The sequence below is a fragment of the Caballeronia jiangsuensis genome (assembly GCF_046030135.1).
Taxonomy (GTDB): domain Bacteria; phylum Pseudomonadota; class Gammaproteobacteria; order Burkholderiales; family Burkholderiaceae; genus Caballeronia; species Caballeronia jiangsuensis.
Window position 1 is genome coordinate 1 of the sequence record NZ_JAQQDB010000045.1, and the last position, 57,671, is coordinate 57,671.

Here is a 57,671-nt window from a genome sequence, read left to right on the forward strand (position 1 = left end):
ACGACCACCGACGGATCGCCGATCTCGGTCGTGTCGCGGCTCGAGATGCCGCGAATCGTGAGCACCGGCACGACGGTTTGCACCTGCGCATAGTTGAGGTCGGGCGCGATCGTGGCGAGGGACTTGATATCGGTGAGGCCGGTGCTTTCGATGAAGGCATCGCCATAGACGCTCATGGCGATCGGCGTGCGCTGCTCGGGGGCGGGCTGCCTTTCGGCCTTGACGATGATCGGGGTGAGCTGTTGCGCGGCCGGATCGCTTTCGGCGGCCCACGCGCTCAACGATGGAAGGACGCAAGCCCCGAACGCGCCAACGAAAACGAGACGGACACGACGCGCGGCCGTCGAAGCACGACGGCGGGAGACGACCTCAAAACGCGGGACGGACATGACAATCGCAGACTGGGTGCAGCACAACGCCTGCGATTGCTGCGGAGGCTGTCGGACACTGCCGGCCGTCCCCGCTCTCCGATGGGAATACGACCTGGTGGAAAAATTTACTGCGCCATGGCGCGGGAAAGCGACGAATTATAACGTTCGTTGCCGATGTTCGTGATATGGCGTCCCGCGACGTTCAACGCTTCTTGGCCTCTTCGAGGCACGCCGCCAGCTTTTCAAAGTAGTCGAGCGCCTTGCGCGTGGGCACCACGGTCTTGATGCGCAGATCGTCGCTGCTCTCGTCGACGGATACGAGACCCTGGTTCCTCAGGTTCGTCAGCTTGCGATGCACGGTGGCGGGCGCGCCCGCCACCGAAAGGGCCATCGTCTCCGTGACCGTCAGCGTATGACCCGCATGCCAGGACGCTGTGAGTGCTTCCAGCAAGCGTTCCTCGGCGGCATCGAGCTTCGGTACGGAGGGCAAAGCCTGGACAGCCTGAGCCAGATTCAGGAAGCGAAAATAAGCATCGAAGACGCGCTTTTTGGCCATGAAGAATCGATTGAATGAGAACGGCGTTCATCATAGCATCGGCGAAAATCGAATTATGAGAGCGGCCCAAGTATTTATCAGGGTGATAAGTAAGTGCTAAGATAGTTCACACAGCGAAGGCCTGGCGAAGACATCGATCTTTCTCTTGCCCGAGCCGCTATCGGGGGCACGAGCGTGGTTCAACGACGCGATCTCACTTACATCACACCGACGTTCATCGAGCAGGAAATCGATCATCTGGCGAGGATGATCCGTTCACGCCACTGGCATCGAAGCGCCGCGTGGCCGGTGTCGTACTGGCGCGAGCGCATCGACGAGCTGCGGCACGCCCCGGCCGTCGCGCCGCTCCAGCAGGAGGGGCTGCGCTCGCTGCTCGCCGAGCTGGAGCGAATCGCCGCGCAGCTCGATCCCGCTGCGAGCTACGGCGAGCTTCCGCCAGCCGACGCGCACGCGGACAGCGGGGCTATTGGCAAGGCGCGGCCATAACGTTTGTTGCCCGCCCGTGAGGCCGGATGAGCGCTGCGGTAAGATACTCCGCCGCTTACTGGCTCGCCACGCCAATGTCTTCGTTTCTGCTTCGTTTATGTTCCGTCGTCGGGACGGCGCTGTTTTTCGTCGGTTCGCTCTGGCTCAACCAGGAAATCTTCGTTCATTCCGAGTTCGTGCGCGGGGTGAACTGGGTCTATCTTCCCGCTGGCATCCGTCTGCTCAGCACGCTTCTGCTCGGCGCGGACGGCGCGCTCGGACTGCTGCTCGCGAGCTGGGTCGTCGACTTCTTCTATTTCTTTCCCAATGACCCGGTGCGGTCGTTCGTCGGCGGCATCATCGCGACGGCCGCGCCTTATGCGGTCTATCGCCTGGCGCGCGAGACCTACGGGCTGAACGCATCGCTCTCGAATCTGACGGCGGGCAGGCTGATGATCCTCACCGTGGCGTACGCGATCGCCGGTTCATTGCTGCACAACATCTGGTTCTATCTTCAAGGCGACGCGCAGAACATCACGTCGAGATTCCTTGCGATGTTCGTCGGCGACCTGGCGGGAACTGTCATCGTCATCTACTCGCTCAAGGCGCTGCTGCATTTTCTGCCGGTGCCGCGCGGCCCGAAAGCACGTAGCTGGCCAGATAATTGACGGACCCCGTCGCCCCGAGGTCGCCGCTCGTCTCTCAGGTCCAGGGTCGTCGTGCACGTGATGTCTCACCCTGCCATTTGCTTATCAATTTGATAAGATGGAGCAAAGAGATCGATACTTTGGCAGGCCACCCAGCAGAATAACGAAATCACGATGATTGCCGAACCTACCCTGAGCGGTGCAAGCGCCTCGACAATGAACGCGTGGGAGACCGACGACAGCTATGCGCAGCGGCATACGCTGCAGATCGCGCTATGTCTGCGGACCTTACTTGCGCGCGGCGATTTCCTGACAGTCGAGTTTGGCGACACGCAGCTCGTCACGCAACTGCTCAAGGTCGATTCGGGCCGCGCGCATTTTCTCTTCGATTTCGGCAGCACGGCGGGAGACAATCGCGCGCTCGTCGACGCGGACGAGCTCACGTTCCGCAGCCAGCCTTTGGGCACGCGTTTCGTGACAGGCGGCGGTGTTCGAAATCGTCTGCGAAGCCTGGCATCTTGAAAGCTGCTATCCGTCACCTCGCGATTGATCCAGTCCTCGCCATCTACTTGTCCGGTACCAATCATTTTCGATCCATAGGTATCCTAACTTGGCGCAGTTAGCAAAACTTTCCATTATGATGTGGGTAATTGCAAGCTCTGCATTTAGGTTTACAGGATTGAAATCGATTTGTTGAATGGAATTACAGGCTCTTTGTCGGCATGAGACCGTCGAACTTGAGCGGCAATCGCCGATATCATCGTTCGCTGCTGCAATGGATTGGTCACCGCCAAAATTCCAAAAGGGTGAGTGGCGGGTAGGACTCGGAGATGGCGCGTTTCTGAATGTCGACGCCGCAGCGCGGGCGCGATGATCTCAACGACAGGAACGCAACGGGAAGCGGCCTCACAAACGGTGCCGCCTGAAGTCCACAATGGCACGAAGTCCGTGCGTGGGCCGCGGCTGACGCAATCTCGCGATTGCGTTGGAGCACGACAACGAGATGCATTCTCACAGAGCGTTAGAATATCGCTCGCTACGGGAGTTCTGACGCAGGACCGATTCATCAAGCGTAGTGTGAGGCTGTGTCTGGAGGTACGGGGGCAAATCCACCTCGAGCTTCGTCGAGTCGGCGGTTAACCAGGAAGTCAAGCAAGCGTCCAGTGAAGGGACGCCAAATGGCGTGGCCACCGGCTCATGCCCGGGGCCTACTGCAGGCGACGACGGCCGTCCTGATTGAGCAGTTGCGATCAGTTTCGGGCGATGGTATGCGGCGCCTGCGGGCCACGATCACGCTCATCATATGGCGGCATAGAGCCTCCGTTTTTGGCGCGGTCTCTCTTCTTACCGTTGGTAGCCCTTTTTCGTTCTAGAGGCTGAAGGGGGTTTGACGCTCGGGACGGGCCTTTTTTCCTTTGGAGCGAGCCTTAGTCTTGACGAAGCGCTTCAAACGCGAAACACGCCTAGCAAAGATGCGCCGCGAGCGCAATGTCTATACCGACCGCTGTCTCAAACAATAATCGCTTGCTCGATGCTTATCAATTTGATAAAAACGCCCTCGACACTCACAGCGTAAAGCGTTCAAAGGAACGCATTACGCTCTTGATTTATCAAGATATTTTCTTTCACATTGCTTTCATCGAAGTGTAATCTGCGCTGAGATGAGTTGTTGCAGACGCGCCATTTTTCGAAAGTTGCAGAAATAGTTAAGCAAACACTAAAGTTTGCGTCTTGCGTGTCGATAGCAAAAAGGCAGCACAAGAAAACGCGGGCACGGCCGAGCGGATAAAAACCGAGAGATCGCTTGGTCGATGCGTCATATGAGCAACAACAAAGCGAGAGATCTGAGAAATGACCAAGAGGGAAAAGCGGGTAGCGGTTTGCGCGGCCGTTGCCAGTGCAATGCTGTTCGCAAGTATCGGGGTGCATGCACAAGAATCCGCTAATGATGATCTCGATTCGTGCGTCAAGCATGAGCAGATCGTCGGTACGGCGAAGGGAGCCGGTCTGGGCGCGCTCGCGGGACTTGGAGCCATGCTGGTCGCTCACAAGAAGGAAGACGCAGGCAAGGCGGCACTGATCGGCGCGGTTGCAGGTGGCGTGGCAGGTTGGGCAACGTCCTTCTATACGGCAAACGAAACCTGCTACAAGAAGAATCCCGCATGGATTCCGGAGTCCAAGCTCAACCGCACCAAGGACTACGACAAGATCAAGAAAGAAATCCATTACAACGCGAAGCAGGGCCCGCTGGCCAAGATGCAGTCGATCCAAGTGCCCGGTCCGGTCACGCCGAATAGCCAGGCGGAGGTCACGAGCACGTTCATCGTCATGACGCCCAATGGCGCGGACGCTCCGGTGACCATCGACCGGAAGCTGTTCGTTATCGAGGACGGCAAGGAAAAGGAAGTCGCGTTTCCGGGCCATAGCTCTCAGCAACTCACGCTTGAGCCGGGTCAGCAACAAGATGTGAGTCACATTCCAATCCCTCCTGACGCCAAGCCGGGGAGCACATATCGTGTGCAGATGGCGGTGACGACCGACGGAAGCCCGACGGCAGTCGCGTCGCAACAGTTCACCGTCACTCAGTAGAGCGCCGCCCGGGGCTTCTTTCCGAAATCCACTTTGAGGTGGGGAGGCGCGCGTGCGTCTCCCGGATTGCTATGAAACGGCTTATTGCACGCCTTGCGTGCCTGATCGGCCCGGTTCTGCTGACCGCTTGCGCGGCCAGCAGCATGCCGGGTTATCAAAATGTCTATCACTCGTATAACGTCCCTGAGCCGTTGGTTCAGCAGATCAGAGTGAAGTTCGCCACTCACGGACTCACTCAGGCAACCGTGGCACGCGACAACACCGGGCGCATTCAACTCACCGGGACGTATCGGGACGAGGACGAAGTCGATACCGCGTTCCTGATCGTGCAGTCGATCGTCGGAATCAAGTCGACTTCGCCGTTCTATCCGGAACATATCCTCAAGAAGCGTTGGGAAGTCGATGCCGGCAAAGCGCTCGCCGCGTTCAATCGCGCGCAGGCGGCGAAAGCTGCGCTGCCCGTGAAGCGGGCGCTCGTGATCGGCATCAATCATTTTGCGGATCCGTATCATCTGCTCGACATTCAGGGCGCCGATGATGCCGAGGTCGTTCAACGCTATCTGCACCGTGCTGGCTATCAGGTGACGTCGTTGCTCAATGAGCAGGCGACGAAGGCGAATATCGAAGCAGGAATCGCGCGACTCAGCGCGCAGATCCGCCCGAACGATGAAGTCTTCATCTACGTATCGAGTCACGGCAACATGCCGGTGCCGAGCCCGGCCGGTGGCGACAATCGCAAGATGTCGATCATGGCTTTCGACTCGGGCGACGAGACGACCGTCCGCTCGAACAATCGGACAGAGATCCTCCTGCATTTCCAGCAACATGCAGTGCCCGATACGCTGGTTCAGGATCTCGCGCGCAAACCGAGTCGCGTCACCCGCGTGGTGATCGATACGTGCTATAGCGGCGACATGCTCAATGACATCGTCGACGAAAGTGCCGCGTATGTGCGTCGCACGAACGGCAATCGCAACGAGTATGCAGGCGTCTCCCTCGCATCATGGAGCGGCGACAGCTACACGTCGAAGGGCATTCACTTCTCCGACGACGGCGCCGGCCCGTCTGGCGCTTCGCGGGCGCGCACCGCGATCGATCGCAGTCGCGCGGGATACAACATCATCACCGCGACGAGCCCGAACGAGGAGTCGCTCGGACCGAAGAGCGGCACGTTCGAGAGCCCGCTCTCCGGCGGCCAGATTCTCAAGGGCTCGTTCTTCACGCAATCACTGTTCGCCTATCTGGACCAGTACCACGGTCAATTGGCGCCCGCGTTTCGCGACGCGCAGAGCTTCACGTCGCGCAAGGCAATCGAGGTATCGGAGGGCGAGCGTCATCAGGTGCCACGCGAGTGGTCGACGATACCGGCCGATCTGAACGAAATCCAATAGCCCAATATCCCGAAGCAGCTTCTTTCAGCATTCTGGAGACATACATCATGCGTCATGCATTCGCTGCACTTGCGCTCGCAACCGTCGCAACCCACGCCATGGCCGAAGACGGCTACACCGCAAAATCGCTCTTCTTCGGCGAGGATGACAACGTCCGCGCCGTGGCGACCTCCACAGCTCCGCCCAGCAGCAACGAAGTCGCGGTTGCAGAGAACAAGCCGAATCAGGGCGTTTCGGTTCCCGCCAAAAAGGCACGTGTCGTCAAAGTGTCGAACAAGGCGGTCGCGAATGTCGGCGCGAGCTATTTCATTCGGCTAAAACAGCCGGATGGCTCGACGCACGACGTCCTCGCGCGGCGCGTCTTCAGGAGCGGCGAACACTTCCAACTTGGTGTCAAGGTGAATCATCCGTCGTACGTGTATATCCTAAACGAGGGGCCGGACGGTTCGATCACGCAGATTTATCCGCAGCCTTCACAGGACAATTTCGTGGATGCAATGGGCGTGGTGTTCCTTCCCGCGCGCGGCTCGTTCGTGTTCGACGACAAGCCCGGCATGGAAAAGCTGATGGTCTATCTGTCGCCGGAACAGGTGCGTGGCGATCTGCGCAAGCGTGTAGGCGGCTCGACGCCCGACTTCGTATCGACTTCTTCGCCGGCCCTCGCGCAAGCCTGCGTGCCGCAGACGAACGGCGCGATCGCCAACGCGCCCGCGCCTGCATCGTCGGCTGAAGTGCCGTTGCAGATGGCCAGCGCGGAGACGGGATACGCGGCCAAGGGCATCGCATTCTCCGACGACGAGACCGCGTGCGCGGCGCCGGTTGCCGCCGCGGCCGCGCCGAACTACGCGGCCAAGGGCATCGCATTCAGCGACGATGCCGCGCCCGCCGCGGGTGGCCAGGTTGCCTCTTACGTGGTCAAGCCGGCGACGGCGTCCGACGCCAACCTGTATCTGAAGATCAACCTCGCGCACGAATGATTCCGCCGGCACCGGCGAGCCGATAAAACAACACGAGTCGACACATGGAACACAACCATCTCATCATTGGCCTAGGTGGATCGGGCGGCAAGATCATCCGCAATCTGCGCAAGACGGTCGAACGCAATCGCGACGTAGAAGGCAATTCGCCATCTGATGCGCGCTTCGAGTATCTGTACGTCGACACGTCGACCGACGAACTCGACAAGCACGAAGAATGGCGCGTGCTGGGCAAGGACATCGAGCTTGCACGCAGCCAGTATGTGATCAACACGGCCAGCAATGTACGGCCCGTGCTCGACGATCCCGCGTCCTTTCCAGGACTGCGCGACTGGATCGAGCCGCGCAGCATTTTCGACTTCGTGAAGCCGGGTATCGCGGGCGCGGCGCAACGCCGCAAGCTCGGCAGACTGGTGTTCGCGCAGAATGCCGCGCAGTTCGTCAAGGCCGTTGAAGACCGCATGCGCGTGCTCGAGCAAGGACCGGGACGCAAGGGCGTGACCATTCATATCGTCTGCGGTCTCGCGGGTGGGACCGGAAGCGGCTCCATCGTCGATGCCGTCGCGCTCATTCGCAACAAGTATCCGGAAGCCGACCTGCACCGCATCCTGATCTACGCGCTGCTGCCGGAGAAAGACTCGAAGCGCGTGCGCAACGTGGCCGGCTTCTCGAACTACTACGCGAACGGCTATGGCGCGCTCGCGGAGCTCAACGCGATGGCGGTCGGGCAATATCATCCGCCGAGCGTGCTGGACGGCTCTCCGATGAATCACGACACGTACTTCAACGGGTGTTATCTCGTCAACAACGTCAACGAACATCATCTTCAGTTTGACGTCGACACGGAACTGCCGCGCATCGTTTCCGAGTTCATCTATCAGAAGACGCTCAACAAGCAGTGGGAAGGCCTCGGGCGTGCGGAAAAAGGCGAGAACGATATCAAAAACTTCGAATCCGAAGATGGCATCGGCAAGGCGCGCGCCAAGTTGTTTTTGTCGTTCGGCGTGGAGCGGATCGTCGTGCCGGAGCAGGAGATCAAGGAATATCTCGCGTATGGGTTCGCCGAGCAGGCCACGCGCCAGCTCATGTTTAACAACTTCCGTCAAGGCGAAGGTTATGCCGACGAGCCCGTTCAGAAAGATTGGGGTTCGGAAGCGCGCAAGGCTGACGTGATCCAGAAGCTCTTGCTGAGCGACGCGCATCTGATGCTCGAGACCGGCATCCTCGACGACGACGCGCGCAACGCGATGTGGAAGCCCGCACGCGAATACTGGAAGCAAATTGTGAGCCGCCTGGCACCGGAGATCCGTGTTGATCCGACGCTCGAGCAGACGACCTGGGTTCATGCGCTGAGCTCGCGTCTTGCCAAAGTGTTCGATGAAACGTACCGGACCATGGGCGGGGTGCGCAAGTTCTACGAAATCAAGGCGAATGCCCGCCTCGAAATGGCGCGCCATGTCAGCCGCCAGATCGAGAAGCAACTCTTCTCGGACTGGAAGATCGGAACGCACTCGTTGATCCAGTTGCGCCAGTTCATCGATGCCCTCGTGAACATGCTCGACGAACGACTCGAGGTCTTCAACGAAGAGCTGACCAAAGGCACGGCGAACGAAGTCGCGATCCAGGCGCGTATCGATGAGCTGAGCGCACAGTTCAACAAGGTGGGCTTCCTCGGCAAGCATCTGACGGACAAGCGCGGCGGGCTCTTCACGGATATCGCCACGCAGTATCAGGATCTGTTTGCCCTTCGCACGCTGCTTCAAGGTCAGCGTTTCGGGTGCGGTCTGATTCCGTTCATCAAAGATGAACTCATGACGCTGCGCGGGCTCATCGACTCGCTGCATCAGAATCTCGCGGCGGCGACGGAGCAGGTGCACGAAGAACAGGCCGCGCGTCTCGCGGGTGCGGACGCTGTTTATCAGCAACGCATTTTCGATCGAAACGCGATAAACAGTGTCATGAAGGCCCTCGTCATTGACGAACAGGCGCAGATTGCGCGTACCCAGAGGGTGCGCCAGTCGATCATCGAACTGGCGGGCACCGAAGTCGATTCCTTCGACAAGCTCGTGCGCAGCGTGTCGCTCGGCGCGATCATCTCGACGATTACACAGGCGTCCGCGGTCATCGTCGAGCTCGCGCACACGGAGATTGCGAAGTCGATCCAGCCCGTGTTGCACGTCAATATCGTCGAGCGTCTGCAGAAGCAATACGATGCGAATCCGAGCGGACTGAAGGCCTTCGTGTCCGGTCTGTACGAAAAGTCCGGCACGATGCTCCAGTACAACAAGACGGAAGTGGATCGCTCGGTTGCGAACAATCAGGGCGGTTCTGTCGGTACGGCGAAAACGGTCGCGGTGTTCCTGCCGGAATGCGAGAGCCAGAAGAACTTTCATGCCTCGCTCACACGCATGTTCGAGGAACAGAAGGATTCGGCGTCGGATACGGTGATCGCTTCGGGCAAGCTCTCGAACGAGATCGTCATCATGAAGATCGCATCGCTGATGCCGGTGCGCTTCGTCGAGTCGCTGCCCGTGCTGAAGCGCCACTACGACGGCCTGCTCGCCGACTTCAACGAATTGCATCTGCTGCACAGCGCGGGTGACGGCAAGCGTCTGCCACCGCTTTATGCGCGCACGTCCGCAGAAGTTGCGTCGCAGGCGAAACGCAAGCCGTATCGCCTGATCGCGCATTTGCTGCAGATGATCCGCTCGCGCGAGAATCGCGTCACGGGCGAAACCGAATGGGTCTTCGTCTACGAGGACGACGGTCTGCCGACTGATCGCGTGCTGAACGGACGGACCTGGTCTGCCGTGTTCGACGGCGATCAGAAGGACGATCTGCAGAAGATGATCGAGGCGGAAGTGACGCGCCATATCGCGAGCACGTTGCAACATCGCGACGAGAAGACGAAGCTGATCGGCGACTTCGATGCGTTCGCGCGCAAGACGCTCGTCGATAACGGCGGGTTCACCGACGATCCTGGCTACAAGGCGATCGTCGCGCTCAAGCCGCAGATTCGCGACATCATCGGACTGCCGGCTGCCACGGCGCAGGCCGTCTGAGCGCGATTGCACATTGAACGAACAAGAGCGGAAACAACAACATGGCCATGTATAAATGCCCGACGCTGGGCGATTGCGAACGCGCCAACACCGGCGAACTCTTCGAGCGCAGTCCTGGCGATGATCTTCATTGCCCGGATTGCAAGACCTTGCTCGAACCGCAGATGCCGAACGCGCGCGGCGCAAAGAAAGTGAAGCCGCCAGTGATCGCTGCGATTGTCGGCGCTGCGGTGCTGGTGATCGGTGGCGGAACTGCGTTGTATGTCTCGCATGCGCACAAGTCGGCGGAAGCCGCGCCAGCCGTGCAAGCCGCGAGCGAACCTGCTGCACCGGTGGCGGTGGCGGCGGCGCCCGTCTCGGAGCCGGCGACGCCGAGCGTCGCGACCGCGAGTGACGCGAAGGTGACAAGCACCGGTATTGCACCGACGACGGAAGATATTGCTGCCGACCGCAAGGCGGGCGAAACGCAGCTCACGACTGGTGATGCCGCCGGCGCCGAGACCGCGAGCAATCGTGCGGCAGCCAAGGAAATGATCAAGGTTGCCATCGCCGACATGGCGCAGGGCAAGCTCGATTCGGCCGAAAAGGAATTGAACGATGCGAAGGCACGCGACCCGAAGCAGTCGCTCGTCTACTACAACCTCGCGGTGCTTCGTCTGAAGCAGGATCGCACCGACGACGCGCTCAAATCGTTCGAAGCCAGCTTTCTGAACGGCTTCCAGTATTTCGATGCAATGGCGAAAGATCCGGATCTCGATGTCATTCGCAAGGATCCCCGCTTCCAGGCTTTGCTCAAGAAATACCATCCGGACACGGTATGAACCTCCGACACACCGCGTTGACGGTTGTCTGCGGGCTCATGCTGGCCGCCTGTTCTCGGCAGGACAGGCCTTCGATCATCGGTCACTGGCAGGCGGAGCGTACAACCGTATTCAGCGCGCATCTGCCCGTCGGACCTGACATCGTGATCAGCGAACAGGCTGTGGCGGTGCCGGGCACGGAGGCGCAGATTCCATTGAACGGCATCAGCCAGAAGGATAACGAGGCCGTTCTGGAGTTGCCATACGGCGTCGGTGTGTCGTTCTTCTTCGACGGGCCCGATCGTATCCATTTCGACGCGCCGGTGCTCGGGAAGGTCTATTACCGGCGTGTGCACGATGCGATCGCGGCGCAAGCCGCGCCGCAGCAGGATGCCAAGGCTCAGGCTGCCGGGCCGGTCACGGCATCGGCGGTCGTGCCGGCCGTCGCCGTGCAAACGCAGCGCCCGCCGTCGCCGCCGGTGCAGGTTGCGCCGGTATCGCTGAGCGAGCACGCTCCCGAGGTGCCGCATCGACCGGTCCGTCCGTCGGCGTTCGATCAGGCCGTGCTTGCCGCGCGGCAGGGCGACCAGGATTCGGCTATCGATAACCTCAACGAAGCCTTGAAGCAAGGCTTCCGAGGCTTCGACAAGATCGATGCCGCACCCGAGTTCGCGTCCTTGCGGCAAGACGTTCGCTACCAGGCATTGCTTGCGCACTATCGTTGAGATCGTGTGTATGTCCGGTCACTTTGAGTCGATGTGTCGATAACCAGGAGAGTTTCATGAGCGATGTGTCCCGCCAGATGATGATGTACGACGCACAGAAAAAGAGCCTAGTCGTCGCGTTTCTATTGTGGTTTTTTCTCGGCTATCTCGGTGCGCATCGTTTCTATGCCGGGAAGACGCTGAGCGCCATCCTGCAACTCGTGCTGTCGCTTATCGGCGCGGCACTCACGTTCGCGGGCATTGGCTTCGCGCTGCTTGGCGTTGTGGGTATCTGGCTCTTTGTCGATATCTTCCTTCTGCCAGGCCTTATCCGTAAACACAACGTGGCGCTGGTAAGCCGATTGAGTTGAGCGCAGCGTTGTTGGTTCAATTGCGGTCCTCAGCTTGTCGTACTTTGTAGTTGGCAGAAGCACAAAATTAGAATTCCCGTTCGAAGAGAATCCGATCTTTTCGATTTGCAAACTGGATTTTGGGTAACGTTCGGCTGCGATTCTCGTGCGCTAGTCGAAAAATGGCGGTAACAGTTTTTCCAACAAGATCAATGGAGAGAAACAATGTGCAAACTTCTCGTTGCGACATTGCTTGGTAGTTTCGCGGTTTGCGCATCGGCCTCGCCGAACAAGGAGGCACGCGAATACAAGGACGCTTACGCGTGCAGCATGGAGTCGTTCAAGTCAGGTTACGGCGCTGGCCCGGCCGGTTACTGCGTGGGAAACTCGCGCGATCCGTCGAAGCTCGAGGAGCGTGCCTATGCCGATGCAGAGCGCGACTTCCGTACTGGCAAAACCAAGCAAACTGCTGCTGTCGGCTGCACGTTCGGCTACGCAGTTTGGCAGGCTTCAGGAAGCCATGCTGATGATTTCCTAGAAGGCCCGCAACGAGTTGCGACGATGCGCGAAACAGCGAAATTGGCGAGCGCGAACAAGCAACCTGCGATTTATGACCAAAACGGCGCGGGGGTTCCAGTGGAGCAGATCAATCACTGGTTCTCAGCAAAGAAGATCAACCAATGGGAGACGAAGGTTACCTTGACGCCTGAAGCTCTTAAAACCTGCTCCAAGAAACAAATCGGATAAGAAATGATACTCCTATGTGAGTGAGTTGGATCTTCAAAGCGCCCTCGGGCGCCTTTTTTTCAGGAGTCACCGAGGTGGTAGTCCGGTTCGTCGACCAGCACGGCGCCAGGACAGTGCTAGGACAATGCTTCGAGGCTCCCGCCACCTTCAACAATCGCTCGCGCGAGGGCAGCGGCGACGGCTTCTTGATGCGTACGGGTTTCTCGACCCGATGTTTTCGACTGGTGTGCCGATGGCCATGATCGGTGCCGAGCTGGGCGCCGAGACAGCGAACGCTTGGTTGGATGACGCAGCGCGCGGAAATAAAATGGCACACGCCGTTAATCGGCGACTGTCCGACGCCATGGATCCGATCAGTTGGTTGATCTACCGCGCGAACGACCCAGTCATGCGTACCTTTTCATGGGCCCTTCCAATCGGCTGAGGATGCGCGATGGCGTCGTGAATTTGCTGGCTGGGAATCTGCGTGGCAGTTGGCGTGCCGCGAGCTCTGTTTTATGCTTCAAAGGTGTGTACAGGTGCTTTCGGTACGGCATCGGCGCGGCGTCAGTATTTCGCTGCCAGAGATGCCAGCGCCACGCGCATGAGTTTTTTGAGTCTCTCCGGATCTACCCGGCGGCGCTTATCGCTTGCTCGAGCCCTGAGAACGCGTGTTTTTCGAAAGCGATTACCAGATCAGGCCAAGAACATCCTTGGGCAGAGCCGCGTCGCACGAATCGAAGATGAGCCGAATATTCGAACTCTGCGCTCCGATGCGTCTGCGTTTGTCGCGGCTGAGGGGCGCTCGTCTTGCGACACGAGACGGCTCTAGAGTCGCTGGGCCTCTTGATCGCCCTGGACGGTCGAGTCCGTCAGGCACGCGCGAGCGAGGCCGCATTAAGCAGGACGCAAAAAGGCGGAAGGTTGGACGGTCGCTGGACTCGATGTCAGAAAATTAGGATCACGCCGACCGGGCAGGCCACCGGAAGGTCATGGGCCCGCGCCGGGCCGAGCGATTGACATAACGCGGTCTTAACGTCGGAAATTAGGACTACCGTTAAAGGCTCAGCGGTCCGCAGGCCGCGTCCACGCAACGTGCCGATCGCGACTATGTCCATGGACGCGGGCGCGGTCATATGACTGGCGACACCGAACAGGTGCTGGCTGATCTGGCGTCAGGCAGCGTTCCTCGGACGCGGCTCCTAAGCCTGTCGAATACAGCAGGATCGTCCTATTAACGACGCAGGGCGGAATGAGAAGATTTAGATATATGTTCGGGCGGCCCGGTTGCTCATGCGTATGCCGACGGATTCAGGCGAACGCTAACTCAGCGATTGGGAACAATGTTACAGATTGACGAAGTCAGGGACAGCGAAGGGTTTCCCGAGCGATTGTGACGTCGCGGTGATCGGGGGCGGCATCATCGGCGTCTGCACCGCATATGAACTGGCGCGGTGGGGCATTTTGGTGGCTTTGCTCGAAAAAGGCGCCATCGGCGGCGAGCAGTCGGGTCGCAACTGGGGTTGGGTGCGTCAGCAGAATCGCGATCTGCACGAGTTGCCGCTGGCGATTCAGAGCCTTAGGCGCTGGAGCGAACTTAGCGGGGAACTCGGAGAGGACGTCGGCTTTCCCAAGGCGGGAATCTTGTACGGCACGGAGCGTCAGTCCGACGTAGCGCAATGGGAATCTTGGCTCGCCCGGGCGCGCGAGGTAGGCTTCAACTGTGAGATCCTTGGCGCCCGGGAGCTGGCAGCGCACATTCCATCGGGGCGCGGGAAGTGGGTGGGGGGGCTGTGGTCCGCCACGGATGGCCGCGCCGAGCCTTCCAGAGCCGGCCCCGCAATTGCACGCGGCGCCCAACGACTTGGCGCGAAGGTGTATCAAAACTGTGCGGTACGGAGTCTCGAGACCAGCGCCGGTCGCGTCTCTGGCATTTGGACCGAGCGCGGCCGCATCGCCGCCGACACAGTGGTTCTCGCAGGGGGCGCGTGGAGCGCCTTGTCCTGCCAGAACCACGGCATCAATCTGCCCACCATCAATGTCATTGGAACGGCCTTGCGGACGGCTAAAGCACCAAGCGTCATCGAAGGTTGCTTTTCCGGGCCTGACTTCGCATTACGGCGACGACTCGACGGTGGCTACACCATCGCCGTTCCGGGCTACGGACGTGTCGAGCTCGCGCCACAAAACTTACGGCATTCGGTGAGCTTTCACACGATGTTCCGCAGCAAGCTCAAGAAGAAATTGAAGATTCGCGTCGGATCAAGCTTCTTCCACGGACCAGAGGCCAGAGCGACCTGGCGCGAAGGCGACGTCTCTCCGTTCGAGAAAATGCGGGCGCTTAATCCACGCCCGGATAAGGAATGGCTCCGGGGCGCTCTGCAAAACGTCGCGACCGTGTTCCCCGAGTTGTCTGACTTGCGGATTGTGCACGGGTGGGCTGGCGCTATCGACACGACGCCGGACCTAGTTCCCGTCATTGCTAAGGTCGAAGCTAGACCCGGACTCGTGATCGCATCCGGCTTCAGCGGGCACGGCTTCGGGTTGGGGCCGGGCGCCGGGGTCCTCGTGAGTCGCTTGGTGCTGGACGAGGCGACGCAGTTTGACATGGGCCCCTATAGGCTGGCCCGCTTGAGCGACGGAACGAAACTGAGCAGCCCCGGAGATGATGTGAGTCCGACGGGGAATGGCGCAGTTGGGGCAAATGTAGTCATGGCTTGCTATGCTTTTTCTTTAGACCTCACATCGCGCCACCGCCCTTGAATATTCCACCGCACTGATTGCACGCGCATTGCCCCCTGGAAGCGGGAGCTGGGAAGGATGGTTACCGATGGAAAGCGCCTCGCTTGTCAGCGGAACCAAATCGGGCAGCCCCGATTTGCTCGTTTAAAGCGCTCTCCCGATCGTGTGCGAGGCTCGTCGATATCTGTGCGCGAATAGGAAAAGGTATGACTGTTCTGTCATCCGAGTCCAGGCTGATTTTTCAGCCGGGACTCGCGTCTCGTGTCCCGCAATATCCGTCAATGGGCAAGCAGTTGGGCATAGTCCCCGATGGGTCCTTTGCACGACGTCGTGCACAATGTCCGCATTGGAACGCGGAGAATGACGGTGGGAGTCAACTTTGATTTGAACGATTTGCAGGCATTTAGAGCTGTGGTTGAGCTCGGGAGCTTTCGGAAGGCCGCCGAGGCCGTGAGCATTTCGCAACCGGCCTTGAGCCGCCGGATTGAAAAGCTCGAGGAGGCGCTCGGTGTACGTCTCTTCGAACGCACCACGCGTAGCGTTACGCTCACCATTGTCGGTCGCGCATTTGCGCCGAGCGCCGAACAGTTGCTGGATGATCTCGACGTTGCCCTGCTGGGTATCCGCGATGTTTCTTCGAGCCGACTGGGCCATGTGACGATCGCCTGTGTGCCGTCCGTGGCCTACTATTTCCTGCCAAGCGCGGTCGCCAGCTACCATCGCCGCTTCCCGCGCATACGGGTCAAGCTGCTAGATGCGAGTGCGAATGAGGTGCTTTCCGCCGTCATCAGCGGCGAAGCTGATTTCGGCGTGAGCTTTATGGGGAGCCAGGAATCCGAGGTCGACTTTAAGGTGCTGCTACAAGAGCACTTTGTTGCGGCTTGCCGCCGCGATCACCCGCTCGCCAGCAAAAAGCGGGTGACCTGGAACGAGCTTTACGAGCATGAATATGTTTCGGTGGACAAAACCTCGGGGAACCGACTACTGCTCGATCAGGCCCTCGCGGCCGTGTCGCCCCGTGCGCCGAGCGTCTGTGAGACACGCCACGTCACGACGATGCTCGGTCTGGTCGAAGCGGGTCTTGGCGTCGCCGCGGTGCCGTCGATGGCCATGCCAGGACGCAACCACCACGTCCTCACGAGTGTGCCGCTCGTCGATCCAGTGGTGAAGCGACGGGTAGGAATCGTGAGGCGCCGCGGCCGTCCACTGACACCAGCCGCCCAAGAGTTTCACAAAACGATCGTCGAGATGCGGCGCGACGGCGTCGCAAGCCGCGGCGTCTCGGATAAGGAGTGGTCGCTGAAGGAGCGGCCAAGCAGGAACACCGCATCGTGAGCGTTGTCGCACCGCTCCGTCTGCTCTACGTGCAGGTTTTGCTTGGCATGGCGCTGGGCATGGCCCTCGGTCACCTCTGGCCACAAGCGGGCGCGCTCCTCAAGCCTGTCAGCGATGGGTTCGTCGGCCTCGTGAAGATGATGATCGCGCCCATCGTCTTTTGCACGATTGTCTCCGGAATAACGTCGCTCGCGAGCGGAAAGGCCATCGGGCGCACGATCTATCGGGCGCTGGGACTTTTCTATTTTCTGACTGCCGCAGCGCTTTTGCTGGGACTTGTCACGGCGTTTGTCATCCGGCCCGGCGCCGGCATGCACATCGACGTTCGGCACCTCGATGCGAGCATCCTCGCCCCTTATGCGAAGCAGGCCCATTCGGGCGGCCTTGTCGCGTTCGCGCTGAGTGTCATCCCCGACACGATGCTCGGCGCCTTCGAGAAGGGCGAGGTACTGCCGGTGCTGCTATTGTCACTGCTGTTCGGGTTCGCGCTAAATCTGCATCCGCGTGCAGGCAGGCCCGTGCTCGCGCTCATCGATGGCATCGCCCAGACACTCTTTCGCATCCTCGCGGTGATCATGCGACTTGCGCCGCTCGGGGCATTCGGCGCGATGGCTTTCACGGTAGGCCGCTTCGGCATCCGCTCGGTCGGCTCGCTCGGGATGGTGATGGTGTCGTTCTACGTGGCATGCCTGCTGTTCGTTGCGCTGGTCCTCACGCCGCTCACGCGGCTACACGGTTTCGCGCTCTGGCGGCTCTGCTACCTGCGAGAGGAGTTGCTCATCGTTCTGGCCACATCGTCTACGGAACCGGTACTGCCGCGCTTGATCGGGAAGCTGGAGGCGCTCGGCTGCGACAAGGGCGTCGTGGGGCTCGTACTGCCCGCGGGCTATTCGTTCAATCTCGACGGCACCGCGATCTATCTGACACTCGCCTCAATGTTCATTGCGCAAGCGTGCGACGTGACCCTCTCTACGCCGCAGATCGCGACGATGCTTGCGGTTATGCTGCTCACTTCGAAGGGTGCAGCCGGCGTGTCAGGTAGCGGATTAGTGGCGCTTGTCGCGACGCTGACCGTGATTCCCGATCTGCCCGTCGCCGGGGTGGCGCTACTGGTGGGAATCGACCGATTCATGTCCGAAGCCCGCGCCCTCACGAGCGTGATCAGCAACGCTTGCGCAGTGATCTTCGTTTCGATGTGGCAGGGAGCTTGCGATCATACGCGTCTCGCGCAGATGCTCGGGATGGCGGCGGCAAGTGGTGCGGACCGCCCAGAAGGCCCTCGAGAAATATCCCAAGGAGGTGACGGGAAGGCTGCCACGAGGAAGCCTTCCTAGGTTTGCGTCACTGTGCGGAGACGCTATCGAGCCCGGTCGACTTGACCTCAGCTTGTACGTCAGGCGAAGCGAGGTAATCGAGCAGGGCCTTCGCTTCCTTCGGATGCTGTGCGCTCACGGGAATGCCGGCGGCGAAGCGGGTGACGGACTGCAGAGATTCGGGAATCTTTCCGACGAACGTCGCGCCCTTGACCGGCAACAACTCGCTCACCTGCTGAAAGCCAATTTCGTAATCGCCGTTCGCCACCACCGAGCCCACCGGAATCCGCGGGATCATCCTTGCCTTTGGCTTGACTTGATCCTCGATGCCAAGCTTCTTGAACAGTTCCCGTTCGATATAGACACCGCTCGCGCTGTCCGAGTAAGCGATCGACTTCGCATGCAGCAGGGTCTGCCGCAGGCCTTCTGCCGAGCTGATGTCGGGCTTCGCTGCACCTTCGCGTACGACCATCCCGATGCGCGAGTCCGCCAACTCGACCCGTGATCCGGGCACGACCTTGCCCTGCTTGATCAGCTCGTCGAGCGCATAACCGACCATGATGACGGCGTCGGCCGGCTCGCCCCGTTCGAGGCGGTTGGGAATGGCTTCGGGCGATTTACCCATCGACGGGCCCAGCGCGGTGTCGAGCGAATTGCCCGTCTCGGATGCGAACTTCGGACCGAGCACCTTATACGCTGCGGTAAAGCCGCCCGAGCTCATGACATGCAGCTCGGCGGCCTGCACGTTCGCCGCAGCGGCCGAGGTGGCGATGAGCGCTGCTGCGCACAGTTTCGGAAGCAGATTTCTCATGATCATAGTCGTGTCAGGTTGCGGATGGTAGACGCTTGTGCAACGAGATGGGCGTTAGTGCGCCGGGGTCAGCGTTACTGCACGGCGGCGATAGAGTGCGAAAGTCGCCAAAAGCGCGCACGCCGCCGCGAAACTCATCCAGTAGCCGGGCGCGGCCTTGTCGCCGGTCATATGAATGAGCGCCGTCGAGATCGCTGGGGTGAAGCCGCCGAACACTGCCGTCGCAAGGCTATATGCAAGCGAGAAGCCCGCCACGCGTACCTCAACCGGCATCACCTCGGTGAGCGCGACGACCATTGCACCGTTATAGATGCCGTACATGAACGACAGCCAGAGCAGCACCAGCAGCATGTTGAGGAAGCTCGGCGCGTGGGCGAGGATCGACAGTGCGGGGTATGCGGTTGCGATAGCGAGCACCGTCATGCCGACGAGCAGCGGCCTGCGGCCGATCTTGTCCGAGAGCGCGCCGCCGATCGGGAGCCACACGAAGTTCGATACTGCAACGCACAGGGTCACGAGCAAACTATCCGCGGTGCTCAGATGGAGGACCGTCTTGCCGAAAGTCGGCGCGTAGACCGTGATGAGATAGAAGCTCGCGGTGGTCATCGCCACCAGCATCATGCCAGCGATGACGACGGCCCAGTTCTGAACTAGCGTGCGAAACACTTCTTTCATGCTCGGGCGATGCTGACGCGCCTTGAACTCCTGCGTTTCCTGCAGATTGCGACGCAGCATGAAGATGAACGGCACGATCATGCAGCCGACGAAGAAGGGCACCCGCCATCCCCAGGCCGCAATGGCCGTAGCGTCCAGCGATTGGTTCAGCACGAAGCCGAGAGCCGCGGCGACGACGATTGCCACCTGCTGGCTCGCGGATTGCCAACTGGTGAAGAAGCCCTTGCGACCGGGCGTGGCCATCTCGGCGAGATACACTGACACGCCCCCCAGTTCAGCTCCTGCGGAGAAACCCTGCAGCAGACGGCCAATGAGCACCAGCGCAGGCGCCAGAAGGCCAATCGTCGCGTAGCCGGGTACAAACGCAATCAAGATAGTGCCGCTCGCCATGATCGAGAGCGTGACAATCAGACCCTTGCGACGACCGACGTCGTCGATGTACGCGCCAAGCACAACCGCGCCGAGCGGACGCATCAGAAATCCTGCGCCGAAGACCGCGAATGTCATCATCAGCGAAGCAAATTCGCTCGACGCAGGAAAGAAGACGCTGCCGATTTGCGTCGCGTAGAAGCCAAACAGGAAGAAGTCGAACTGTTCGAGGAAATTCCCGGCCGTTACGCGGAAAACCGCTGCAGCCTTTGATTGTCCCGGCGAAAGGGTAGAGGGTGAGGGGTGCATCAATGTGTCTCCTGAAGTCCCGGAATATGCGGTTGGTCCGCTTTTCTCTTTCGGGAATATTGGCCTATGACCAACAAAACGATAAGTGCAATGTTCTAAACGATTGATGTTTGGTGGTTATCAATCGACCGTCACCATCGACTCGACCGGGCGCTACATAGGTACGAGCGCCCGGGGGAGCCTTCAGATTCCTGCGGTCAGGCCACAAAACGACACTGTGAAGCGGGTGTGCGCGTGTCCATGTTGCGGCCGCGGTTGAGGTGATCGTCGATTTCCGCGGCGCAGCCGAGCATGCGCGGATAGAGAAAGATCGTGAAAGCCGCGGTTTCGAGGTCGGCTTCGCTGAACTCCCCGCGTTTGAGCGGCTGCCACAGCATCTTCAACAGCAACGCGGCGATCACGGCATCGACATTGACGCAGTACACGTTGCGCGAGACGCCCGCGTCGAACAATGTTTGCACCAGCGCGCGGTAGTACGCGTGAAACGCGTTGTAGTCGCCTCGCGCCTCATAGAGCTCGGCGATGAACACCTCGCGGGGGTCGTGATTCACCGGCTTGTCCTTGAAGACCGGGTGATTCACGCCCGGCAGCTTGGCGATATCAAGGCTGCCAGCATGCTTCTGACGAGCCTTGTACTGCGCGTAGTGCTCGACGGAACGGCGCGCGAGCGCTTCGAGGTCGACGCCGTGATGCGCGTCGGCGGGATCGACGAGACCGCTGTCGCGAAACGCGTCGTTGAGAAACGCAATGCCTTCGTAGCCGTTGCCGCCGTGCGTATAGCCGGAGTGCGTGAGAAATCCCACGAGCGCCTTGTTCAGTTGCACGCGCTCCGGGCCTTCGGGGCCATCGGCGGATACCGCGCCCTTCGCGCCTTGCGCCGAGATCGCCCCCGGTCCGTTCGTGAGCAGCAATCCGGTCAGCGTCCTGAAGGCGAACAGGTCGTCGGCGGACGGTTTCAGGCCGAGCAGTGCCGCGAACGCGATTTCCGTCAGTGAGCGTTCGCCGAGCAATGCCTCGGTTGAAAAGTCGCAAAAGCTGTCGGGATGGTGGCGCGACGCATCCGCCGAGGCGCCGATCAGCGTGCCAAAGAGCTTCGTCCACCATGGCAGGCTCTCCGCCGTTAGACGCGAGATGCGCTTTCGCATGAGCGGGCCCCAGGCGAGTGTCGTCGTGATCGCCGCGAGCACGGCGTCCGCGCGCGGATGGCCCGGGCCGCTGGCAATCCATCGTACGAATACGGAACTCACGCCACGGGTGGCGAGGCCGGCGAGCATGGCGTCGGCCTTCGGATCGGGTTCCTCGTAGAACAGTGCCGCGCTACCTTCGGTGTCGATCGCGTCGATGTCAAAGTCGCGATCGAATGCGTCGACGAGTCTTCCTGCGGCGAACCGGTCGATCATCAGCTTCGCAGCCTCGCGCCCCGCTCGTTGGCGATTGGGCCCGACGATCGCTGCAGCGGCGGCGAGCACCGCATTGGGCGCATTGCCCGCCTCGCGCGCCGCTTGCGCCGCGGCCAGTTCTGGCGTGCCGTACAGGTTCACGGCCGCGCCGACCGCGACGTCGATCAGTTTCTCGTCATTAGCGCCGCCGAACTCGTGCAACAACGAGAGGCACACGTTCGCTTCGAAAGAATGCGTCGCGGCTTCGAGCATCGATACGCCGTGCAGGCTGCTGACCTGTGTCTTCGCATCCATCTGCGAGGCGCCCGAGGCATCTTTCAACGGCTGCCGAGGCGGGATCGCGCCGATCTGGTCGTTCACCCGCGCGACTTGCTCGTCATACGGCGCCACAGCTTTCACGACTGCCAGCGCGAGTTCCTCGGGAAGATCGAGCCCTTGGTCCGAGCCGAACCAAGGCTTGAGCGCGAGGCTGCCTTCGGGCTCGAAGTCGGGCATCGTTGCGTTGGCGCGCATTACCGCTGTGAGCGCGGCGGGAATATGCGCGATGTTCGTCACCAGCGCACCTTTCACCGAGCAGCACGGATCGCCGGGCGTGAAAAGCCTTTCGACGCCGAATTTCTCCTTGAACCAGCGTTCCTTCGCGAGCGCATCGTCGGCGCCGCCCGCCATCGCGCCAGCATGTCCCACCGCGCGCGTCAGACGGCTTTTCCAGCGGCCCACCACGCACGCGACCACGGGCTTCGTGAAGTCCGCGTCGGCTTCGTAATAGCCGCCGGGCTCGCAGTACAGCACCGCAGCCTTGCTGCGCGCATCGTTTGCAAGCGCGAAGGCGAATTCCGGCGCGGCATAGTGGATGTAGACATCCTTCCCGCTGGAAATGACCGTCGAGGTGCCCCAACCGCTCATGCGCAGGTATTGCGCAATCGTTGTGCTGAAGCCGCCGGAATTCGAGAAGATCGCGATCGATCCCTGGCGCAAGGTCGCGCCCGGATCGTCGCCGCCAAGCGCGCCGCCGATGCGTACGCGTTGCCACGAGTCCGCGACGCCCAGCCCGTTCGCGCCGAAGATGTCGATGCCCGCCTGCTGACCCATCGCGCGAATCTCACGCGCATCGTGCACGGCGATCTTCTCCGTGATGATGAAGATCTTGCGCAGATCCGGATTCACGCGGATCAGTTCGGCCACGCCGTCGCGCGCGGCCGAAGGCGGCAGATAGACGACGCCGCAGTTGAACCGATGTCCGGCCTCCAGCCCTTCTCGCACGTTGTTGAAGACCGGAATGTCGCCCGCGGGCGTCGCAAGCATCTGTCCGCCTTTGCCGGGCGCCGTGCCGAAGACGACATTCGCGCCCGAGAAAGCGTGGCTCACCGGCGTCACGTCCGATGATTCGCCGCCCAGGATGTTGAGCACGCAGACGCGGTCTTCGCGCGTCGCGATATCCGCCAGCGACTGAATGCCGACGAAGTATTTGAAACGACTATTGCCTTGCTTGTGCATGTCCGATCTCCTCAAGCCGATGCCGTATGCGATTGCGCGTCGCGCGCGCCGATGCGCGCCGCAACTTGCGCGCGTCCGCCCGATTGCATCCATGTATCGGCACGGCGCGCGTACTGGATCACTTCGCTGATGTCGGAGTCGAACCCAAAAAGGCGATACGGCAGGCCGAGCGAATCGCAGGTGTCGCGCAGTGCCGACATGCCGCGCACGAGGTTCGGGCCGCCGCGTCCGAGCACGACATAGAGCGGCGTCGGCCCGTGCTCGCTGAAGTGCTCGCGCAGCGCATCAGCCATCGCGCGCAGCGTTTCGTAGATGTCGGTGTTGTTGGACTTGCCGCCGATGATGAACAGCACGTTCGCCTGCTTCAGCCAGTGCCGGAAGCAGATGCGCGCCACTTCCTTCATCTTTTCGTATGGAGGATTGCCGCCAAAGTCCGACGAGATGATGGCCGCGTCCCCCAACATTTCGGTGACGAGCGAGTTCGCGCCGCCGCCGAAGGTGGGCGCGAGGATGGTGCCGCGCTCGTTGATCACATACACATCGCTTTGCCCCTGATGCGTGCGAAGCTGATTGATCTCCTGTTCGAAATCCGAGTAGTCGGCGGCGAACAAATGGGCCGGCAGTCCGAGGCGCGAGAAGCGCGGATCGTCGCGGTCGAAGCCGCACTTGAAGTCGCATGCCACGGGCGTGAGGCGTCCCTTCTTGTCCTCGCGCATGCGGATCGGGTTGAGCTCAAGCGTCGTCATGCCGAAGTCGTGGAAGAGCTCCCAGAGCTTCGGCAACTGCTGCACGAGCGGCGAGATGATTTCGCGCGGCGCGCCGATCTCGCTCAGCGCATTCGCGACGACGAACGCTTTCAATCCGGTCAACGCATCGAATGGCACCATCGCGACGTGTTTCGGATCGACCTCCTCGATATCCATACCGCCCATGTGCGACAGCGTCATCGTCGGCGCGCGAAAGCGGGTGGAATCGGTGATCGAAAAATAGACTTCGTGCTTGGCAGGCACGCCCGCTTCGAACGTCACGCCGTTCGCCTTGGCTCTCACATGACCTACGGAGTGCTCGGCGAAGTACAGTCGTTCCTTTTCGGCGAGCGCCGTCTTGAGATCCGTGGCGCGGCCGAGCAGGCCCGCTTTGCCCTTCTTGCCCACGCCGCCCTTGAACACCGGCTTAATGAATATCTGACCGTGTCGGTCGATGAGCGACTTGATTTCTTCTTCGCTGGCGTCCGGCCCCAGCACTTCGCTGGACGGGAAGCCGACGAATTGCAACAGGCGCGCGCCGTGCAACATTCCGGTGATCTGCATGTGAAGTGTCTCCTGAATTTCAAGGCAATGACGAATGGAGCGGATACTGGATATTCGGTCAGCTCGCTTTGACAGGCGCGAGACGCACCGCTGCCGTGGACACGCTCGAAGGCGGCGGCAGAATTCTCATAGCGAGATGGAGCAGGCGAGATGCGGGTCGGCGACTGTAGGCGGCGCCCGTGCTCGGGCTGGCACTGCGATGCGGCGAAACGCTGTTCGGCGTTTCGCGCCTGTCTCCAACGCGTTCTCTGTTATGAACGTCTTGAGGATCGATATTTGCGCAAAGCACGCGAAACGAGAAGTGCAAGTTTTGGAAGCATTGATGTCCAATGGTTATCAATGCCGAAAATGGAAAAGCGGCACTGACGCCGGCTAGCACATCAGCGCACCGGCTGGCGCGCCGATGACGCAGGAGCAATGTTCAGGCAAGCGATGCGGACCGCTTGGCTCCGCCGCGCCGGCGATACAGCGTCAAGGTTGCGACGAGCCCGCATGCCGCGGCGAAGCTCAGCCAGTAGCCGGGCGCGGCCTTATCGCCGGTGATCTGAATAAGATACGTCGAGACGGCGGGCGTGAAGCCTCCGAAGACCGCAGTGGCGAGACTGAACGCGAGCGAAAATCCGGCCACGCGCACCTCGGCGGGCATGACTTCATTGAGCGCTGCGACCATCGCCCCGTTGTACATGCCGAAGAAAAACGAGAGCCACAGGAGCACGGCGAGCATGCGGCCAAAGCTTGGGGCCGATGACAGCCATGAGAGTGCCGGATACGAGGTGCACATGGCGAGCACGGTGATGGCAATGAGAATTGGCTTGCGCCCGATGCGGTCAGAGAGCGCGCCTCCGATCGGTAACCAGATGAAGTTCGAGAGGCCCACGCAGAGCGTGACGATCAGGCTATCCGCAGTGGTGAGCTTCAGCACAGCTTTGCCGAAGGTCGGCGTGTAGACTGTGATGAGGTAGAACGTGGTAGTGGTCATGGCCACGAGCAGCATGCCCGCGAGCACCGTTCGCCAGTTTCGCAGCATCGTGCCGAAAATCTCGCGTGCACGCGGATGGTGGGTGCGCGCCTTGAATTCATCGGTTTCCTGCAGCGTGCGTCGCAGCAGAAAAATAACCGGCACGATCGCACAACCGACGAAGAATGGAATCCGCCATCCCCACGCGCCGATTTCGCTGGCAGTCAAAAGGTCATTGAGCAGATACCCGAGGGCGGCTGCGACCACGATCGCGACCTGCTGGCTCGCGGACTGCCAGCTTGTATAGAAGCCCTTGTGTCCCGGCGTCGCCATTTCTGCCAGATAGACAGAGACGCCGCCAAGCTCGGCGCCTGCGGAAAAGCCTTGCAGCAGGCGCCCGAGCAGCACGAGGGCGGGCCCAAGAAGCCCGATGGTCGCGTACCCGGGTACGCACGCGATCAGGATCGTGCCGCTCGCCATGATCGAAAGTGTGACGATCAATCCCTTGCGGCGACCCACCTCATCGATGTATGCGCCCAGCAAGATCGCCCCCAGCGGACGCATCAGGAAACCCGCGCCGAACACCGCGAAGGTGAGCATGAGCGAGGCAAACTCGCTCGTAGACGGAAAGAAGATGCGCGAGATGTAGGTCGCATAGAAGCCGAAAAGAAAGAAGTCGAACTGCTCCAGGAAGTTGCCACTGGTGACGCGCAGGACCGCGCCAACCTTCGAGGTTCGACCGTGCGCGCTATCCTCGGCCTTGAGCGATGAGGGATGCATGAGTTGTCTCCATGGATGTGTTAGTGTGAGTGCCCCGGCGATCCGAGGTATTGTCACTACTACCGACCTCAATCTGAGCCGAGTTGTAGGCGGCTCGCCTGCCGTTTTTCGATCGATGACTTGAGGAGCGCCGCACAGCGATAGATCCCGTGGGCGAACTTGCCGTAGGGCAGCGTGACGAAGAGCGCCATGACAACACCGAGGTGCAAAGCGAGGAGCCAGGCCATCGCACCAGTGTCGCGCCATGCGAGGAGCGCAAGGCCCGAAGCACTGGTCAAGAGCAGCAGCGCGATGAATCCGCGGTCCATCGGGCGCTGTTTCGCATCACCGCGGGCCGGATCGCGGCGCAGGTTGAGCCAAAGCAGGCCAGCCGGCCCAACAAGCAAACCGACTCCACCAAGTGTGCCGAGCAGCACAGGCAGGCTCAGAATTGGGTAAGGCGCGTGCAGGTTGAGCGCATAGTGATAGAAGGTGGCAACCACCGTTGCCGCGAAGCACAGCATGAAGCCGTAGAAGGTCAAATGATGGAAACGCCGCCGAGCGAGCGTGAAAGAGTCGTCCGACTCGTTGCAGCCGTCGCCATGGCCTCCGTCGAGATAAGTCAGGGTGAGCGCGTCCTTCGCGGCCTCAGCGATTGCCGGCGCGCTAGCTGTTCCCGCTGATACGTCACGCCAGAATCGCGATACGCCGACGCCGAGCGCGAGCATCGCGAAGCCGAAGACTGCACCGAACATCGCCGCGAGCAGGTTATGCGGGAAAATCGCGTAGAAGTTGCCGCCCAATGCGCCCGCGGACAGCGATCCCTTCAAGCCGATACCAAGCACGAGAAAGAGAGCAAGTCCGATCGCGAGCGCGAGCGCGACGGTTAATCCATTGCGCTTATAAAGCGCGCCCATCGGCGCCGGCCACGCATACTCCGCATAGGTTTCAACGCGGACTTTAGCCATCGCCTTCGGCACGTTGACGGCGAACTCATGGGGGGGCGCATATTGGCAGGCGTGATAGCACGCGCCGCAGTTGTGGCACAAATTGGCGAGGTAATTGACGTCCGCCTTGCCGAATTCGAGGCGCCGTGTCATCGCGGGAAAGACCGCACAGAAGCCTTCGCAGTAGCGGCATGCGTTGCAGATCTGCATCTGTCGCGAGACTTCCGCTTCGTTTTGCGTAAGAGGAAGTACCCGGATTATCGACGTCGTGGGCTCGCTGATGAACGCGTCGCGGCCGGTGACGGAAGGCGAGGCGAGTTCCCGCGCTTCGCGGGCAAGTGCTTCAAGCTTCTGCACGTTGAACTCCAGTGTGATGAGCAGCGGCCATCGCGGCCTGTGTGCCGGCAATGCGTCCGAACGCGGTGCCGATCGACATCCCGACGCCGGCCGTATAACCCTTCCCGAGCACATTGCCAGCCATCATTTCTCCCGCTACGAAAAGGTTTTCGCTCGGGCGTCCGCCGAAATGCACCTGGGCGCGATCGTTGACCTTGAGTCCGAGGTAGGTGAACGTGATGCCCGGCCGCAATGCATAGCCAAAGAACGGTGGGGTATCGATGGGTCGCGCCCAGTGGGTCTTCGCTGGCGTGAGGCCTTCGGTGCGGCAATCGTCGAGCGCCGTGTGATCGAAGGTGCCGGTCTGGCACGCGGCGTTGTAGGCGCGAATCGTCTCGACGAACGTCGCTTCCGGCAGCTTCAGTTGACGCGCGAGTTCGTGCAGCGAGTCGGCTTTGGTGCCCGGAAAAACCGGTGGCATGAAACGGCCGATCGCTTTCGCGTCGATAATCGAGTAACCGATCTGGTCGGACTGCTGCGCAACCAGTCGTCCCCATATTGCATAGCGTTTCGGCCAAAAGTCTTCGCCTTCGTCATAAAAGCGGTGCGCGTCGCGATTGACGACGACGCCGAGCGACACGCAGTCGATACGCGTGCAGATGCCGCCGTCATAGAGGGGCGCGCGGGCGTCGATGGCAACGCAATGCGACTGCGACGGATCGCCGATTGCATCGGCGCCCGAGTCGATCATGTGTTTAAGCAGCACGCCCTGATTGAAGCGCGTGCCGCGAATGAGAAAATTGTCGGCGGGCCATTCGCCGCGCTCGTTTTGTCCCCACGCTTCGCGAAGCCATTCGCGATTCGATTCGAATCCGCCGGCCGCGAGCAGGCAGGCGCGCGCCTCGATCCGTTGCACGCCGCTGCGCGCTGCGACGAAACGGGTGCCGTCGAGTTCGATCGCGTCGACGGGCGTGTCGTAGCGGATCTGCACCCCGAGCGCTTCTGCGCTGCGGTAATAGGCGTTCACGAGCGCCTTGCCGCCGCCCATGAAGAACGCATTGGTCCGTGCGACATGCAGTGCACCGGAAAGGGGCGGCTGAAAGCGCACACCGTGCTTGCGCATCCACGGACGGCATGTCGATGACGCCCGGATCACGAGCCGCGCGAGCGCCTCATTCGTGATGCCGCCGGTTACCTTGAGCAGGTCTTGCCAATATTCCTCTTCCGGATAAGCGTCGACCAGCACGTCTTGCGGCGCGTCGTGCATGCAGCGCAGATTGCGGGTGTGCTGGGAATTTCCGCCACGCCATTCGCGCGGCGCCGATTCGAGAAGCAGGACTGAGGCGCCGGCTTCTCGCGCCATCAACGCGGCGCACAGCGCGGCGTTGCCACCGCCGATCACAAGAACGTCGACCATCTGAGTTGTCTCCTTTGAGACAACTATAAGAAGCACCGGTCGGCGCCGCCATCAGGCAGGCGGCAAGGGGTCTTCAGGTTTCGTGAAGAGCGGGTCGGCGAAGCGTAGCGCCGGGCCAACCGCCCGCGTTGACGGTGTCGCGCGCGACATCGGCCAGCACGACGCGCGCGGCAAGCCCGGCGGGCGACAGTTCATCATCCGACACACTCGCAATCAAGTTCGGCCTCGTGGCGTATGCCTCGACGAGCGGCACGCTCGCCAGCGCCGCGTTCTCCGCTCGTGCGAGTGCCGCTCCCGGCTGGATTGTTGCGCCGAGTCCACCGCGCACGGCGTCCATGAGCATAGCGAGGCCGTCGACCTCGGCAGCGATGGATGGGACGTAACCGGCGCGCTTGAATGCGACGTCGAGCAGTGCACGAAGGCCATGTGTGCCGCTTGGCAGGATTAGCGGCAGGGAGCCGAGCTTCGCGATCGACGTCTGCGATCGCCCGGGCATGCCGGGTAGCGTCGATGCACCGATCACGAATAGGCGCTCATCGAGCAGGGGCATGACGCTCCAGCGCTGCGCGGGCTCTTCACGGAACAGGATGGCGAGGTCGATTTGGCGTGCGCCGAGCATCGTCCCCAGATGACCTGAAAGACTTTCGACCATGCGCAGCCGTACGTCCGGATAGCGCGCGCGCATCGCCTGCATGAATGCGAGACCGAGCACACCTGTCGTGCTTGGCGCGAGGCCCACGCTGACATGGCCCGAGAGGCGAGCCTGACGGGCGGCGAGGGCGGCATCGTCGATGTGGCGCAGCGCGAGTTGCGCCCCACGCCAGAAGGCGAGTCCCGCATCGGTGGGCATGACGCCGCTCGACGTTCGCTGCAGCAGGCGGGTCGAGAGCTCGCTTTCCAGCCTGCTGATCTGCTGGCTGAGCGCCGACGTGACGACGCCCAACTCGAGCGCGGCCTTGCCCATGCTGCCGTGCTCCACGACGCTGATGAAATATCGTAACTGTCGGAGTTCCATTGAAAGTTTCACCGTTGGCGGCCCATCCAGTGACACGTCACTGCGTCAGGCGCGGTTTGGTGGCTGAGAACCCGATTGTTCCTCTCGGCGTCTCCCTTGAACCGCATTCTAAGATATTAAGAAAACGGAAGCGGATCCGTTGCACAAAGTAAATAGCCGATTTGGTATGCGAACCCTGACCCGCACTTATCCACCCAACGCGCCCGATTTCAGCACGCGAGGCGATGCCTGAAAGTGTGGATATGGCGTGGACTGAAGTGCAGGCAAGTACTCGAATTGTGTCCACCGGATCGAGGAGGGTCTCAAACGCTCTTTTCCAAGCGAGCGACTGAGATGGAGCGTGCCGGTGTTTCTTCGTCGTCGACCAAATGATGATGCAACATAAAGGAATTTAGCGTCGTAACGTAGGAATACTATCTATCCTTCACCTCGCAATTGATTTGCGAGAAACGAGTCACTGATGATTCGCGGTGGCTCGTCGATAAATCAAAGCGCCATCGGGCGAACCCGACCTGACCAAGTTCGGCAAGTTGCCGTCGTTCGGTTTCATGCAACCCAGGACACCCGCACGGCTGCTCTACGTAGGGAACCGGACATTCGGGGCGGCGGGGGGCGATGAGCGCCATTGCGGCTCGTACAATCTTCGACGAGTTTTTTACGACGTCTGCACGTGACGCAATGATGGAGGATTCGAGGCCCATCGGTCGGATACCGAGCCAGCCTCGTAAGCGCGCCTTATGACGTGTCCTTTGTCGCGAAGTCTCCGTGCGCGATGCGAATCGTCATGGCTTGCATCAGTTCGAACACGTGAACCACCGAGGGCGCCTGCTTCTGCGCACCGAACATCAATGTCGCAGCGCCCTCCATCTGCGCGGCGATCAGCGTTGCCCGTGCGAGGCATTCGCGCGCGGTCGCAGATGCGTCTATCTCGCGTGCTAGCCCGACGTAGATCGTCCGATAAGTTGAGTAGAGTCGTTTGACCAGCTCACGCGTGATATCCGAATGCTGGGCGAGCGCGAACATTTCGAACGAGAACCGGCATACCTTCGGATCCTGAGCTTCCTCGAAAACATCCTCGATGATTTCACAGCAATAAATCATGCAACGAGTGCCGAGTTATGTTTTAGCTACCTCATTAGTTCGATAAAAACTTTGTTTATGTCAAGTGCGATCCGCGATTGCGTGTGTTTCCGGTCAATGGGGTCAAGCACGGCGCATGTTTGCAATCTGCTCCCGTCTGCGCGCGAGCCGAGTCCTCTCCTGACTTGCGCCGTACTCCGCTTCGGCAGCGGAGACAACGCCGGTGGTTGCGCCAGTAAGATCCACGCGCACATTGCCCTCGACGAGACAGGTCCAATAGCGTTGTCCGCGGCACCAGAGCTTCACGCCGTTACGAGCGTCTCGCTCGCTTAGTCCAAGCGACGCCGCATGGGCAAGCACATCCTTAAGAATCCCGACCTTGAGAGGAACCTTTGGTGCGGGACTACGCGGAAAGGCATGTGGAAAATGCCGTTGCAGCGTGGTGACTGCGCGCGCGGCTGCGTCGGCAGACGTTCGCGGAGCCTTCGGTGGCTGCTTGATTTCCCGTGTGACGTCCACTGGCGATGACGTCAAGCGTGAAGCAACCTCTTTGCGCTTCGCGCCTTGGTTCAGCTGCGCCTTGAGCGCAGCGAGCTGTTCGAATCCCATCGTGCTTGCCTGAAATCAGTCGTCTAATCTTATCAGTCGCCCTCAAACATCGCCGTCATCAGCCCGCATGACGTCCTCACCGGAACTTCCTCGCTATCAGAGCCTTTTGGTGTGCAGTTGTCACCATAGAGCACCTCACCATGCAGACGGAAAGCTGGGTAGGACAGATCGAACGTGAATGGCAACAGCTTCGCAGCGCAGACCCGATGCTGAATGTCGAGAAATTCTTCAAGCACGTGATTGCCGCCAACAAGACAGGCTTTCTCTCGCTTGAATCACTGGCTGCGATAGCCAATGCGCTTTTGACAAGCCCCCTTTCTGGCGCACCAATCCTGGGACGTCGCCTTCTCGACCGTGTAGGCGTGAATGGCCATCCGTCATTGCGCGTTGCACTTGCCATCTCCCTCGTCACGTCGACCGGCGGGGAGGCGGACTACATAAGTGGCAACGCGATCCTTGAAGATGTGATGAAGGACGACACCGCCGACGGTCGGCTTCGTGGCATCGCGGCCGCGGCGCTCGCCGACAGCGCACGGATCGGCAGGGGGATAGATGCGGATGTGGATCTTGCGCGCACTCTGTACGAACGAGCGGTTGACTTGGGCCACAAGGCTTCCGCACACAACTTGGGGCTGTATTGGGAAGGAGCGTGGGGAGCACCGAGCACCGGAGCGACGCTCAATCGTCAGAAGGCCATCCAGATGTATCGGCGCGGAGGTGATGACGCCCGGTGCCTACGTCGCCTTCAAGCGTTGCGGTAGACCTCGGAGCGGCTTATCTGAACGCACGCAATCCGAACCTGTCGTTCTACGGCAGCAATCCATCGGCGGCCACGAGTGTCACCTCCATGAACACGGGGTCCCTCGGCAGCGCGACTTCGCCGGAGTCGAATCCCGCGTACGCGGGATATGCGTCGGCGAGCACGCTGCAGGTCGCCGCCGTGGGGGCGGCGTGGCGGCTCGGGTCGATCACGCTCGGCGCCACGTATTCGAACGTCCAGTTCCGCGGCCTCGGCGATACCGCCACGTCGGGGCCGAACGCCTTTGGCTACGCGGGCACCGCGACGTTCGATATCGGCGAGGTCAATCTCAGATGGCAGCTCTCGCCCTCCCTTCTGGTGGGCACCGCCTACGGCTACGCACACAGCAGCGGCGCCGACGGTCGCGACAGTGCGATCTACCAACAAGGCTCACTCGGCGCCGACTATCTGCTCTCCAAGCGCACCGACATATATTCGATCGTCGTGTATCAGCACGCATCCGGAACCGACTCTTTGAATCAGCCTGCGGTTGCATCGATATCCGGGCAGACTGCTTCGGCAAACAATCATCAACTGGCCGTACGGTTTGGTCCGCGGCACCGGTTCTAAACGCCTCGTTTCTCGGCAGCACGCCAGCCCCCGCGGGCACCAACCGCCGCTCGGTGCTGACCCCTCGGTGTTCCGTTTTGCAGCGGCGGTATGATAGGACTACATATTAACAATTGCTTAATTGCTTTATTTAGAACCTTTCAAGTGCACAAGCCTAACGAGGCTCCGCCTCAGACCGACGAATGGTACGCGTGACTGCGCAGCGCTGGCGGTGTAAGGTGGCTCCGGCCGAGCCGGCTGGGACGTGCCCAGCGATGCACGAGCTCGAAGCTCAATGGGTCCAAGGACCCGTGGACGACCGGAGCCGTTCATGACGTTATCACAGAGTGTGTGCGAAGTTCTGCGCGCTCACGTTGTGCTCGAGAGCGAGTGCATCGACCGGATGTACCTGGAACGCTTACGTGCCAACGGCGTGGTGGGTACCTGCGTGCGCATCTCGGTCAGCGCTTTGCCTCGACGGCCACGGTGGCAGAAGGGTGATTAACTCATCAAGATCCGTAGACGAGAGTCGCGCCGAAGAAGATGGCGTCGAGTGTGGCATTCGTTGTTGAGCCGGTGACAGTCATGCTCGGTGGCGACCCCGACATGTTCTCGCAGTTGCGAGCCGGGGCACTAGAGTTTTATACGGTGTCGGGCGCAAATACCTTGTCGACACTGGTTCCTAAGGCTTCGATTTCGGGCGTCGGCTTCGCCTATAAGGACTATGACCAGGTATTCGCCGCATTCGATGGCGACCTTGGCGCCCATATTCGCGGGCTCATCGGCAAAGCGAACCTCGTTGTGCAGGACAAGATTTGGAACAACGGCTTCCGTCAAATCACGACCAGTACGAAGCCCGTCAAGACGCCTGGCGACCTGCAGGGCATGAAGATTCGCGTCCCCGGCGGTCGCCTTTGGATATCGCTGTTCAAGTCGCTTTCCGCTGCGCCTGCGTCGATCAGCTTCAACGAAGTCTACTCGTCGCTGCAAACAAAGGTCGTCGACGGGCAGGAGAACGCGCTCGCTGTAGTGGACGCCGCGAAGCTTTATGAAGTACAGAAATATTGCTCGATGACCAACCACATGTGGGATGGCTACTGGTTGTTGGGCAACAAGACAGCGTGGGAAAAGATGCCGCCCACCGTCCGAGACATCGTCTCAAAGCACCTCAATGCGGGGGCCTTGAAGCAACGGCAAGACGTGATCCAGCTGAACGCCTCTCTGCAAAAGACGCTTGAGGGACGAGGGCTTGCGTTCAACACCGCTGATGCCAACGCGTTCCGCCAAACCCTGAAATCCGCGAACTTCTACACGGAGCAGAAGCAATACTTCGGCGACGAGGAATGGGCCCTCATGGAGAAATACACGGGGAAGCTGGCATGAGAACGGATACGCTGAAAGATGTGGACGACGCACTCGAACAACAGACCAGCGCAACCGTCCACCACACAACGAAGTCTATGCCCAGCTGGCTGTCCCGTGTGGACTTCGCGCTCGGCCTGGTCGTTTCTGTGCCTGCGGCACTGCTGGTGCTCGCAGAAATTGTCCTGCTCTTCAGCGGCGTTGTCGCTCGTTACGTCCTGCATCACCCGCTGATCTGGAGCGATGAACTCGCCGGCATCCTGTTTCTCTGGCTGGCTATGGCAGGTTCCGCTACGGCGTTGCATCGAGGAAGCCACATGCGCATGACGGCACTCGTCAACCGCATGGGCGAGCACTGGGATCCGTTCTGGGACACCATCTCGATGGTGGCGAGCATGCTTTTTCTCGGGCTCATACTTGTTCCGTCGATCGCTTACATCAAACAACAGTGGGACATCCTGACGCCGACAATGGAAATCAATGACGGCCTACGCGTCGCGGCGATCATCTTCGGGATCGTGTCGATGCTGCTGATCTGCGTGGTCAAGTTGTTAGCGATCGGCTGGAAAACGGCTGTCGCTGGGATCGGGGTGTCGCTAGTCACTGTTTTTGCGCTGGAACATGCAGGGCCTGTTCTGCAATCGCTCGGAAATTTGAACTTAGTGATCTTCTTCGTCGGCGTGGTCGGTTTCACCGTCCTGAGCGGAATGCCTATCGCATTCTCCTTCGGTCTTTCGGTGTTTGCTTACTTATCGTTGTCGACCTCCATGCCGCTGGAAATCGTCGTTAGTCGCATGGACGAAGGAATGTCTCAGATCCTTTTGCTGGCCGTGCCGATGTTCATTTTCCTTGGGCTTCTCATAGAGATGACCGGGATGGCACGGGCGATGATCAATTTCCTGGCGTCGTTGCTAGGTCACGTTCGGGGTGGACTCTCCTATGTTTTGGTTGGCGCGATGTACCTGATTTCTGGGATTTCCGGGTCCAAGGCGGCCGATATGGCGGCCGTTTCTCCGATTCTGTTCCCCGAGATGAAAAAGCGTGGCGAGAATCCCGGCGAGCTCGTTGCACTGCTGTCGGCAACCGGCGCACAGACCGAAACGGTTCCGCCAAGCATCGTGCTCATCACGATTGGATCGGTTACTGGCGTATCAATCTCTGCGCTTTTTACCGGCGGTCTATTGCCGGGGCTCGTACTGGCGTTCATGTTGTGCATGCTCGTCTGGTGGCGGGCTCGAAGATTCGAGCCCACGTCTTCCACGCGGGCCGCGTGGTCCTTGGTTGGAAAAGCGTTTGTGGTATCGATCCCTGCCATGGCCCTTCCGGTTGTCATCCGCATGGCTGTGGTGGAAGGGGTGGCCACGGCAACGGAAGTTTCGACAGTCGGCATCGCGTATTCTGTTGTCGCTGGCCTCTTGGTGTATCGCTGCTTTGATTGGAAGCGTGTTGGCCCCATGCTCGTGGAGACGGCCGCTCTTTCGGGTGCGATCCTCGTTATCATTGGTACGGCTACCGCGATGGCGTGGGCGCTTACACAGTCCGGCTTTTCTCACGGACTGGCGGATTTCATGCAGCATCTGCCAGGGGGCGCGTTCACCTTCATGGTTGTATCGATTTTCATGTTCATCATCTTGGGCAGCGTCCTCGAGGGAATACCAGCCATTGTGCTCTTCGGGCCATTGCTTTTCCCCATCGCCCGGGCTGTTGGCATCCATGAAGTTCAATACGCGATGGTTGTCATTCTTTCGATGGGTTTGGGGCTGTTCTCGCCGCCGTTCGGGGTCGGTTATTACGGCGCGTGTGCAGTCAGTAAGATCTCGCCGAACTTGGGCATTCGTCCGATCATGGGTTATATGGCTGCACTGTTCATTGGAATCATGGTGATCGCAGCGGTACCGTGGATTTCGACCGGCTTCCTGAAAAGCTAGGAGGCGCCTACATGCAGAAACCGAAGAGGCTGGACGCACGTCCAGCCTTTTTAGTTTGGCAGTCGCTTGAGGCGATCGTGGGGATGCTGATAAGTTGAGAAGTAATGAGATGCTGCGAAGCAACTATCACCCGCGCGGATCTGGACACTTCGTCAGTGGCGTTGCCACGGTGATCAAACTGGGAAACAAGAAGACAGAACGGTGCCTGGAAGCTCGCCTGGACCGGCCGATACGTTACGCTGAATGGACGGATGAACGATCAGTACCCGGTGATTTTATCGGCGCTTCCGATGTGATCGCCCCGCAGCAAGGCTTCCCCGGATCGGACTACTAACATGGCAAGGAGCTGTTCCAACTTAGCGTGGCATCGGGTAAAAAGCCCCCCGGGTATGTTGCCGAGCTGGACGTCGTAGATACATACGATCTTCTCGAGTACAGAGCTAGCGTTCTCACTGAGCGTCCACGGCCCGCTATTGGCGCGAACAGCGGCGATGGCCTCTATCTCGCGCTCAGCGTCGCAGTAAAGCTGATAGGTGCCGGCACCCAGCCCCTCGTTCCACATCAAATATGAGAGGTAGGTTGTTCGGATGAGTTGATATAGAAGATGCTGGCTGCCAGATTGAAATGAAGCAAGGGCGAGGTGCGAGACTAAAGACAGCTCGTTGACAAGCGGCAAGGGAAGGGGAAGAAGCATCTGTTTTGACAGCGCCGGTCCGTGTCGTGGATTTTTGCGATCCCGTGATTTCGACACCATTGCGGATACCAGCGCCTCGCCGAAACTGAAGCGGGGCCCGCGCAGCGCGCCCCACGCCCTCACGTATGGACGAGGGATTAGGAAGGGTAGACGATTCGCAGAAGATTACTGATGCCGGGCGTGCCAAACGGCACACCTGCTGCGATCAGCAGCGGTTTGTGGCGGTCGACACCGATCCGATGCGCTGCCGCTGTGGCCTTCGTGACCATATCTTCAACGTTCTGCGCATCGTCGACATGTAAAGGACAGGCACCCCAGGTCAACGTAAGTTGACGCGCAACGGCTTCATCAGGAGTGAGCGACAGGATGCGGGAGGTTGGCCGTTCGCGAGCAATCCGCTCGCAGTCGCGCCCGAAGTGGTATAGGCGACGATCGCTGCAACCGGCAACATTGATGTAATGGTAAAGATCGCTGCGCTGATTGCCTCGGGTGCGTCAGCGGAAGCCGGTGGCCTGACTGCTTTGAACAGTTGACGATACGACGGCGCATTCTCTGTGCGCTCGATAATCCTATTCATCATCGAAACGGCTTGGACTGGAAAGGCACCTGAGGCGGACTCCGCGGACAGCATAACGGCATCGGCGCCGTCAAAAACGGCCGTCGCTACGTCGGACGTCTCCGCTCGCGTGGGCACGGCAGAGCTCACCATCGACTCCAGCATCTGCGTTGCCACAACGACAGGCTTTCCGGCTTCTCGGCATAAACCCACGATTCGCTTCTGGATTACCGGGACTTCCTCGGGGGGCAATTCAACACCCATATCGCCGCGCGCAATCATGATGCCGTCAGAAGCATCGATGATCTCCTCGATCGAATCAACGGCGGACGGCTTCTCGATCTTCGCAAGGATCTTAGCCCGGCCTTTGATCAGATTACGCGCGTCGCGCACATCGTCTGCCCGCTGCACAAAAGACAGTGCGATCCACTCCACGCCTTGTTCCAGGCCGAATTGGAGGTCTTGCTTGTCCTTTTCGGTCAGTGCTGGAATGGGGAGGACGACGCTCGGGACGTTGACGCCTTTTCGGTCCGAAAGAACGCCGCCGATAACAACTTCGGTCGTTATAAGGGTAAGCGACAAATCAACAATCTTGAACTTCAGGAGGCCGTCGTTGGCGAGCAAAGTATCGCCGATCGCCGCGACTGCGAAGATTTCAGGGTGAGGGAGACAGACCCTCGACTCGTCGCCAGGCGCGCTATCAAGGTCGAAGCTGAAAGTTTGTCCTGACCGCAGATCGACCTTCCCATCTTTGAACCGCGCCACACGCAGCTTTGGCCCTTGCAGATCAAGCAGCACGCCGATCGGACGACCATGCCGGGCCTCGATGCGGCGAATTGCTAGCAGTCGCTGAACCTGTCCCCATGGCTGCCGTGGCTCATGTTCAACCTGAAAACGTCGGCGCCGGACACGTACAGGCTCTCAATCAGGCTTTCGGCGGAGCTTGAAGGTCCGAGCGTCGCGAGGATTTTCGTGGAGCGGTTTCTATTCATCGATGTAGATTTTCAGGTTGCGGAACACTTCGTGCGGAAGAGACAAGGAATCGAAGCGGGCCAGAGATGACGCCGCTTGAGTAAGCGAGCAACTACCGCCTTCCGATGTGACGACATTGCAGTCGGTCTCAATCTGTACAGGGAACCTATGCGATCGAGACTGGCTGCGCGTGACTCCGTGCCAAGGTCCTCCTGTTCGCAATCGCCGAAGCGTCGGGCCGTTGTCCGACGTTCTTGATTGACCAGCGGGAACGCGCTTTAGGTGTCGGTTCCCGTTAGCATCTACTTTGCGGCGTGAAGAAAGTGCGGCTGCGCTGCGGCACGTGGCGATTATCTTGTGGTGCCATCCCGAGCGATGACAAAGAAGTTTTCGTCGCCCATTTGGCCCCCCTTGAGTGCAAGCTGAAGGTCTCGCAAATGAGACTTATCGGAAAGCACACGGCACAATGGCGCGCCTGCGGCAAGGCGGCCATCAATCTCAAGCGCGTCAGGCCCAAGGACTTGTGTGACTTGACTTGACGTATCGCCGCCTGAAAGAACCAGGCGGCGCAAATGGGTAGCCTCAAGAACAGCATTCGCGACCGCGCCGAGCCGTTGGCCTAGCAATCGACCGCCTTGATGCCGCGCGTCGTCTTGGGTCAGGCCGTCGGCGGTGAAGTACTCAAGCATTTCAGCGATGCGTGTATCGCGGGGCCCACGGGCGGTGTGCATAATGACACTGCGCCCTTCGCTGAGTAGTGCAATCGTACGACCGACGATGTCCTGAGCGGTTTGCTGCCAAGAGTCTTCTCGAACAAGCGCTTTTGCGTCGATGGCAATTTCGGCGAAGCCTGCGGCGATCGCCGTGTCAATCTGTGCGGAAGACAGCGGTGACGCACTCCCAGAGATGGCAAGAATCTGACTCGTGGGCGCGATACGGTCGTGAGATCGCTGAGTATCGGGAAGCTTCCCGAGTTCACGCCACCATTGGGTCAGCGCATATTCGACGCCGGACGAGCCGATGGTAAATATGGAACCGACGGATTTAGCGTAGCCGTCAAGGATGCGACCGACTTCGGTTAGATGACGTTCGGTGACTGAATCGAGCAAGATTCCCGCGTCGCCCGTCGAAGTTGCTTCCGACCAGCTCCGGTCTATTTCTTCGCGAGCACCTTCCAGACTTGGCAAGAAGATGCCGGAGAGAGGCAAGTCTGTCTGCAGCGCCAGATGACGCAGAAGATCCCCCTCGACCATCGGCGTGACCGGGTGGACGCTCATAATCGGATGGCGGTCGATTCGATATGTCTTGTTGTCCGTGCCGGATCGAGCAAACAAGTTGCCGAACGCGCAGTAGCGTTTTAATGCCGGAGTGCCAGCAACAATCGGAACTGGATGCTTGGTGATTCCAGCGAGGGCTATCTCCAGAGCTTTTCCGATGCTTCCTATCGCTGGGCCACTATCGAAAGTGGAACAGACCTTGTAGTGAAGGATCGGAGCATTCAGCGCGCGTAGAGCCTCGAATACTGATGGAAGGGAGACTTCCATTTCGGACGGGCTCATGCCTCGACTGTCGCCTGCGACACCGATAGCGTCAAATCCGCCGAGTTGCGATAGTCTTTCGGACGACGGCGGTTTCAAGAAAAGCGCGCACCGCAGCCCTGCAAAAGCCAAGACTTCCAGAGCGTCTGTCGAGCCGGTAAAGTCGTCGCCGTAGAAGGCCAGACGCAATGCCGCGTCTGATGGTTCGAGTTTTGTACTCATCGCGTATCACGCCGATTGGAAGTGAGACAGCGCAGCCCGCAGCGCAGGTCGTGACTCCGCGAAGGTTTTCAGATCGATTCCTTCGACAGCTGCTTCCCACCCTTCTCGCATACTGGCAACACCCGCGGCGATTCCGTGCGGATGTCCGATGATTCCGCCGCCGGCCAAATGCATCAGGTCCACGGAGCCCAGCTGAGCATATAGGTCGGGAGCTTGAGACGCCCACTGGCCCGACGAAAAAACGGGCATCAACGGCTGCACACCCGCGAACGGTGCCAGACAGGCACGGGCCGATTCGATGACGGATGAATCCGGCTCCCAGAACTTGCTGCGAATGCCGTTGACATGCAAATGATCCACTCCAGCAAGTCGCCACAACTTCTGAAACGCCTGAAAAGAGAACCCGAGTTGGGGGCAGCGCGTGAACGCACCCCAGCCATTGCGGTGGCCGTGGATAGGTAGTTGGGAATGCCTTCGAAGATGCTCGACGCCAGCAAAACCAACCCAATTAATGCAAACCATCACGCACGTACCGCCAGCCCGAAGGACCGCATCGTGTCGCTGGAGCATCTCGTCGATCGTGCCGGAGATGTTGATCGCATACATCGGCATGCGACCCATGCGGTCGGCGTGTCGATGCAAGACCGGCATGACGGCTGCGAGACGCTCATCAAAGCTCGCGTATGCGGGATCGGCGAGCAGCTCGTCATCTTTGATGAAGTCAATGTCTGCGGCGCAAAGGCTATCGACGATTTCCGCCGTCTGCTCCGGAAGCAAGCCGATGCTCGGCTTGATGATCGTTCCGATCATTGGCCTGTCGTAGACCTTCGCGAAGTCACGGGTTCCGCCAATACCGAATTGAGGGCCGGGGAATCGTGCCGCGTACGTTGCTGGTAGATCGATGTCAAGCAGCCGCAGCCCTGTGACTTCCCCTAGCTCAAACAGGTTGCCTGCGACAGTCGATAAAAGGGTGGGCAGATTCGCGCCAATGTTGTCCACCGGGAAGGCGATCTCGATCTCACCTCGGTAATAGACGCTCGGCGGACCCTTGCGTTCGACGTGAGCACTATGCAGCGACGGCTCGAGAACGGCGGGGTGCGAATCGACCTTCACCACACGAGCCCGGGCACGATTTTTTAGCGCATCAGTTTCTCCCGGGAGCGCGAGAAACGTTCCGCTCGACTGTTCACCGGCAATGACTTCGGCGGCTTTTGCAATCGGTACTGAGCTTTCGACGAAATAGCGCGCAGTGAATTCCGCTCTTTGACTGGAGATTTCGACCATGTTCGACTCTGCGTCCTGGAATATTAGATGAAACCGGGCGCATGGGACGTATCGTGGGACGCATGCGCTTAAACCGGGGATGTCCAGAATATAGGTTTGACGACTCGCGACATCAAACGATATGATTTCTCGACGCGGAGCGAAAAACTCACAATAGGCCACTTCCATCAGCACTGGGCCTCGGGCCCACAGGAGCCCACGTGCCTCGTCTTTCGTTGAATGCGTTGCGCGCCTTTGAAGCCACAGCTCGCCTGCGGAGCTTCGGTGCCGCTGCGGACGAGCTCAGCGTCACTCATGGTGCGATCAGCCGGCATATCCGTGCACTCGAAGACCAACTGGGCGTTCTACTGCTGTCACGCAATGCGCACGCGACTGAGCCGACGCCTGAAGGGGCGCAGATGGCCGAAGGCCTGAGCGTGGCGTTCAACCTTATCCAAAAGACCGTCGATCAGTTAAAGCCGGGGCCGTTGACCCTCTCGTGCTCGGCCTCGATCATGATGTACTGGCTGTTGCCGCGCCTTTCGAAACTGAAAAGTGCGATGCCATCGCTTGAGCTAAGTTTCAACACGAGTCATGGCGAAATCGACTTCACCCGAGACAAGATAACGGTGGCAATTCGGCTTTCATCCATCCCGGTGCCAAAAAGTGTCACCCCAATACCGTTGATTGAGGAATGGATCGGGGCAGTGTGCTCGCCAGAGTACATGCGCACAAACAGGATCAAAAAACCGAGCGACCTTGAGCGGGTGCGGCTACTAGCAACCAATACGCGACCGTCCGCATGGGCCGACTGGTTTAAGGCGACCTCGACCGTACTCGAAAATCCGCCCGAAATCGCTGAATCATTCGATCATTTCTATCTTCAGATCCAGGCCGCTAAATGCGGATTGGGAGTCGCTGCAGTGCCGAGAATGCTTGTCCGAGACGAGTTGGACTCAGCTGGTCTTGTCGCGCCGTTTGGTTTTGTCCCAGGCCCTGTAAGCCTCGTGCTGTGGGTTGCTCCTCATGCGGAGAGTCAGCCCAAAACTGTTGCCTTGGTGGAATGGCTGAGGAGCGAATTACAGCAAGTGGAGGGATGAAGCCTCCTCGGCCCTTATCTTGCCGCGATCCACGTACGGAATGTGAGTTTTCTTCACAATCTGCGGCCTTATTATCCTTTGACCTTGCTCTCGTGGGCTCCAATAATCTCCACACGGGATGGCGCGCAGCGCCGTCGTTCGACGCTTCCGGGCATCGCACTCGATGCCGCATAGCGGTCTTACATCAAAGGGGACAAAGTGGAGCAGATGGAGCAAAACGAAGCAAGCCGCGTCGCAGTGGTCACGGGCGGCGCAATGGGCATCGGTGCAGATTCGGCAGAACAGCTTGCAAAACGTGGTTATCACGTGGTTCTTGCCGATATCAACAAGAACGCCGCAGAGGAAGCGGCGTCAAGCTTCCAGCGCGCAGGCCTGTCAGTTTCGGCTACGGAGATGGACGTCTCGAGCGCCGAATCGATTGCCGCTGCGTTCGATGCGATCGACAAGACGCATGGGCGTTGCGACGTGTTGGTGAACGGCGCCGGCATTGCCAAGCTGGCGCCATTCATAGACTATCCCCTCGACACGTTCCTCAAAACCATGCAGATCAATGTAACTGGCGCGTTTCTATGTTCCCAACATGCCGCGCGTCTGATGGTTAAGAACCGCTGGGGCCGCATAATCAATATAGCTTCGGTGGCAGGCATGCGAGCGGTCGGTAAGGGACGCGCGGCATACGGCACGTCGAAAGGAGCTGTCATCGCTTTAACACGCCAGATGGCGGTGGAGCTCTGTGACTACGGCATCACCGCTAACGCAATCGCCCCGGGTCCAGTTGACACGCCGATGACTAAGGCGCTTCACAGCGAAGAGTTTCGTGCTGAATACTCCAATGCGATTCCGATGAAGCGCTACGGCACGACGTCGGAGATCGCCGCGGCCGTCTGCTATTTGGCATCGGAGGAAGCCGGATATACGAACGGGATCGTGCTTCCGGTGGACGGTGGATTCCTAGCTTGGGGGGCCGGCGCGGTTTGAACGGCACTTGACGGCTCGGACACCAACCAACCGCTGAAAGCAACGGATAGTGGCATCCGTTGGCTTCTGAATCCGTGCGCGGTCGATGAGCGCAGGCTTCATCGGCCACAGCGGCCTTTCAGCGCGTCCCGAGCATTAGCAGGCAGGGGCGGTGTCCTCCGAGAGCCGTTATACCCTCGGCTGCGGCCGTTCAGATCACGGAAGGCTGAACGGCATGTTAGGCTCGTTCATGCCCATTGTATGAATGGACGTGGCCGCGACGATCACCGTGTTTGGTCATCGGGCGCTAGTCGGCCACAAAGAGACATTCGAATCTATAGTCGCCTCGACGCTCGAGCGTCGCCTGCGCGCCAGCGAACAGCCCTTCGTCCCTCAAAGGTGATGGAGCCCCGCGAAACGAACGCTGCCGTCGCCGCATGACTGACGTGGCCGCTGCTGTCGTATCGAACGACCGGTTCGCACCGTCTTTCAACACCGCGAGTTGCCCCTGTCGGCAGAGCTTGCCATGTGAGGATTGCCACTTCGGAACAGTGCGAGCCGATGGTCGCTCGCAGTCGCGGCGCTCCCGTAGTCCCTGCCTTTCAATTGCCCGGGCAACCTTAGCGATACACTACCATTCGATCACGCACACGCCAAAACAACGGGCTTGTGCCGATCATTTCCGGAGACGACTATGAAGATCATGACGATATTGGCATGTGTAGTACTTTCTTCTAATGCATTCGCCGAGTGCAGAACGACCGCCACCGGGCGCACGGTCTGCGACAACGCGCAGAACGCCGGCGGCTACAACCGCAATACCGGGACCGCCTGGAAGTCCGAAAAAGATTCAGGTGGCGTGACCACTACCCAGACGAGTAAGGGCGGGGAAGCCAAGACAAAAAATGGCAAGGGCGTATATAAGAGTCCAAGCGGCAAGACGTGCGTTAAGACCGGGAATAATCAGGGATGCAATTGAAACCTTCCTCCGGGCCGAGGGGTGGGTCGACCTCCAGCAGAGAGAGTGCCGCATGCGCCACTTCGCCGATGGTACGTACCCCTGTCGTCAATCCGTGGGGGTGCGAGTCGGCCAGGTTTCCTGTGACCCTGTGACTATTAATGGAGCCCCGCCGCGCTCGGCTGGGCGCAGATCCGGCTTGGGGCGGCATCTCGCAGTCCCGTTCCGGAGAAGTCGCACGACCGAACGGCAATATGCATTTCATTCGATCGCGTTTCGATAGAGTTGATGGCGCACATCCGAGAGATTGCGCTTTGGGCGTAGCAATTCGTTGCATTACAGCAGTCCATAGCTGCTGCCGTTAGCAAGACCGGACTGCTGTTTAAGACGGCACTTGCCGGCTCGTCGCTCTCTGGCGGGTTCAACTTCGCCGCCCAGCCCGCTCCGCCGATAGGGCATACTGGCCACGCGTGTATCAGACCGTGGGCGGGCATATTCCCGCCGTTCCGCAAGCTCGAGATTTTCGCGGACATCCATCGCGCGTCCGGCTCGCGCATCGAGCCCAAAGATGCGCGCTCCGTACACCTCTCTGTTGCCCCGCGGACGCGAGGAACTCATGACAATGTCGGGAGCGTTGATTGACTCGCAGTCCGCAGTCCGTGCCGGGCACCCAGCGTATTGCGGCCCGAAAAAAAGAATTCTTGGCGCCTTCAGTCTCGGTGGCCGGGAATAGCGCTTGTTTGGTCCATACTAGCGTCCGCGCAGGAGATGGAGCCGCGCAGCTATTCGGCCGTCCCGCTTGGAACAAACTTTGTGGTGGCGGGATATGCTCGATCGACCGGCGACGTTTCACTGGACCCTTCGCTGCCCATCACCGATCTTCAAGCCCGAATCAATACGTATTCGCTGGGCTATTCTCACAGCTTTGGCGTCGCGGGACATCTCGCCAGCATTGCTGCGTTGCTGCCGTATGCCAATGCAAACCTGACGGGGAATGTCGCCGGCGTGCCTGGGCGGGCTTGGCGTTCTGGGCTAGGCGATGTACGGTTCCGGATTGCCGTCAATCTGTTAGGTGGTCCCGCGCTCACGCCACAAGAATTTTCCCAGCGTGTTCCGAGCACAATACTGGGTGCCAGCCTGAGCGCGGTGGCGCCGACCGGCCAATATCAGTCCGCCCGAATCATCAATGTGGGCTCGAACCGATGGGCGTTCAAACCTGAGCTCGGACTGTCCCAGCCAGTCGGCAACTGGTTTGTAGAAGGCGCCGCTGGGGTGTGGGTGTTCACCGACAATACCGACTTTTTTGGGGGGAAGCGACGAAGCCAGACTCCGCTGGCCGTGCTCCAATGGCATGGAGGCTACACGTGGCGGCCCGGATTGTGGATTGCCGCAGACATGACGTATCTCACGGGGGGGCGGACAAGAATCAATGGAGTCCAGAATCAGGATCTGCAAAGCAGTAGTCGCTATGGGGTCACGTTGTCTGTTCCTCTTGCTGCACAATGGTCTACCAAACTCGCATGGTCGCGCGGGTTAACGACACGCATCGGCGGAAACTTCCAGACTGTTGCGGTCGCGCTCCAATACCGTTGGTTCAATCGCTGACTGAACGTAGAAACACGTGTGGTCGCAGCTATTCCCCGCCGCGGCTGCTCTCAGTCGGCCGGCTTCTGTGTGACGCATGTTGGGAGTCCTGTGGGCTTGTCCTGGTAGCCGATTCGCCGGTGAAGTGTCGACATCTGCGACGAAGGAATAGCTGTTGACGCTATCGCTGCCGTTGAGCTGGTCTGTGGGCCGATGACTGGAGACGGTCGGATGCGGTCAACCGAGCGACGACAGCACCCGGCCAGCAGCGCACTTGGCCGATGTTTTCATGCTGGCATTCGAGCGTCGGCTCCGTCCCAGCTTACGGTCAACCGCCAGTCGTGCCACGAGGCGACCGCGATCAATATCCTTGCGGGGGCGGAACGGGCGTGTACACCACGCCGCTGCTCCCATATCCCGCCGCGTACCAGGTCGTTCCGCACTTATAGTACGTCGCCTCCTTAACGGTGACGGGGGCTACGTTGCACGGCGGCGCGACTGGTGCAGGCGCAGGCGAAGCGACGACGACGGTGGTAGTGGGCGCGGGTGGCGGTGTGGTTGCGGCAGCGGCTGCACCGACCACCATTGCCCCGGCCACAAATCCGGCCGCCGCAGAGCCGCTGTCCCAGTCCGAGTCGGAGCAGTTATTGCAATTGCCATTGTAGTTGTTCTGCACGTTGGTCACGTTCGTAGCACGCGTGTTCTGCATCTCCTTAGCGGTGGATTGACGCGCGCTCTGGTTTTGGCCGCTCGTTTGTGCCGCCGCAGTCTGTCGCGCGCTCTGGTTCTGGCTCGACGTAGCCTGGCGCTGGGCCTGGTTCCCGCTCGTGCTCTGCTGTCGGTTCGCCTGATTCTGGCTGGAGGTTGCCTGCATCGAACTCGCCGAACTCTGGCGTGCACTCTGATTCGCACTTGAAGTTGAAGTCGCTGTAGCCTGGCGCGAGGCCTGCCCTTGTTGGGCTGCTGCCCGCTGGTTGCCGCCAGATCGTGAAGCGCCTTGCGCTGCCGTTGTGCCGCCGGAGGACAACCCTCCAGCCGATGCCGCCCCGCCACGGGAAAAGCCTCCATCGCCACCACCACGGGCGCCACCACCTCTTTCGCCTCGTGCCTCCGCCTGATTCATCAAGCCCAGCGCGAATACTGCGGCGACGAGTGCCGTGACGGCACCATCCCATGATTCTGTTTTCATCATTTGGCTCCCTTTTTCGCAGACGACTGGCGAGCCGTGGGCGACGCACGGGGAAGCTGCGCTGCGAACGCGACCTTTTGCAGGCCATCGGGAATCTGAGCCGAGAACGTCGCATCGTTCAACTGGGGCGCGAGATCCCAGTCGACAAAGTCCGCCCAGAACTGAGGCTGGCCCACCGCCTTTTTGTAAGTCAGTACGATTCGCTGCAGCAGAGGCTTGTCGCCATCTGCTATCCAGACCTGAAAATCCACCGTGTCGGTACGCGCGGCTAGATGAAAGGACGCCGTGCCGTAGATACTCGTCTTTTCCACATACTCTACTGATCGTACCCGGGCTTGCAATTCTTCAGGCAGCCGGTTGAACAGCAGCGCCGCAAGCGGCAGGCGCATTCCAAGATCTTTGACGAAATACACGATGCTCTCGTCAAGCGTGCCTGGCTGCGGCGCCGTAGCATAGACTTTGCTGCCAAGATCGACCAGAACAATCTCTTTCCCGGTGAGCACAACGAGCGTTTTCGCGCCATCGCTGCGCTCGCTCTCCACGCGCATGCGATCGGGCCGGCTCAATGTAACGGTGCGGTATTCGCCGAATTCGATTTTTTGCCCGGACGGCTGCACGGCGTCGTAACCGCTGCGCACACCGACACGAAAGCTAGGCGTCCCGCCAAGGAACTCCGCCATTTTCATCAGGATCGCACGTGCCTGGACTTGCGCAGTGGTCTCGGGCTCGGCTACCGGGGCACGCGCCGCTGGTTCTTTCTGCGCGGCGTTGGAGTAGGCGGCAGGCGCGGCGGTGAGTACCAACGCCGCTATGCATAAGGCCCTGGCTGCATAGTGCGATGCTTCAATGGTTAATCGCATGAACCGACTCCTTCTCTGTGTCGTCCTGCTTCAAGATGGCCTAGCTTACAGAATAGTGGATTCCACAGGATCTGTTAGGCAGCCAGCTGTCGATTGGGCCTTCGTCCCATCACCACTCCGCTTGCAACAGGCCCGACCTGAAACGGAACAATCTTTCGGGTGGCTTCGCACCGCGCCCGGATGACGTCCGTGAGAAGGCGCCAGGAACAATTGCATTCGGGGCAGCAGCGTACAGGCTTTCCAGCGTGCGCTACTTCGTGGCGGGTACCGTTGCTGCCGCCCCGGTGCGCGTCGGGTCACCCACGATCTTGCCCCCAACGTCCTGCAGCAGCCGCTGAAACTCGGGCGACGCCTTGATGATCTTCCCCGCAGCGGCGCGCAGACGGTCGACGGCCTCGGCCGACAGGGAGAACGACGTGGGCTGCTCATTCAGGTAATCGAGTTCGGCCTGGTCGGTCAACTGGGCCAACGACACGTCGATGGCATAGATCGTCGTTTCCGGCGTGCGCAATCCCTTAGTTATGGCCATATCGTTATTGGCGGCAAAGCCAGGCGACTCGCGGATCCGGCGCATCGATTGCCACTGTGCCTGCTTGTCCCTCAACAGTTCTGTCGCCTCGTAGGAATAGTGATCGATCGGAACGCCCGCCGCCTTCACCAGTATCTGCAGCGTGCCCGGCGGGGATTCAGATTTGTCCCATACGGTCTTCGGTGTGGATACTGAGTTGACGACAAAGACGATGATCCTGCGTATATGATCGAGCGGCGTGGACTGACCGACTGATTGAAGCGCTTCCATGATCTCCAGCGAGTCCAGCACGCTGCGCATGCCGACGTTGTCCGAAACGCCGCCGTCCACGATATGGATGTATGGCCGGTTGACGCCATCCCCGAACTCCGCCTCCTCTTTTAGATGGCGGGTCGCGCGTGCGGCAGGTCGGGGAGGCTCGACGGAGTCGACAAACGGCTTGATCCAGGCGGGTGGCGCGTAGTCGCAGGTGCCGCCGTAATTGTTCAACGTGATGGGCGAGAGCACCACCGGTACTGCCGACGATGCGGCCGCCGCGCGCGAAAGGCGTATCCCATTCAGATCCGAGCAGAGCACGTCGAAAGTGGCCTGAGTAAAAGGCAGACGGGCACCGGTGGAAATGTCAGTGGCCGATGCGATGATGAACGGGCCTTTTCCGCGATCAAGATCACCAAACGTCGCCCCGTTGAACAGGATTTCGTCGTAGAGATCGGCCGCCAATTCGGAACGACCCCAGCCGCTTGACCATAGTGACGGCCAGTTGGTCGGGTTTAAAGTGCGTGAGGTGATCTGCCCCAGCACGTCGCGCTTGAGAAAGCGCTGTTCGTAGTCGTCGAAGAGCTTCTCACCGTAGAGGCCATAGGCCAGGGCGGTAAAGCTGCCGCCTGACACGCCGGTGATCACGCCGACATGATCAAGCAGGCGTGACTTGCCTTTCGGTCCGACGACTTGGGTATTCCGTAGAAACTCAAGGACGCCGTACGAGAACGCGGCAGCGCGGGTGCCGCCGCCCGAAAAGGCAAGCACAACCAGGTTTTCGTCGGCCGTCGAATACTGCGGGCGCGTGACGAATCGGTAACCGGTATTCGGATCGGCGTGGGTAATCGGCGGGTTGATCGGACGGCTGGCGCAGCCGCCGAGCAGCAGCAACAACGCAAGTACCAGCCATGGGGGCGTCGGAAATCGAAACATGTGTCCTCCGGATCGCTTCATACAGCACTCACTTCTATCGGTTCCCCAGCCCTGCTCAATCGCCGTGCGCCGCGAACACGCTCTTCAGAGTCAGCAGGAGCAAACGGTAACAGCGCCATCGCGCGCCTGTTGTCATAGAGCCTGGCCGCGGCACCCCGGAGGCTCGACTCCACGAGGCGGTCGGGATTACAGGCGGGAGACCCCGCGCCGACATTAATCAATAAAACCGATCCGACGGCTTCACAGGGGCCCTTGAATCGCGATGACGCCAGTGCAGGGACGCGATTATCAGTTCGTGTCGCATCACTGTTACGCCGAGCGCCGCTCCGCGGAAATGTAAGCGTGTCGGCTCTTCAGGACCGCGGCGTGTACCAGATCGGCGATGTGTAGGCTCGCTCCTGGATGGTCATTGGCACTTCGGGCGGCATGTTGACCTTGAAGTACTTCGCGTCATAAGCGGTCCAGCGTGGCGTCGGAATTTCGATCACCCGCGCATAGTAAAAGGCTCGCAAGCCGGAGTCGAAATCCGGATCACGCCAAACCGTGATGAGTTCTGGATCGCCGATCGAGTTGCTGTAGGTGGCGTTGGGCACGTCGACGGTGTTGCCCACGGCCGGTAGCTTGCCGTCGGCACCAGGCGTTCGCTTGTCCGACCACACCACGTCGTAGACCTTCTCCTGCAATTCGCCCAGCCGGTCCAGCCAGCCCTTGACGATCTGAATGCGGTCGAGATTGGCGCCAATCGGATCCTTCAGCGCCGCTACCATGAAAGTCGGTGCCTTGCCCTTCGGCGCGTCTCGAAGGTCGCCGCCCATCGGCACGCCCTTACGGTAGCCGATCGCAGCCGGCATGCGGGTCCTCGCGTCCGCGGCGTCGAAATCGAAGCCTCCGAAAAAGCGCACCACCATGCGAGGACCCGTGGTCGCGTAGACCTCCTTGCGCTGCATGGCGTCGAAGATCGATTCGCGGGTGTTCTCGTTGGCCCACACCGCCGCATAGCCCGAAGAACTCTGTTCCCAGCCCATGATGACAGCCTTGTCGGTCTTCATGAAAGGGTGCATCGCGCGGTCCTTGCTTGGTTCGGAACTCGAGGTCTTGCCAAAGAAGTTGTCTTCTTCCACTGCCGTCAGTCCGGTATGGGCATCGGTCGAGCCGACCATGCCGAACTTGTACGGATTCACACCAAGCTTTTGTTCGATCTTCAGCCCGGTCTTTAACGCCGATCGCGCGTATTCGTACTGCAACATCTCGGGCTTCTTGAGTTCGCTGGAATCGAGATTGCCCTTATCCCAGCGCTCGAAATTCGCAAACTCGTCGTTGGGAGACAGGAAAGGATGGGTTTCGCCATCGCCCTTGATCTGAGTCGCTTCATAAAGCCGCTCCCAGCGCGCACGCGTCTGGGCGTACTCGCGATCGATCGGCTTGCCGCCGAACGACTCAATGACGGGGAACATGCGCCCATTGCTCAGGTTGCCGTTATGAGCAATGGCTATCACACTACCGCCGGTCTTCTGCTCGTAGGCCGCCATCCATTTCCACAGATCGCGCGGGTTGTCGCTACCGAGCGGAGCAAGGACAGTGAAAGGTTCAACCATGCTGGCGCGTCGGCCGTCATCGCGAAATATCACGTTGCGGTGCAGGTTGTTGCCGCCAGTGTTGGAGGTCCATTCGTAGCCAATAAATGCGGTGAAGCGGCCAGGGTCATTCGCTTCTTCCGCCGCCTTGATCGTCTCGCGCCAAGCCGAGCGGTAGGGCGTACTGCCAGGGCTGTATAACAGCGCTGGTGGGAACTTTCCCTGCGAGAAAGCGACGATGATCTCCATTGCAGCGTCGCCGCCCTTTCCCTCCTGCACCATGACGTACCACCTGCGCCCGGTCGGATCGGCCAGCATTTCGGGCTTGCCGGCGAGCAAGTCTGGAAAGAAGCCCATGTTGTCGGAGTGATCAGTTACAACAAGGAAGTCGAGGGGGCGCGACAGCTTCGCGCGCTGCCCGCTGGAAGCGGTGACCTCTTCGCCCTTCGCAAAACGATAGGCCTCTCTAGGTCCCAGACGGGCACCGAAAGCGCCGGCGTCCATTGAGAACGATGTGTGCAAATGTGTGTCGCCGAAGAAAGGACGCGTCGGAAAACCGCGGCCCGCGTAGGGCGAGTATGGGGCACTGGGAAAGGCTTTCTCTGCGGCTTCATGATCGAGTGTTCCCACGCCAGTGGCCGGCGGGGCGGCAGCAACAGCGCTCCGCCCGAGCGGCAGTGTGGCGAAGGCTACCATTGCTGCAACTGCGCAAAGTTTCCCCGTGCTCATGGTGCTCTCCAGTTATCGTGTCGCTCGTCATGCATGCATTCATCAGAACGTTGCCACGCGCTGAATGACCCAAAACATGGCCAGCGTGCCGATGGCATAGGACGGAAGCGGCGCCAGCCAATGCGGCGCTCTCCAGCTAATCCGGCGAGCAAGCGCCATTACGACAAGCACGGCAGCAATAAAGCTCAATTGGCCCGCCTCCACACCAACGTTGAAGGTCAGGATCGCAAGTGGGATGTCAACCTGCGGTAGCCCGACCTCAGCCAGCGCCCCAGCGAAACCGAAACCATGCAGCAGACCAAAGACGAACGCCACCAGCCAGGGCCGGCGTGCAGTAAAGCCGGGGCTTGCGGCGTCGCCCATGCCCCGACGCTGGCGCTGCGCGATTTCGTTTGCCACGAATACGATCGACAGCGCGATGACGGCCTCCACTGGTGCTTGGGGCACGTGCACGATGCCGAGCGTGGCGAGCGCGAGTGTGATCGAATGGGCGACCGTGAATGCAGTTACCGTTTTCAACAGCCTCGCCCCGCTCTTGACGATGAGCATCAGTCCCAACACGAACAGCAGGTGATCGACACCCGCCAGAATGTGCTCGACGCCGAGCGCGAAATAGGTGCCCGCCACGTCCCAGGCTGAAGTGCGCTCGGCCACGACCAGAGCCGGCTGAGTCGGCTTAAGCAATTCGGTCTGCACCCGACCGTCGAGAAACTGGATGCGCAGCAGTACGTCGGTCATCGTAGTAGCCAGGCCATCGATCTCGATACGTTGACCGGCAAGGCCGCCTCGGCAATCGACTAGCCGGCGCTCGATTGCGTATTGGCCCCGCAGTTCACGGCTCGGCGCCGAAGCATCTACGCAGCGATCCGGCCAGACCGGAGCAAGCCCGAACACCTGCTGGCCAACCTGTGGGAGCTTGAGCAGTACCTCAAAGCGCGAAGGTGTCGACTCCGTGATCTCGAGATAGGCCGGACGCACTTCGTGCGCCAAAAGCGGAATCGCGTGCGCACACACGGCCGCCGCCAGTAACGATCGGATGGCCCACGACGACAGAAGGCGCCCGACTTCATGGCTTCGGTGTGTCGTTCACGACGACGCTGTAGCGAGCGCGCAACCGGGCTATGGCTTGCGCATTGAGCTCACGCTGCTGTTCTTCGGCCCAGTCGGCCCGCAAGCGGCGATCGAGGTCGGCGGCGTCTTCGCCCTGCGGCTCGCTGCAGGCTTCCAGTCGCACCAGATGCCAACCGTAGCTCGATCGAAACGGACCGGCCCAAGTCCCCAAAGGGAGCGCCGACACGGCGGTGATAGCGCTCGCGAACTCCGGACCAAAAAGATCGCGCAACTGGGTCTGGCTCCGTGCGGTCTGGCCAGGTCGAGCAGCGAGGGATCGCCGAGGGTATTCGCTCCGATGTCGCCTTCAGCATTGCGCAACTGCGCCAAGGCCTCCCTGGCGTCTAGTTCGGCGCGCTCATTACGGCTCGCTGTGCTGAAGTAGATGTGCTCGAAGGTCCAGCGCGGACCCTGCGAATAGCGATGAGCATTCTGGCTTTGATATCTCGCCAGGTCCTCTGCGGTCGGTTCGCGCAGCCCGGCTACGTCTAGCAAAAGGAACTGGGTTTTCTGCGCAAGGCGGCGCCGCACGACTGTATCGTCCCGGTCTAATCCGAGCGCGAGGCCTTCGCGGTAAAGAACCTCTTCATTGATACGATCGTTGAGCAGCGCCTGCATCTCAGCGGCGCTCGGGGACCGGCGCCATTCTGCTGCAAAACCGAGCCGCAGGTGATCGATGTCGCCACGCATGAGGATTACTTGGCGTGAATCCCCAGACGCCGCGTGCTTTGGCTGCAGAAGCGCGTAGAGGCCGAACAGCACGGCGCCCAAGATCAGGAAGTGGACAAAAGGCTCCCTCAGCGGTCGCACGGTGAGAATCCAAACGTGTGCCCTTGTCATTGCTTCTCCAACCATTTTTTACAATGGTAAGCCTTCAGCAATGCAAATCGTCTCCAGTGCTGAATGCCAAAATTAACTTGACATTGTGTTTCGGCGCCCGCCGCTCTCGACCGACATCCAGCCGGCACCGACCGTAGCCAACCGATCCACAAGGCAACCGGACTGTTTTGGAATGCGAGACGTGCCATGCATACGTTGCCTCAGAGAAGCAATTGCTTTCCCCACTCTACATGCAATACTGCGCCTTCAACATTGGACTTTCGCCCTACGTCTGCAGGGGAACCTGGCGAACCAGCAAAGATCTGTGCAATGCTGCGCAGCAGTCGCAGTAGCAACACGGAGAGGGTGTTGCGCCATGAGTCAACCGTCAGCAGGTGTGTTGCGGCGGCGCAGTTGCAGCTGTATTCGTTCGTATCGCTGTTACTCTACGCGCGTGAGGCCATCGTCGTCCTTCATGGCTTCCGCTCCTACCAATGAGACATTGAGGATGCACAGGTGGACATCTCTCACGAGCCGGCACCCACCTGCCATGCCAGGTGAAATCAAGCGCCGACTCCATCCATGAAAAATTTCGCCAGCGTCGCCGTGTTCTGTGCATCTCTCTCAGCCGCCCCGGCCTTCGCCACCGGCGACTGCAAATTCCTGAAAAAGGTCACTCTGTCCGAGCAACGGACCGCCGTTATAGCTACTGGCGATCTGGAACCCTGCTCACTCGGCAGTTATACGGTGCGTATCTACTCATCGGAGAATGTCCAACCCGGCCATGACACGACCTTTTACAGGTTTGGCCTCCTGCAGGAGCGCAATGGAACAGTTGAAGACACGTTTCTGGCCAACCTGGGGCCACGTGTGCCATCATCCTTGATCGTCAGGATCCGATCAGTGGGCAGCGGCGGCTATGTGAGCGCGCGCGCCTATGTTATTAACAAGAACGGCATTCATCTGGTGGCCGCGGTAAGCGACCAGCAACCGCAAACCGATCTTGTGGCTGCTCTAAAACGGCAACTGGCGCGGAGACCGAAGTCGAGCGCCAGCTTGTCGACAAACTGACAAGACGGGACCGGTCACACTGCGAAGACGATCTGACGCATGCTGGCTTTAAGACTCGCTAAAAAAGACGTTGTTGAACGGCACCCATGCACGGCTTACTGGTGTCGGTAAACTGCGTTTCCGCTTCAACGATGTGCGCGGTCCATTTCACGGCCTACAAACAATGGTAATGATCACGCTCAACGGATTGCAGGACGGCGCGACCTGAAATCCATAGTGGGTTGACTCCGGCCCGAGGCCTCGCTCGGTAACGGTCATTCGCTGAGCGCGGCGTGCGACGCGCTGTGGACGTCCTACAACGACCGAGCACCCACGAACCAACCGGACGAGCGAACGGCCGTTGTATCGTGGGAAACGGCCCTTGGGATAGTTCGCCTGCGGCGACCGTCGCCCGAACTGCTGGACCCGACCCATAACCGCCCTTCGGCCCCGCGTTCGTTCGCCGGTGGACGAAGATAAGTGAGCAACATCTCGACATGCATGGCGGAGATTCGGTCGATGGCGACGAGAAAATTCCGCGGTACGGCGGCTGCGGTCCGGGGAGACTACTTCGCGGTGGCGTGCCCGTCGCGCGAGTTGAATAGGCAAGGGCTGACGCGTCGGATTCACACGCCGATGATCCGCACGCCGATACGCTGCTCGCGCACTATGAGTCGGACGATCCGCCCTCGCTGCACTATCGCGATGGCACGCGGCGCTACGCCGTCAAGGCGTGGTCGCGCTCTCCGTTCAGCGAGCGCGAGGTCGAATCGTCGCCGGGCGTGCTGTCGAGCATGCTTGCCGACGAGCGGACTGAGCGCTGAATGTTGCTCGCAAGCTTCCGCCGTGCGGGTCGAATCGCCTATGGCTTACAGATCGACGACGATGTCCCGAACCGGCTGCGCGCAGCAGATGAGCAGGTTGCCTTCGGCGGGTCGGTCGAGCGGCTCTGCCTCATAGGCCACCGTGCCCGACACCAGTCCGCTTTCGCAGTTGTGACAGACACCCGTGCGGCACGACCACCGCACGGGAACGTCGCAGGCTTCAGCCAGTTCGAGAACGCTCTGGTAGACCGACCGATTCCAGTGCGCGGTAATGCCGCTCCTTGCGAACGACACCAGCGGCCCCGTATCGGCATCGTCCTTCGGCACATGGGGACTGCGTTTCGCCGCTCCGACGATGCCCGGATTCAGCGGTTCGCCGCCGTTGAACATTTCGGCGTGAATCCGTTCCGGCCCGACGCCCATGCCGGCGAGCGCCGCTTTCACATCGTCCATGAAGCGCAACGGTCCGCAAAGATAGATGTCCGCGTCGCGCGTGATACCAGCCCCGGTTAGAACCGCTTGCGAGAGGCGCCCGGTCGCGTCGAAATCGACGCCCTCACGGTCGCCCGAGGCAGGCTTGCTGTAACAGACGTGGCTGCGTCCGTGGGCGAGCGTGGACATCAGACCGCGAGCTTCGGCGGCGAACGGATGATGCTGTCCGTCGCGCGCGGCGTGCATCCACAAGACCGGCCGCGTCGAGCGCGACGCCGACAGCGCATGCAGCATCGAAAGAACCGGCGTCGCGCCGATGCCCGCGCTGAGCAGCACCACGGGTCCGTCGCCCGGCTGCAGAACGAAGCTGCCGCGCGGCGCGCTGACGTCGATCGTATCGCCAACGCGCACGTGTTGCTGAAAATAGGACCCGGCTGCGCCATCGGGCTCGATCTTCACGCTGATCCGGTAGCTCTCCGGCGAACGCCCGCCTGAAATTGAATAACTGCGGAAAAGCGGCGGTCCGCCGGCCGTTCGCTGGAGACGCAACACCAGAAATTGCCCCGGTAGAGCAGGGTGCAGCGGCTGACCATCCGCACTTGTGAAGCTGACCGAGAGCACGTCGGCGGATTCAGGTTCGACTGCCGAGACCTTGAGTGGCCGGAAACCCGGTGCGGCGGCATTCGCTGCGGCTGCCGCCGCGAGCCCGGGATTTCCGCCCTTCGCGCCGTCCTTCAGAAGCGCCTCAAAAGACCGCCGCCACCCCGGCGACAGCGCTTCGATCCGCAACGCTCGCTCCAGATGATCGGGCGGATGATGAGCCGAGTAAAGCAGCGCATTGACCTGCGTGACGCTCATGCGCTCTTCGGCTTCGCCGATCTTCACGATCTCGTCGCCCGCGCTCACGTCGCCTTCCTGCAGGACGCGTAAGTAGAAGCCGGGTCGTCCGCTCGATGTGAGCAGGGCGGGCATCCGCGGTTCGTTCATGCGGATGCCGACGCGATAGCAGGTCACGCGGGGCTGCGTCACTTCGAACAGCGCGCCGCCGATCCGATAGCGGTCGCCGATGCACACATCGGAATCGGATAGTCCTTCGATCGTGAAATTCTCGCCGAACTGTCCGCAGGCAAGGTCGCTGCGCTTCAATTCCGCCTGCCAGTAGCGCGACGATTCGATCTGGTAGACGAAGACGGCACGCTGCTCGCCGCCGTGGCCCGCCAGATCGCCTTGGCCGTCGCCATCGAGGTTCAGCCGTCCGACGCGGCACCGGCCGCGCACGGGTTCTTTCCAGATGCCGGTATGCACCGTGCGGCCTTTCCACTCGATGTCGCGCGGAAGCCCGACATTCACCGATAGTAGTCG

General features: G+C 60.3%; 42 protein-coding genes and 4 pseudogenes (1 of these 46 running past the window's edge). 24 read left to right on the top strand and 22 right to left on the bottom strand.

The annotated features are described in order from the left end of the window. Together PQR08_RS32245 and PQR08_RS32250 are read right to left on the bottom strand one after the other, a co-directional pair. Window positions 1–281: pseudogene (locus tag PQR08_RS32245) on the bottom strand (hypothetical protein); the annotation flags it as partial. Window positions 282–573: 292 nt separating this feature from the next. Further along, window positions 574–927, bottom strand: coding sequence for a winged helix-turn-helix domain-containing protein (locus PQR08_RS32250; RefSeq protein ID WP_408162374.1), 354 nt, complete (start codon window positions 925–927; stop codon window positions 574–576). Between the two features lie 174 nt (window positions 928–1,101). Between PQR08_RS32250 and PQR08_RS32255 the strand changes: the two genes are divergently transcribed. The 15 genes and pseudogenes from PQR08_RS32255 (at window position 1,102) to PQR08_RS32325 (ending at window position 18,049) form a co-directional block, all read left to right on the top strand. Next, entirely contained in the window at window positions 1,102–1,413 is a 312-nt protein-coding gene (locus tag PQR08_RS32255; protein ID WP_408163613.1) for a hypothetical protein, read from the top strand. 74 nt (window positions 1,414–1,487) lie between these two features. Then, window positions 1,488–2,060, top strand: coding sequence for a hypothetical protein (locus tag PQR08_RS32260; RefSeq protein WP_408163615.1), 573 nt, complete (start codon window positions 1,488–1,490; stop codon window positions 2,058–2,060). 153 nt (window positions 2,061–2,213) lie between these two features. Then, the gene (locus tag PQR08_RS32265) at window positions 2,214–2,561 is read left to right on the top strand and encodes a flagellar regulator YcgR PilZN domain-containing protein (protein WP_408163617.1); all 348 of its coding nucleotides are present in this window, start codon (window positions 2,214–2,216) and stop codon (window positions 2,559–2,561) included. Window positions 2,562–3,138: 577 nt separating this feature from the next. Continuing rightward, window positions 3,139–3,354, top strand: a pseudogene (locus PQR08_RS32270) (ISKra4-like element ISBte1 family transposase); the annotation flags it as partial. Window positions 3,355–3,890: 536 nt separating this feature from the next. Then, the gene (locus tag PQR08_RS32275) at window positions 3,891–4,628 is read left to right on the top strand and encodes a hypothetical protein (RefSeq protein ID WP_408163619.1); all 738 of its coding nucleotides are present in this window, start codon (window positions 3,891–3,893) and stop codon (window positions 4,626–4,628) included. A gap of 71 nt (window positions 4,629–4,699) precedes the next feature. Beyond that, complete coding sequence (locus PQR08_RS32280; RefSeq protein ID WP_408163621.1) at window positions 4,700–6,019, top strand: caspase family protein; 1,320 nt, start codon at window positions 4,700–4,702, stop codon at window positions 6,017–6,019. 47 nt (window positions 6,020–6,066) lie between these two features. Continuing rightward, window positions 6,067–6,996: a DUF4384 domain-containing protein gene (locus PQR08_RS32285; RefSeq protein WP_408163623.1), complete on the top strand. Its 930-nt coding sequence runs from the start codon at window positions 6,067–6,069 to the stop codon at window positions 6,994–6,996. 44 nt (window positions 6,997–7,040) lie between these two features. Next, window positions 7,041–10,058, top strand: a complete 3,018-nt coding sequence (locus tag PQR08_RS32290; protein WP_408163625.1) for a tubulin-like doman-containing protein — start codon at window positions 7,041–7,043, stop codon at window positions 10,056–10,058. Window positions 10,059–10,099: 41 nt separating this feature from the next. Then, window positions 10,100–10,879 (top strand): tetratricopeptide repeat protein, encoded by a 780-nt coding sequence (locus PQR08_RS32295; RefSeq protein ID WP_408163626.1) that lies wholly within the window; start codon window positions 10,100–10,102, stop codon window positions 10,877–10,879. Next, complete coding sequence (locus PQR08_RS32300; RefSeq protein ID WP_408163628.1) at window positions 10,876–11,583, top strand: TPR end-of-group domain-containing protein; 708 nt, start codon at window positions 10,876–10,878, stop codon at window positions 11,581–11,583. The genes PQR08_RS32295 and PQR08_RS32300 overlap by 4 nt, the downstream gene beginning before the upstream one ends. A 56-nt stretch (window positions 11,584–11,639) precedes the next feature. After that, complete coding sequence (locus tag PQR08_RS32305; protein WP_408163630.1) at window positions 11,640–11,933, top strand: TM2 domain-containing protein; 294 nt, start codon at window positions 11,640–11,642, stop codon at window positions 11,931–11,933. Window positions 11,934–12,137: 204 nt separating this feature from the next. Then, window positions 12,138–12,659 (top strand): hypothetical protein, encoded by a 522-nt coding sequence (locus tag PQR08_RS32310; RefSeq protein ID WP_408163632.1) that lies wholly within the window; start codon window positions 12,138–12,140, stop codon window positions 12,657–12,659. Between the two features lie 1,322 nt (window positions 12,660–13,981). After that, window positions 13,982–15,299, top strand: a pseudogene (locus tag PQR08_RS32315) (NAD(P)/FAD-dependent oxidoreductase); the annotation flags it as partial. Between the two features lie 447 nt (window positions 15,300–15,746). Further along, complete coding sequence (locus PQR08_RS32320) at window positions 15,747–16,715, top strand: LysR family transcriptional regulator (protein ID WP_408163691.1); 969 nt, start codon at window positions 15,747–15,749, stop codon at window positions 16,713–16,715. Between the two features lie 47 nt (window positions 16,716–16,762). Further along, window positions 16,763–18,049, top strand: a complete 1,287-nt coding sequence (locus PQR08_RS32325) for a cation:dicarboxylate symporter family transporter (protein ID WP_408163693.1) — start codon at window positions 16,763–16,765, stop codon at window positions 18,047–18,049. A 7-nt stretch (window positions 18,050–18,056) separates the two neighbouring features. On the opposite strand, the gene PQR08_RS32330 is transcribed toward PQR08_RS32325, so the two are convergent. The 10 genes from PQR08_RS32330 to PQR08_RS32375 form a co-directional block, all read right to left on the bottom strand. Beyond that, window positions 18,057–18,839 carry a substrate-binding domain-containing protein gene (locus PQR08_RS32330; protein ID WP_408163634.1) on the bottom strand — a complete coding sequence of 261 codons (783 nt, stop codon included), beginning with the start codon at window positions 18,837–18,839 and terminating at the stop codon, window positions 18,057–18,059. 54 nt (window positions 18,840–18,893) lie between these two features. After that, window positions 18,894–20,192 (bottom strand): MFS transporter, encoded by a 1,299-nt coding sequence (locus tag PQR08_RS32335; protein WP_408163635.1) that lies wholly within the window; start codon window positions 20,190–20,192, stop codon window positions 18,894–18,896. Between the two features lie 197 nt (window positions 20,193–20,389). Next, the gene (locus PQR08_RS32340) at window positions 20,390–23,089 is read right to left on the bottom strand and encodes a CoA-binding protein (RefSeq protein ID WP_408163637.1); all 2,700 of its coding nucleotides are present in this window, start codon (window positions 23,087–23,089) and stop codon (window positions 20,390–20,392) included. An 11-nt stretch (window positions 23,090–23,100) separates the two neighbouring features. After that, on the bottom strand, window positions 23,101–24,399 hold the full coding sequence (locus PQR08_RS32345) for an ATP citrate lyase citrate-binding domain-containing protein (protein ID WP_408163639.1): 1,299 nt from the start codon (window positions 24,397–24,399) through the stop codon (window positions 23,101–23,103). A gap of 421 nt (window positions 24,400–24,820) precedes the next feature. Next, window positions 24,821–26,137, bottom strand: a complete 1,317-nt coding sequence (locus PQR08_RS32350; protein ID WP_408163641.1) for an MFS transporter — start codon at window positions 26,135–26,137, stop codon at window positions 24,821–24,823. Between the two features lie 68 nt (window positions 26,138–26,205). Then, entirely contained in the window at window positions 26,206–27,420 is a 1,215-nt protein-coding gene (gene tcuB / locus PQR08_RS32355; protein ID WP_408163643.1) for a tricarballylate utilization 4Fe-4S protein TcuB, read from the bottom strand. Then, on the bottom strand, window positions 27,407–28,816 hold the full coding sequence (gene tcuA, locus PQR08_RS32360) for an FAD-dependent tricarballylate dehydrogenase TcuA (protein ID WP_408163645.1): 1,410 nt from the start codon (window positions 28,814–28,816) through the stop codon (window positions 27,407–27,409). The genes tcuB and tcuA overlap by 14 nt, the downstream gene beginning before the upstream one ends. 73 nt (window positions 28,817–28,889) lie before the next feature. After that, a complete protein-coding gene (locus PQR08_RS32365) occupies window positions 28,890–29,831 on the bottom strand; it encodes a LysR family transcriptional regulator (protein WP_408163647.1) in 942 nt (313 codons plus the stop codon). Between the two features lie 735 nt (window positions 29,832–30,566). Further along, on the bottom strand, window positions 30,567–30,854 hold the full coding sequence (locus PQR08_RS32370; RefSeq protein WP_408163648.1) for a hypothetical protein: 288 nt from the start codon (window positions 30,852–30,854) through the stop codon (window positions 30,567–30,569). A gap of 180 nt (window positions 30,855–31,034) precedes the next feature. Next, window positions 31,035–31,520, bottom strand: a complete 486-nt coding sequence (locus PQR08_RS32375) for a ProQ/FinO family protein (RefSeq protein ID WP_408163650.1) — start codon at window positions 31,518–31,520, stop codon at window positions 31,035–31,037. A 140-nt stretch (window positions 31,521–31,660) separates the two neighbouring features. Here PQR08_RS32375 and PQR08_RS32380 point away from each other — a divergent pair, with 140 nt between their 5' ends. The 4 genes from PQR08_RS32380 to PQR08_RS32395 all read left to right on the top strand — a co-directional run bounded on the left by PQR08_RS32380 (window position 31,661) and on the right by PQR08_RS32395 (window position 36,158). Beyond that, window positions 31,661–32,281: an SEL1-like repeat protein gene (locus tag PQR08_RS32380; protein WP_408163652.1), complete on the top strand. Its 621-nt coding sequence runs from the start codon at window positions 31,661–31,663 to the stop codon at window positions 32,279–32,281. A gap of 86 nt (window positions 32,282–32,367) precedes the next feature. After that, window positions 32,368–32,889 carry a porin gene (locus PQR08_RS32385; protein WP_408163653.1) on the top strand — a complete coding sequence of 174 codons (522 nt, stop codon included), beginning with the start codon at window positions 32,368–32,370 and terminating at the stop codon, window positions 32,887–32,889. A gap of 564 nt (window positions 32,890–33,453) precedes the next feature. Next, complete coding sequence (locus PQR08_RS32390) at window positions 33,454–34,251, top strand: TRAP transporter substrate-binding protein (protein WP_408163695.1); 798 nt, start codon at window positions 33,454–33,456, stop codon at window positions 34,249–34,251. After that, window positions 34,248–36,158, top strand: coding sequence for a TRAP transporter large permease (locus tag PQR08_RS32395; RefSeq protein ID WP_408163655.1), 1,911 nt, complete (start codon window positions 34,248–34,250; stop codon window positions 36,156–36,158). The genes PQR08_RS32390 and PQR08_RS32395 overlap by 4 nt, the downstream gene beginning before the upstream one ends. Before the next feature lie 259 nt (window positions 36,159–36,417). Here the strand turns inward: PQR08_RS32395 and PQR08_RS32400 are convergent, their stop codons facing one another. The 4 genes and pseudogenes from PQR08_RS32400 to PQR08_RS32415 form a co-directional block, all read right to left on the bottom strand. After that, on the bottom strand, window positions 36,418–36,912 hold the full coding sequence (locus PQR08_RS32400) for a hypothetical protein (protein WP_408163657.1): 495 nt from the start codon (window positions 36,910–36,912) through the stop codon (window positions 36,418–36,420). A gap of 77 nt (window positions 36,913–36,989) precedes the next feature. Beyond that, window positions 36,990–38,400: pseudogene (pyk, locus tag PQR08_RS32405) on the bottom strand (pyruvate kinase). Window positions 38,401–38,730: 330 nt separating this feature from the next. Then, a complete protein-coding gene (locus PQR08_RS32410; protein ID WP_408163659.1) occupies window positions 38,731–40,140 on the bottom strand; it encodes a four-carbon acid sugar kinase family protein in 1,410 nt (469 codons plus the stop codon). Between the two features lie 6 nt (window positions 40,141–40,146). Next, window positions 40,147–41,424 (bottom strand): ribulose-bisphosphate carboxylase large subunit family protein, encoded by a 1,278-nt coding sequence (locus PQR08_RS32415; RefSeq protein ID WP_408163660.1) that lies wholly within the window; start codon window positions 41,422–41,424, stop codon window positions 40,147–40,149. Window positions 41,425–41,624: 200 nt separating this feature from the next. Between PQR08_RS32415 and PQR08_RS32420 the strand changes: the two genes are divergently transcribed. The 4 genes from PQR08_RS32420 to PQR08_RS32435 all read left to right on the top strand — a co-directional run bounded on the left by PQR08_RS32420 (window position 41,625) and on the right by PQR08_RS32435 (window position 46,023). Next, window positions 41,625–42,503 (top strand): LysR substrate-binding domain-containing protein, encoded by an 879-nt coding sequence (locus PQR08_RS32420; protein ID WP_408163662.1) that lies wholly within the window; start codon window positions 41,625–41,627, stop codon window positions 42,501–42,503. 207 nt (window positions 42,504–42,710) lie between these two features. Next, entirely contained in the window at window positions 42,711–43,481 is a 771-nt protein-coding gene (locus PQR08_RS32425; protein ID WP_408163664.1) for an SDR family NAD(P)-dependent oxidoreductase, read from the top strand. Between the two features lie 673 nt (window positions 43,482–44,154). Next, window positions 44,155–44,439, top strand: coding sequence for a hypothetical protein (locus PQR08_RS32430; RefSeq protein ID WP_408163665.1), 285 nt, complete (start codon window positions 44,155–44,157; stop codon window positions 44,437–44,439). Between the two features lie 747 nt (window positions 44,440–45,186). Further along, window positions 45,187–46,023, top strand: coding sequence for a transporter (locus PQR08_RS32435; protein ID WP_408163667.1), 837 nt, complete (start codon window positions 45,187–45,189; stop codon window positions 46,021–46,023). A 1,167-nt stretch (window positions 46,024–47,190) separates the two neighbouring features. On the opposite strand, the gene PQR08_RS32440 is transcribed toward PQR08_RS32435, so the two are convergent. The 5 genes from PQR08_RS32440 to PQR08_RS32460 form a co-directional block, all read right to left on the bottom strand. Beyond that, the gene (locus PQR08_RS32440; protein WP_408163669.1) at window positions 47,191–48,051 is read right to left on the bottom strand and encodes a DUF2092 domain-containing protein; all 861 of its coding nucleotides are present in this window, start codon (window positions 48,049–48,051) and stop codon (window positions 47,191–47,193) included. Window positions 48,052–48,301: 250 nt separating this feature from the next. Beyond that, window positions 48,302–49,771 carry a patatin-like phospholipase family protein gene (locus PQR08_RS32445; RefSeq protein ID WP_408163671.1) on the bottom strand — a complete coding sequence of 490 codons (1,470 nt, stop codon included), beginning with the start codon at window positions 49,769–49,771 and terminating at the stop codon, window positions 48,302–48,304. Between the two features lie 353 nt (window positions 49,772–50,124). Beyond that, window positions 50,125–52,074: a DUF3604 domain-containing protein gene (locus tag PQR08_RS32450; protein ID WP_408163673.1), complete on the bottom strand. Its 1,950-nt coding sequence runs from the start codon at window positions 52,072–52,074 to the stop codon at window positions 50,125–50,127. Between the two features lie 42 nt (window positions 52,075–52,116). Beyond that, window positions 52,117–53,064 (bottom strand): HupE/UreJ family protein, encoded by a 948-nt coding sequence (locus PQR08_RS32455; RefSeq protein ID WP_408163675.1) that lies wholly within the window; start codon window positions 53,062–53,064, stop codon window positions 52,117–52,119. A 129-nt stretch (window positions 53,065–53,193) separates the two neighbouring features. Beyond that, a complete protein-coding gene (locus PQR08_RS32460; protein WP_408163676.1) occupies window positions 53,194–54,024 on the bottom strand; it encodes a hypothetical protein in 831 nt (276 codons plus the stop codon). Window positions 54,025–54,585: 561 nt separating this feature from the next. Here PQR08_RS32460 and PQR08_RS32465 point away from each other — a divergent pair. Then, a complete protein-coding gene (locus tag PQR08_RS32465; RefSeq protein ID WP_408163678.1) occupies window positions 54,586–55,074 on the top strand; it encodes a PliI family lysozyme inhibitor of I-type lysozyme in 489 nt (162 codons plus the stop codon). A gap of 848 nt (window positions 55,075–55,922) precedes the next feature. Here the strand turns inward: PQR08_RS32465 and PQR08_RS32470 are convergent. Next, a protein-coding gene (locus tag PQR08_RS32470; protein WP_408163680.1) for an MOSC domain-containing protein crosses the window boundary here: on the bottom strand, window positions 55,923–57,671 show its 3' portion. The gene runs 6 nt beyond the window's last position; the window shows 1,749 of its 1,755 coding nt (coding positions 7–1,755); the start codon falls outside the window, past its right edge; it ends in the stop codon at window positions 55,923–55,925.

Excerpts from the sequence above, each read along its gene's own strand:
- PQR08_RS32340 (WP_408163637.1), bottom strand. The coding sequence starts at position 23,089 with ATGCACAAGCAAGGCAATAGTCGTTTCAAATACTTCGTCGGCATTCAG.
- PQR08_RS32410 (WP_408163659.1), bottom strand. The coding sequence starts at position 40,140 with ATGAGTACAAAACTCGAACCATCAGACGCGGCATTGCGTCTGGCCTTC.
- PQR08_RS32330 (WP_408163634.1), bottom strand. The coding sequence starts at position 18,839 with ATGAGAAATCTGCTTCCGAAACTGTGCGCAGCAGCGCTCATCGCCACC.
- PQR08_RS32370 (WP_408163648.1), bottom strand. The coding sequence starts at position 30,854 with ATGTTCGCGCTCGCCCAGCATTCGGATATCACGCGTGAGCTGGTCAAA.
- PQR08_RS32465 (WP_408163678.1), top strand. The coding sequence starts at position 54,586 with ATGAAAAATTTCGCCAGCGTCGCCGTGTTCTGTGCATCTCTCTCAGCC.
- PQR08_RS32400 (WP_408163657.1), bottom strand. The coding sequence starts at position 36,912 with ATGGTGTCGAAATCACGGGATCGCAAAAATCCACGACACGGACCGGCG.
- PQR08_RS32335 (WP_408163635.1), bottom strand. The coding sequence starts at position 20,192 with ATGCACCCCTCACCCTCTACCCTTTCGCCGGGACAATCAAAGGCTGCA.
- PQR08_RS32350 (WP_408163641.1), bottom strand. The coding sequence starts at position 26,137 with ATGCATCCCTCATCGCTCAAGGCCGAGGATAGCGCGCACGGTCGAACC.
- PQR08_RS32380 (WP_408163652.1), top strand. The coding sequence starts at position 31,661 with ATGCAGACGGAAAGCTGGGTAGGACAGATCGAACGTGAATGGCAACAG.
- PQR08_RS32460 (WP_408163676.1), bottom strand. The coding sequence starts at position 54,024 with ATGACAAGGGCACACGTTTGGATTCTCACCGTGCGACCGCTGAGGGAG.
- PQR08_RS32345 (WP_408163639.1), bottom strand. The coding sequence starts at position 24,399 with ATGCAGATCACCGGAATGTTGCACGGCGCGCGCCTGTTGCAATTCGTC.
- PQR08_RS32305 (WP_408163630.1), top strand. The coding sequence starts at position 11,640 with ATGAGCGATGTGTCCCGCCAGATGATGATGTACGACGCACAGAAAAAG.
- PQR08_RS32390 (WP_408163695.1), top strand. The coding sequence starts at position 33,454 with ATGCTCGGTGGCGACCCCGACATGTTCTCGCAGTTGCGAGCCGGGGCA.
- PQR08_RS32310 (WP_408163632.1), top strand. The coding sequence starts at position 12,138 with ATGTGCAAACTTCTCGTTGCGACATTGCTTGGTAGTTTCGCGGTTTGC.
- PQR08_RS32275 (WP_408163619.1), top strand. The coding sequence starts at position 3,891 with ATGACCAAGAGGGAAAAGCGGGTAGCGGTTTGCGCGGCCGTTGCCAGT.
- PQR08_RS32280 (WP_408163621.1), top strand. The coding sequence starts at position 4,700 with ATGAAACGGCTTATTGCACGCCTTGCGTGCCTGATCGGCCCGGTTCTG.
- PQR08_RS32435 (WP_408163667.1), top strand. The coding sequence starts at position 45,187 with ATGGAGCCGCGCAGCTATTCGGCCGTCCCGCTTGGAACAAACTTTGTG.
- PQR08_RS32325 (WP_408163693.1), top strand. The coding sequence starts at position 16,763 with ATGGCGCTGGGCATGGCCCTCGGTCACCTCTGGCCACAAGCGGGCGCG.
- PQR08_RS32365 (WP_408163647.1), bottom strand. The coding sequence starts at position 29,831 with ATGGAACTCCGACAGTTACGATATTTCATCAGCGTCGTGGAGCACGGC.
- PQR08_RS32290 (WP_408163625.1), top strand. The coding sequence starts at position 7,041 with ATGGAACACAACCATCTCATCATTGGCCTAGGTGGATCGGGCGGCAAG.
- PQR08_RS32250 (WP_408162374.1), bottom strand. The coding sequence starts at position 927 with ATGGCCAAAAAGCGCGTCTTCGATGCTTATTTTCGCTTCCTGAATCTG.
- PQR08_RS32385 (WP_408163653.1), top strand. The coding sequence starts at position 32,368 with ATGAACACGGGGTCCCTCGGCAGCGCGACTTCGCCGGAGTCGAATCCC.
- PQR08_RS32300 (WP_408163628.1), top strand. The coding sequence starts at position 10,876 with ATGAACCTCCGACACACCGCGTTGACGGTTGTCTGCGGGCTCATGCTG.
- PQR08_RS32265 (WP_408163617.1), top strand. The coding sequence starts at position 2,214 with ATGATTGCCGAACCTACCCTGAGCGGTGCAAGCGCCTCGACAATGAAC.
- PQR08_RS32260 (WP_408163615.1), top strand. The coding sequence starts at position 1,488 with ATGTCTTCGTTTCTGCTTCGTTTATGTTCCGTCGTCGGGACGGCGCTG.
- PQR08_RS32285 (WP_408163623.1), top strand. The coding sequence starts at position 6,067 with ATGCGTCATGCATTCGCTGCACTTGCGCTCGCAACCGTCGCAACCCAC.
- PQR08_RS32375 (WP_408163650.1), bottom strand. The coding sequence starts at position 31,520 with ATGGGATTCGAACAGCTCGCTGCGCTCAAGGCGCAGCTGAACCAAGGC.
- PQR08_RS32430 (WP_408163665.1), top strand. The coding sequence starts at position 44,155 with ATGAAGATCATGACGATATTGGCATGTGTAGTACTTTCTTCTAATGCA.
- PQR08_RS32295 (WP_408163626.1), top strand. The coding sequence starts at position 10,100 with ATGGCCATGTATAAATGCCCGACGCTGGGCGATTGCGAACGCGCCAAC.
- PQR08_RS32425 (WP_408163664.1), top strand. The coding sequence starts at position 42,711 with ATGGAGCAAAACGAAGCAAGCCGCGTCGCAGTGGTCACGGGCGGCGCA.
- tcuA (WP_408163645.1), bottom strand. The coding sequence starts at position 28,816 with ATGGTCGACGTTCTTGTGATCGGCGGTGGCAACGCCGCGCTGTGCGCC.
- PQR08_RS32415 (WP_408163660.1), bottom strand. The coding sequence starts at position 41,424 with ATGGTCGAAATCTCCAGTCAAAGAGCGGAATTCACTGCGCGCTATTTC.
- PQR08_RS32440 (WP_408163669.1), bottom strand. The coding sequence starts at position 48,051 with ATGCGATTAACCATTGAAGCATCGCACTATGCAGCCAGGGCCTTATGC.
- PQR08_RS32445 (WP_408163671.1), bottom strand. The coding sequence starts at position 49,771 with ATGTTTCGATTTCCGACGCCCCCATGGCTGGTACTTGCGTTGTTGCTG.
- PQR08_RS32395 (WP_408163655.1), top strand. The coding sequence starts at position 34,248 with ATGAGAACGGATACGCTGAAAGATGTGGACGACGCACTCGAACAACAG.
- PQR08_RS32450 (WP_408163673.1), bottom strand. The coding sequence starts at position 52,074 with ATGAGCACGGGGAAACTTTGCGCAGTTGCAGCAATGGTAGCCTTCGCC.